Raw genomic sequence first — 57,671 nt, 5'->3', positions numbered from 1 at the left:
AGGCATCTAAATCGAATACTTCCGGGTGGACGATTGCAAAGATTTCATTGTCTTGTAAAAACATACCGGTCGAATCATACACACGAGGCGTCACCATCTGACCGTTGATGGTCCCTTCTTCTGGGTTGACCGTATAGAGAACGAGCTCCTCAGAGTCGAGCACGTAGACGCGTCCTTGCCTCTCGACTAGCCCAACTCCTTCGAACCGTTCGAATTTTTGCTGGATGGAAGCACTCATCCCGTCAGCAGATAATGCTTGTCGTGAATCAAGCATCCATTCGGTCTCGGGCTCTTGTTTCTCTTCTTCCGCTTCTTGTTCGTTCGACTCATTGTCAGGCGAGTCTTCAGTTGCAGCCGTTTCGCTCGAGGCATCGTCATTCGTCGAGACGTTTTCTATCGTTGAATCTTCCGATGATTCTTCTGTTTCTTGAGTATTCGTGTCAGCGTCAGTCGACGTTTCTGATGATTTGTCATCGGCCGGAGTCTCCGGTTCGATCTCCCGTTCTTCGACATAAAGGAGCTCAAGGTCCGGGGTATCCGCCAATCGGTTCATCATGAACAGCCGTTTCGTTTCCCGGTCATACCCAAGACCAAAGATTCGGTCTTCCGACACGAGTCCTTTGATTTGTTTACGTGGCCGCTCGACCCAGCGTCCTTCTTCTCGCTCGATTGTAATGAGCGTACCGTTCGCTGTCACCGCATACACAAGATTTTCTTCGACCATGCGCATCCCGATAAAGTCATCGAGGCGCTGTTTGCCTGAATTCTCAAGTTGGAGCACAGAGTTGACGCGCGTCCCGTTTAAGCTCACTTCAAAAAATTCAGCTTGTTCGGTTAAGACCAAATACGCCCCGATCGTGTCACTGTAATACACTTCATCGATTTGACTGATTTGTTCGAGGGCATCGGTCGTATCGATATCTTCATCATCCTGCGCAGCTTCCACGGGTGGAAGTGAGGCCGTTTGATGACTCGTTTGAATATCAATTTTTTCAAATGTCGAGGCGACCTGTCGTTGAATCTCTTCAAATGAAAAGACAAAAACATAACAAAGGATCACACCGACCACGACAGCACATAATGTCGTGTATAGCACATAAGAACGTTTCATGGACATGTCGTCCCCTTCTACTTCAGTATCGCCCTTTAGTGTATCAAAACCGTCCATAAAAGAAAATGACCTCACTAAAAAGAAAAGAATGTGCGACAATGTCACACATTCTTTTTGTTAGCCAACTACAATATTGACGAGTTTTCCAGGAACGACAATGACTTTACGAACCGTCTTGCCTTCTGTGAACTCTTGGACACGCTCGTTCCCGAGTGCTTCCGCCTCAAGTGCTTCTTTTGATGCGTCACGAGAGACGTGCATTTTCGCACGGAGTTTCCCGTTCACCTGGATGACGACTTCAATCGTGTCGCTTACAAGTTTTGACTCATCGTATGTCGGCCAAGCCGCATACGTCAACTCTTCTGTCATGCCCATCTTCTCCCACAACTCTTCAGACAAGTGCGGCGCGACCGGTGAAAGCATCTTGATGAAGTCGACCATTTGCGATTTCGGCAACGTCTCTTGTTTGTTCGCTTCATTGACGAAGACCATCAACTGCGAAATCGCCGTGTTGAAGCGAAGGGCTTCGTAATCCTCCGTGACTTTTTTTACCGTCTGATGATACGTGCGTTCAAAGTCGGCAGTCGGTGCCACGTCTGCGAAGTTCGTCTGATCGAATAAACGCCAGACGCGGTCGAGGAAGCGACGTGCCCCGTCAAGACCATTCGTCGACCATGCGATGGCCGCATCAAGTGGTCCCATGAACATTTCGTAAAGACGAAGTGTATCGGCTCCGTGCGACTTCACGATATCATCCGGGTTGACAACGTTCCCACGAGATTTTGACATCTTCTCGTTGTTCTCACCGAGGATCATCCCTTGGTTGTAGAGTTTTTGGAACGGTTCGCTCGTCGGGACGACACCGATATCAAAGAGGACTTTATGCCAGAAACGTGCGTAGAGCAAGTGAAGAACGGCATGCTCCGTACCCCCAATATACAAGTCGACTGGAAGCCAACGCTTGAGTTTCTCAGGATCCGCGATCATCTCTTCGTTATCTGGATCGATGTAACGGATATAGTACCAGCAGCTACCTGCCCATTGTGGCATCGTGTTCGTCTCGCGACGACCTTTTTCCCCTGTGACCGGATCTGTGTACGTCAACCACTCTTCTGCGTTCGCAAGTGGCGACTCACCTGTACCAGATGGTTTGATTTCATCGATGATCGGAAGTTCGAGCGGAAGCTCTTCGACCGGTACCGTCTTCATCGTACCGTCTTCCATATGGACGACCGGAATCGGCTCGCCCCAGTAACGTTGACGGCTGAACAACCAGTCACGAAGACGGTATGTCGTCTTCGCACGCCCTGTGCCACTAGCTTCGAGCTCTTCAATGATCGTCTTGATGGCATCGGCTTTATTAAGTCCGTTCAAGCTACCAGAGTTGACGTGCTCACCGTCTTCGACGTAAGCCGCCTCTTCCACATTTCCACCTTTGACGACTTCACGGATCGGGAGGTCGAACGTTTTCGCAAACTCATAATCGCGCTCATCGTGTCCAGGAACAGCCATGACTGCACCTGTCCCATATGTCGAGAGAACGTAGTCCGCTGTCCAAATCGGAAGTTTCTCGCCGTTCACCGGGTTGATCGCATAAGCGCCCGTGAAGACACCTGTCTTCTCTTTGGCAAGGTCTGTACGCTCGAGGTCCGTCTTCTTCGAGACTTCCTCAATGTATGCTTCGACTGCCGTCGATTGTTCCGGTGTCGTGACCACTTTCGTGAACGGATGCTCTGGTGCGAGTGTCACGTATGTCGCCCCGTGAAGTGTATCTGGACGTGTTGTGAATACCGTGACGATCTTATCATGACCGTCGACCTTAAAGTCGACCTCGGCACCGACGGATTTGCCAATCCAGTTGCGTTGCATCTCTTTCACGCTCTCAGGCCAATCGAGACCTTCCAAGTCTTCAAGCAAACGCTCTGCGTATTCTGTGATACGAAGCACCCACTGCTTCATCGGGACACGGTAAACAGGGTGGTTCCCACGCTCTGACAAGCCATCGATGACTTCCTCGTTCGCAAGGACCGTACCGAGAGCCGGGCACCAGTTGACCGCAACTTCATCGACGTATGCGAGATCACGTTCGAAGAGTTGCGTGAAGATCCACTGCGTCCATTTATAGTATTTCGGGTCCGTCGTGCTAATTTCACGGTCCCAATCGTATGAGAATCCGAGTTCTTTCAACTGACGGCGGAACGTCTCGATGTTGCGCGCTGTGAATTCACGCGGGTCGTTCCCTGTGTCGAGTGCATATTGCTCGGCAGGAAGACCGAATGCATCCCAGCCAATCGGATGAAGAACGTTATATCCTTGCATCCGTTTCATACGAGCGATGATATCCGTCGCCGTATAACCTTCCGGGTGACCGACGTGAAGACCTGCACCGGATGGGTACGGGAACATATCAAGGACATAGAAACAATCCTTCTCCGGGTCTTCTGTCGTTTTAAATGCTTCTTTCTCTTCCCAACGCTTTTGCCACTTCGGCTCGATTTCTTGATGTTTAAAATAGCTCAACATTCTTCCTCCTCTGCATAATAAAAAGCCTTCCGTCCCCGAAAATGGGACGAAAGGCTTGAAAGCTCTCCGCGGTACCACCCATGTTGCATTGCTGCCACTTGAGACGCCGGTAACGAGGCGTAACCCCGGTTTTCCCTACTCGTTTCAGGAAAACAGCTCCAAGGCGAGTTCACAACATCCGCTTATCGATTCACACCATCCATCGACTCTCTTTGAAACGGAACGTTCGCTACTAGTCCTCTTCAACGCTTGCTATTCATCGTAGTCTATTTTAGCCCATTCTGAAATTCAACGTCAACTTGAAGTTTTCAAGCTTTGACTTGTTTTTGCGTTGAGATGGTTTTAACAGCAAAGAACGCAATTAATCCGAATCCCACTTTATTGATTAAATCCGCAACGTTGTAAATCAATTCGCGCACGAGCTGAACTTCAATCCCTGTTGCGAACAATGTCACCGCATAGCCGATTGGGTAAATCGCCCACCCAATCAAAATGAAGAGACGCATGTTGAGTAACGCCTTCCGAATAGGTGGAGGTGACGTCTCCGCCGCTTTCGTGACGTTCGTGAAGAGCAAGTAAATGATATAAAGCCACGCAATACAACCTACAATATATCCCCAAAGTCCAAGTTGCGTGAATCCGCTGTTCAAGTTAATGGACGACTCGCCGAGATAACCGGCAACAATCATGATGATATCCGCGATAATCAACTTCGTTAATAAACCGGTCTTCATCTTCCCTTGCAGGCTAAGCAGTAGCGGAAACTTGATTAAGAGTAAGGGTGTCGTGACAAGCCAATCGATATACCGAATCTCCGTCGGAAACCCGGTGATTTCCGATAGTAATCCAGAATCGCCGACCGCATCCTTCATAAAGTAATAATGAATCGCTGCTACAAACGTAACGAGTGCCGCCACCGTCGCGACCGAACGGTACTCGGGATCCAGACTGCTCCGCTCAACGAGAAAATACAAAGTCGCAGCCGCCATTCCTACAAAACCAACCCAAAACATATACTGCGTTGCCAACACGAGTAAATTGACTTCCTCGTTCATCATGCCCATCCCCTTCAATGAGAATTGACCGACAACAACATATGTGGTGAAAGGATCCTTCACCTAAATTTTATCCTCGAAAGTCAATAGGTCGAAGCTTTAAATCTGTAGAGAATATGCGCAAAGTCACGAATTTTGAACATTTAATGAACGAATGCGTAAAAAGACAATGTTAGCTGTGATAATCAGCAAAATAATCAATGTAAATACTGCATTCATGCCGAACGCGTCGAATAATAAACCGGAGAGCGTCGGTCCAATCATTCGACCGACGGATGCTGCGATATTGACGAGCCCTTGGTATTGCCCAGCTTTCCCAGGTGGGGCAAGCTTCGCCGCAATCGTCGGAACAGCCGGCCAGACAAACATCTCCCCGATGGTCATGACAACCATCGCGACCATGAACATCCCGAATCCACCAGCGAATGGGACAATCAAGAACGCACCGAGGAAGATGGATGCCCCGATGATCAATTGACGTTTTAAGTCGTCCTCAAACTGTCGTAAGACGCGGTTGAGCAACGGTTGTGCGAAGACAATCATCGCCCCGTTCACTGTCCAAAGGAGTGAGTATTGACTGATTGTGACGCCGAGATCTTTCGAGTGAACCGCAATCGTCCCCTGCCATTGAACATACACGAACCAAAGCACCGCATAACCGACGGCGACATACCACATCGATTTCATCGTCGCACTCGATAGTGTCGTGGCTGCCGCTTCTAGTTGCGACTGAACGACAGGACGTGCCGGGTTTTTCAAATAACGCAGTCCAAACAAGAGCACCACGACAAATAAGACCGATAAGAAGAAGTTCGCATAAAAAATCCACTCGATGTTAAATCGAGCGATTTGACCACTCATTGCCGTACCGAGGGCGACCCCTACGTTTTGCGCGACGTAAATCGCATTGAACGAACGGCGTCCCCCTTCTGGCCATATGAGACCCGCAAACGCATATACGGTCGGAAAGACGAGTCCACCTGAAAGACCGATCAATCCGAGCCATACGAGGTAGCCGAAGAACGTGGCATGAAACAGTAAAAATCCAAGTGAGCTCGCGAGCAAGAGACCGACAGAAATCATCAACGTCGTCTTCCCACCGATTCGATCGAATAGCGTCCCTCCGATGTAGTTCCCTACAATCGCGAGTGCTGAGTTCACAAGAAGCGCCACCCCAGCAAGCGTCATAGACTCACCTAAAAAATCATGAATATACAGTGTGTTAAATGGCCATAAAAAAGACGCCGCCGTTGTATTGAGCGCCATCGCAATGACTAAAATCCATACCGAAATTGGCATTTTATTGTTCACACCAAGTCCTCCTTTCATTCTTCTTTCACATTAAAAAAATCGGCACAAAAAGGCCGAATCGACAAGATTTCCTTATCAAACCTAAACGAACGCCAACGAAGTGTCAAGAAAAATTACTTATTATGAAGTTTTGTCATTTTCCGTTTGTGATAGGATGAGCAAGGAAGGAGAGATGAACATGAATCCATTCGGTCAAAATCGCTACCATACACTCAATGAGGCGTATCGCCGAGAGTACGGGGGCAAGGTGTTTAAAGTGCCACTCGATGGTGGCTTCACGTGCCCGAACCGTGACGGACGTGTCTCAAAAGGCGGATGCACCTTCTGTTCGGACGATGGAAGTGGTGATTTCGCGGGAAATGCTTGCGATCCGATTCCCGTTCAATTTGCAGAAGTGAAGGCTCGTCTCCACCGGAAGTGGAAAAATGCCAATTATATTGCTTATTTCCAAGCGTTTAGTAATACGTATGCACCAGTCGAGCGGTTACGTGAATTGTATGAACCGGCACTAAATGAGGATGGGGTCGTCGGTCTCTCGATTGCGACACGTCCTGACTGCTTGCCGGACGACGTCGTCGCCTATTTAGCAGAGTTGAATGAACGGACTTCCCTTTGGGTAGAGCTTGGTCTTCAGACCGTACACGACACCACCGCTAAAAAGATCAATCGCGGGCACGACTATCAATCGTTTTTGACCGGTCTTGCGAAACTTCGCCGTCACAACATTCGTGTCTGCGTTCATATCATCAATGGCCTCCCAGGTGAGACACCAGAGATGATGCTCGACACGGCACGAGAAGTTGCTAAAATGGACATACAAGGAATCAAGATCCATTTACTTCACGTCTTGAAACACACACCGCTCGCCCGTCAATATGAGAAAGGACTGCTCGACTTGATGGAGGAAGACACATACGTCTCCCTCGTCTGTGATCAACTCGAACGGATTCCTCCCGAGGTGATTGTCCATCGTTTGACAGGAGACGGTCCTCCCGACCTCTTGATCGGTCCGCTATGGAGCCGTCACAAGATGCAGGTGCTAAACAAGATTCGTGCGGAATTGGAGCGCCGGGATTATTTTCAAGGAAAAAAGAAGGATGAGATGTATGGGATTAATGAGAGTACTACCTTTTGCAAAACAATTACTACATGACCATCTCGAGGAAGGTCAGGTCGCCATCGATATGACGGCCGGGAACGGACACGATACGTTGTTCTTAGCGAATGCTGTAGGCGAGACAGGACATGTCTATGCTTTTGATATCCAATCAGAAGCTGTAGCAGCCACAAAGGCGCGGGTTGAAGAAGCGGATGTCAGTGAACGTGTGACCGTGATTCATGATAGTCACGATACGGTCCAAGCGGTCGTTGAAAAGGAAGCGCGTCCGATCACCGCGGCCGTCTTCAACTTAGGGTATTTACCGGGAAGTGATAAATCGATCACGACACACGGAAATACGACGATTGCCGCATTATCCCAACTATTAGACGTCATGGCTGTCGGTGGCGTCATCGTCATCGTGATTTACCACGGACATGAAAGTGGGAAAGTCGAACGAGACGAGGTGCTTCATTATGTAGAGTCCCTCGATCAAAAACAGGCAGGCGTCCTGCGTTATGGATTTATCAACCAAGTCAATCATCCCCCATTCATCGTGGCGATTGAAAAACGTGCATAAGAAAAAGGCGGCTCATTAGAGTCGCCTTCTGTCATTCTTGAATCAATTCATAAAACGTCATGAGGGTTTCCGCGAATTTCGTGTTCAATCGTTCGTAACCAAAGTGTGGGAATCCTTCCAATCGCCGGATATACACTTGGTCCCCACCGATTTTTCGACAAACATTCAACGTCAACTTCACGTCCGCAAACTGGTCGTCTGGTGCATAGAAACAGGCGAGCGGAAGGCGTGGCAGATGCTTCTTCTCTTCCTGATGCTCGACGATTTCTTCTTCGATCTCCCGATATTGCGCATATGTGATTTCTCCGAATCGGGACGACTCGTCTCCGCCGCCAGTAAATGTCATCATCCCAAGTGGCAAGTCAGGACGAAAACGGTCGACAGCACTTGCGACGACTTGTTTCAACCCACCGATTTGACGAGTGGCATGCCAATCAAACAATGGGGAGATATATGTGAGACTCCCGAGTGGCACATCGTACTCCTGTAAAAGGCGATTCGTTAAGAGTGCGCCAAGACTGAATGCCACGACATGAATCGGTAATTTATATTCTCCTGCCTCGCGCAATGCTCGCTTGATTAGTTGCTTATGGTCACCCGCCGTCAATCCAATCGATTGTTCGCGGACGACGATGACTTCATACTCGTCTTCGAGCCGTCGAATAAAGTTCTCGCTGATCCGTGACGTGAATTGTAACGGATACACGATGACGATGACTCCTTTTCGTACTTCTTCATTTGCCATACAGCCGTCACCTCGTTTATAGACTACATTCATTGTATCAAAAAAACATCAGCCGCAACTGATGTTTAAATAAAATCCGTCTGGAGGCTTAGCTCGGGTCATATCGTAAATGGATGAGTTCCATCGGGCGATCATACACCTCTTCCTGGATGCGATTCACTTCTTTGAAAGATTGATGCAAGAGGAAGGCGATTGCTTGCTCATTCGAATTCTCAACGTACACTTCCATCGGCTGTTCTTTTTTTTATTGAAGGTGGGCCAAAAAGGCTGCGCCGTAGCCGTTTCGATGATAATCGGGGTGCAGATAGAGGCGGAGCATCTCCCACATGTCACCGCGATCGATGGCATGACAAAATCCGATGACATCTTCTTCATATTCGCCAACGATAAAATACTGTTCTCGTGCTTCTTCACTTGAACTGATTGCTCGTACAATCTCTTCTTGCCGATACGCGCGTTCCATCGCTCTCGTTCGATTGGAATCATCCTGTGAAATGGTCGCCAGCGCGATGTTCCGAATCAGCGTCGCATCTTCTGGCACTGCTTCCCTCATGTTCATGACAGCTTCCCCCTTTTGGCCAATCTATTTGTATCATTCCCTATCCCGGTGTTTTTATCCTGCTCCTTCATTTCTTTTTCATGACGATTCATCAGAAAACGTTACGTAGACATTGCTCTAGGGTATAACACAACCAATGCCAATCAAACGAAGGAGTGGAACCACATGGAACCTAGACAAGAACATGACCCGAAAGTAGAACAGACAGCAAACCCGAACCGCCAATTCGATCAATTGGACGGGGGAAGTCCAAAAATCAGTGTCGTGACCGGGATGTTGCTCGGTGCACTCGTCGGTGGTCTACTCGCCTTACTTAGCTCCTCGAACCGGGAGCAGACAAAGCAATCCCTCTCGAATGCGAAATCGTCGGTCGGGGGCATCGTCAACGAAGTGAAACAAGATCCTGCCGGAAAGGCGTCTCAAGTCATTGAACAAGTGAAGTCGGCCTCGACAAAGATTCAAGAAGTCTCTACAGATGTCCAAAACGTATACGAAAAAGTCGTCGGGGAAGTCGATACCGTGAAAGAGGACGTCACTAAAATCGTCGAGACGGCTCAAGAGGCCAAGTCGGACTTACAGAACATCGGGGAGAAAGTCGTCGAAGCGAAGGATACGGCGCTTGGACAAGATCCGACAACCGATTCTTCATCCGATTCGAACAAACAGGTACCACCGACAGCATAAAAAAACGACCTTTCCTCGGAAAGGTCGTTTTTGATGATTACGCGAAACGTTTCGCGCCTTCTTCAAGAATGGCTGCTTTATCTGTTTGCTCCCATGGGAGTTCGATGTCTGTACGACCGAAGTGACCGTAAGCTGCCGTTTGTTTGTAGATTGGGCGACGAAGGTCAAGCATCTTGATGATGCCTGCTGGACGGAGATCGAAGTTCTCGCGAACGAGTTCAACGAGTTCCGTTTCGCTCAATTTACCTGTGCCGAACGTATCGACAGCGATTGATACTGGGTGTGCAACACCGATTGCGTATGCAAGTTGAACTTCTGCTTTATCAGCAAGTCCTGCTGCAACGATGTTTTTCGCTACATAGCGGGCTGCGTATGCCGCTGAACGGTCAACTTTTGTAGGATCTTTACCAGAGAATGCACCGCCACCGTGACGAGCGTATCCACCGTACGTATCGACGATGATCTTACGTCCAGTCAAACCTGCGTCCCCTTGTGGTCCACCGATTACGAAGCGACCAGTCGGGTTGATGAAGTATTTTGTTTCAGCATCGATGAGTTCAGCCGGAATGACTGCCTCGATGACATGTTTTTTTTTTTCTTCTTGAATTTGCTCAAGCGTGATTTCTTCAGCGTGTTGTGTCGAAATAACAATCGTATCGATGCGAACAGGGTTGTTGTCCTCATCATACTCGACGGTTACTTGCGTCTTCCCGTCCGGACGAAGATACTCGAGCGTACCGTTCTTACGCACTTCAGCAAGACGACGTGACAACTTGTGTGCCAACGAGATTGGAAGCGGCATGAGCTCAGGTGTCTCGTTTGTCGCATATCCGAACATAAGACCTTGGTCTCCTGCACCGATTGCATCGAGTTCCTCTTCAGTCATCTGACCTTCACGTGCTTCAAGCGCCTGGTCAACACCTTGCGCGATGTCTACCGATTGCTCATCGATTGACGTCAAGACCGCACACGTTTCAGCATCAAAGCCATATTTCGCACGCGTGTATCCGATTTCGCGGATTGTTTCACGGACAACTTTCGGGATATCCACGTAAGTTGACGTTGTGATTTCACCAGCTACGAGTACAAGACCTGTTGTGACAGACGTTTCTGCCGCAACACGGGCATTCGGGTCTTCCGCTAAAATGGCATCCAAGATGGAGTCAGAGATCTGATCACAAATTTTGTCTGGATGTCCTTCAGTAACCGACTCTGAAGTAAAAAGTCGACGGTTCAATTTTGACATTCAAAAAACCTCCTATAATAAGGGTATTATGTGGACGGTACTCGTTCCCCTTACGCGTTGCTTTGGGACGGTAATGAAAAAAACCTCCCCCGATGACATACATGGGGAAAGGTTGAATCGTTCTTCCTTACCCTCTTATCGTTCGAAGCTAATGGCTTCGCTTCAGGATAGCACCTTTTCCGCACAAGACTTCATGTCGGACGGTTGCTGGGCTTCGTAGGGCCTTGTTCCCTCCACCGCTCAGAATAAGAGTATCCGTTACGAAAACCATCATATAAATGACACTCGATTATGTCAAGGGAATCGGACGAATTCGTAAAAGTTTTCACAGACTTGCAAAACATTTCTGTTTGTGAATCGTCAAACATTTTTTATTTCGTTTCTTTTTTTTAACACCTTGTGATAAGAGAATGTGATAAAATAACTTTGTAAGAAAGCGCTTACTTAGAGAGAAGAAACGCTTGTGTTTAATTAGTGTGTCACATATAATTAAAAATGTCATACTGATTAATCGTAATCGCGGAAGTATGCGGATTTCATCCACATCTATTTAGGGGAAAGGTGGGATTCAGGATGGCAACAACGCTCCTGAAAATCGAAGAATTAATTAATGGTGCCGACATGTTACGGAACTTGACGGTTCCAGAGCTGGTGGAAGAAGCCATTCAAAATGGTGAAGGTGTACTGACAAAAGACGGGGCATTATCTGTCAGCACCGGTGCTTTTACCGGACGGTCACCGAAAGACAAATTCGTCGTACAAGATGAAGTCAGCAACAACCTCGTCGATTGGGGTAAAGTGAACCAACCGATCGCAGAAGAGAAGTTTTCAGCACTTCTTGACAAAGTTCTCGACCATTTAGAAAAGAAGGATAAGCTGTATTATCTAGAAGCATCCGCTGGTGCAGATGAACACTATACGTTGCCTGTCCGTGCCATTACGGAGTATGCGTGGCACAGTCTGTTCGCCAAACAATTGTTCTTACGCGAATGGCCGACGAAAGGTGCGTTCGACCCGTTCACGGTCATTTATGCACCGAGCTATAAAGCAGACCCTGCGGTCGATGGTACGAACTCTGAGACGTTCATTCTCGTCTCATTCGCCAAGCGCACGATTCTGATCGGGGGAACAGAATACGGTGACGAAATTAAAAAATCTATCTTCTCCGTCATGAACTTCTTGCTACCTGAGCAGAACGTGTTATCGATGCACTGTTCAGCAAACGTCAACGATGCGAACGAAACGGCACTATTCTTCGGATTGTCGGGCACTGGGAAGACAACGCTCTCGGCTGACCCTGAGCGTCACTTGATTGGAGACGACGAACACGGATGGTCACCGGACGGGGTCTTCAACATCGAAGGAGGTTGTTACGCGAAGACGATCAACTTGTCTCGTGAGAACGAACCTCAAATCTATGATGCGATTCGCTTCGGTTCATTGATTGAAAATGTCGTGTTGAATGAAGATCGTACACCGGACTATAAGAACATTTCCCTGACGGAAAACACACGTGCGGCATATCCAATCGAGTTCATCGACAATGCGATGCTCCCATCTCGCGCAGGTCATCCGAATACGATTGTCTTCTTGACGGCAGATGCATATGGCGTCTTGCCTCCGATCAGCAAACTGACGAAAGAACAGGCGATGTACCACTTCTTGTCGGGTTATACGTCAAAACTTGCCGGCACCGAGCGCGGTGTCACAGAACCACAGGCGACATTCTCGACTTGCTTCGGTTCACCGTTCCTTCCGCTCGCTCCAGAGCGTTACGCGGATATGCTCGGTAAATTGATTGAGGAACACGACGTGGATGTCTACCTCGTCAACACAGGTTGGACTGGCGGTGCATACGGTGAAGGTTCACGTATGAAACTCGCTTACACGCGTGCGATGGTCAACGCCGCAGTCAACGGTCAACTTCGTGACGTCGAGACGAAGAAACATGACATTTTCAACGTCGAGATTCCAGTAGCCATCGAAGGCGTACCGAGTAACGTGCTCAATCCACGTGACACGTGGAGCGACCCAGCTCGCTACGATGTCGAGGCGAAAGCACTCGCGATGAAGTTTAAAGAGAACTTCACACGGTTCACGAAAGCGAGTGAATCGGTCATCGCAGCCGGTCCACTGGTCATCTAATACGAAAGCACCGACTCATCGAGTCGGTGCTTTTGCTTGTTGTAGCATCCATTCCATCGCTTGTTCGGTCGTCTCCCATTTATCCCAAAACGGGAGTTGGTGTCCGAACGGAAGCACCCAAAACTCGGCCTGCTTACCTAATTTCTCGGCGACTGCCGTCGCATGGCGCAATCGGACCTGCTCATCATCCGTACCATGGATGATCAGCGTTGGAGCGCCCCATTCCTTATAGAGCGGAGAACGTTCCGTATATGCCGTTTCTGCCGATTCAGGGTCCCCGCCCGTCATGCGACGTAACATCTTCCGCATCGAGCGCTGCTCTTCATACGTCCACTCTAGATTCGTCACACCGGCCCATGAAGTGACAGTGGTGACCGGTCGTTCAGATGCGAGAGAGAGTGCCATCATCAAACCGCGCGAAAAACCGAGTGCATGAATCGGTCGTCCACTCGTTTGGACGCGATCATAGAGTGAGAGTACGTCTTCTAAATCCTCTCCACCGAAGTCTTCTTTTCCCGTACCTCCGTGATTGCCTCGATAAACCGGGGCCACCACATGAAAACCACGTGCCGCAAATTGCATGAGTCGCGGCAACCGGACGTCTCCGATTCGTGCCGTCCCCCCTCGTAAGTACATCAATACCTGTCCGTTCGACCGTTTCGGTTCAATCGAATAGGCGACGACCTCTTCCCCATCATTCGTCGTATACCACCCACGCGTCACCCGATAACCGGCATAAGGTGGCAAGACGTCGACCCGATCAAACCAAGTGTTGCTCATGGAGCACCCTCATCGTTTCCGGTAAGACACGGTCTTTCATCATAAAACTGTACCGTGGATTCCGTAGTAGGTTGTCCGGCAAGACATCGATCAAGACGGCCCCATCCGTCTCGTCGACTGCGGGATGATCTTCGAATCGTTCGATCTCCGCAAAATAAATGTTTTTGATGACGGTGTCGCCGCGGCCGAGCACACGATACTGCCCCATGTATCGTAATATCTTGACGACGCCTCCGGTCTCTTCATATACTTCCCGGATGGCAGCGGCATCCTCATGTTCGCCCGGCTCGACTTTCCCACCTGGGAATTCGAGCCCTCGTTGCTTATGTTTCGTCAATACCCATTTGTCCTTATATCGGGCGACGACCCAGACGTGGAGCGGCGTGTCTGAGAACGGATAATGGGTGAAGCTTAACTCGACTTGATTATGATAGTAATCCTTGAATGTCTTCATAGTCCATCCCTTTCTTTCCCCTGTCTACTCTCACTTTACCTTGTCTGCACCCAGTTTCAAACAAAAAAATCGGTCCGACACGCGGACCGATTCGTTTTCTTATTGATTCAAGCGTTTTTCAAGTTCTGCTTTTTGTTCTTCATACCCTGGTTTACCGAGTAATGCGAACATGTTCGCTTTGTATGCTTCAACGCCAGGTTGGTTGAACGGGTTCACCCCGAGGATGTATCCGCTCATTGCACATGCTTTCTCGAAGAAGTAGAACAAGTAACCGAGGTGGTAAGGTGTCATCTCTGGCAATTCGACGACAAGGTTCGGTACGTCCCCATCTGTATGTGCGAGGAGCGTCCCTTCTGTCGCCTTGTCGTTCACGAATTGGATTGTTTCGCCTGCGAGGAAGTTCAAACCATCCAAGTCTTGTGCGTCTTCTGGGACGTTCATTGTGTGACGGACTTCTTTCACACGGATGACTGTCTCGAACAAGTCGCGACGGCCTTCTTGAATGTATTGACCCATCGAGTGAAGATCAGTCGAGAAGTCGACAGCCGCAGGGAAGATCCCTTTGTTGTCTTTCCCTTCTGATTCTCCGTAAAGCTGTTTCCACCACTCTGACACGTAGTGTAGAGCTGGTTCGTAGTTGACGAGCATCTCAATCGATTTACCTTTCGCATAGAGAGCATTACGTACGACTGCATACTGATACGCTTCGTTCTCAGCCAATTCTGGCGAGCTGTAGGCGTTTTGTGCATCGCGTGCGCCTTCCATCAAAGCATCGATATCGATTCCTGCAGCGGCAATCGGAAGAAGTCCGACCGGTGTGAGGACAGAGAAACGTCCACCGACGTCATCTGGAATAACGAACGTCTCGTAACCTTCAGCGTCCGCGAGCGTCTTGAGGGCACCACGGGCACGGTCTGTCGTCGCATAGATCCGCTCACGCGCTCCGTCTTGACCATACTTGTCTTCCATGAATTGCTTGAGGACACGGAATGCGATCGCAGGTTCTGTCGTCGTTCCTGATTTCGAGATGACGTTGATTGAGACGTCCTTCCCTTCAAGCACTTGAAGCAATTCTCTCATATACGTTGAAGAGATGTTATGGCCCGCATAGAATACTTGTGGCGCCTTGCGCTCTTCTTTTGACAATACGTTGAAGAACGAATGTTGAAGCATTTCGATCGCTGCACGGGCACCGAGGTAAGAACCTCCGATTCCGACGACGACGAGAACATCTGAATTCTCGCGAATTCGTTCCGCCGCAGCTTTGATTCGTGCGAACTCATCTTGATCGTATTCGGTCGGAAGGTCGACCCACCCAAGAAAATCACTTCCGGCACCGCTCCGCTCGTGAATCACCGAGTGAAGAGTTTTTACCGTTTCTTGCATTTGGTCGATTTCATGCTTCCCTACGAATGAGAGCGCGTTTGAATAATCGAAACGTACAGTTGACATGTCATTTCCTCCTTTAAATCGCTCGTAAAAGAGCCATACATGACCCATCATAAACGGAAAGTCTAGATTCGTTCAATCATTATTGCAAAATAGGCAAGAAATCGCCTTATTTACTTAGTTCGAGAATATGCGCAACATCTTCCCGTTCGAGCGTACGGAAACGACCAAATGCACCACGTTTCATCGCAGAATCAAGAATCGCATCGAATGTCGACTCATCGATATCGTAGTCACGAAGCGAGTTCGGTGCACCGAGTTGATCGAAGAACGCACGGATGGCCTCGATTGTACGCTTCCCTGTCTCTAAATCCGTTGCACCTGGCTCCACATCGAACACTTCCGTACCGAGTCGAGCAAAGCGAGCCGCATTGTCTTCATCCAACACATGTTCCATCCAACGTGGGAAGAGAATCGCGAGGCCCCCAGCATGCGGGATGTCATGGACAGCAGATACGGCATGTTCGATGTTGTGCGATGCCCAGTCACCGGCTGCACCCATTTGAAGTACACCGTTCAATGCCATCGTACCTGAGAATAAGATGATGGCACGGAGGTCTACGTTTTCTAAATCGTTGACGAGTTTGGGTGCCGATTCGACGACCGCTTTCAACACACCTTCTGTCATGCGTTCTTGTACCGGCGCATGGTTCGGGTGGAAGTATTGCTCGAAACAGTGGCTCATCATGTCGACGATGCCATAAATTGTCTGGTCTTTTGGAACTGACACGGTGTAACGTGGATCGAGGATCGAGAATGTCGGGAATACAAGTGGGTGACCCCAACCGAACTTCTCTTGAGTCTCCCAGTTCGTGATGACCGATCCCGAGTTCATCTCCGACCCTGTCGCAGCGAGTGTAAGGACTGTCCCGAATGGTACCGCCTCTGTCGGGATATGTTCACGAAGTACGATGTCCCACGCGTCCCCGTCATATGGAATCGCTGCTGAAATCAGTTTTGTGCAGTCGATGACGGAACCGCCACCGACAGCTAGCAAGGCATCAACGTCCTCTTCACGCGCAAATTTCACCGCACGACGTACAGTCTCAATCCGTGGGTTCGGTTCAACACCTGAGAAGTCTACGTATGAGATACCGGCTTTTTCAAGCTCGGCCACGACTTCATCGTACGTCCCGTTCTTTTTGATGCTTCCGCCACCATAGACGAGCATCACTTTCTTCGCGTCGAGCGCTTCGAGTTCTCCTGCTAATTTTTTTATCAGATGTGTCCCAAAAATTAGTTTTGTCGGGTTTTTGTATTCAAAGTTGTGCATAAGTCATCCTCCTCATAGAAATATGTAACACCTACACTATATACCCTGTTTTTACGGAATGAAAAGTATCGTGCTTATGCGTAGATGCGATCGATGATCCGATGCAAGATGACCGCTTCCTCCGCTTGACGATAGTTCGGCTCTTCTCGACAGGCTTCAAGGAAGAGTTGGATTTGCCGCTCATACGGGTCGTGTTCAGTCAAATAAGCTGGTCGCTCGTCAAACAATGCCCCATATTTCTCCGTGTGGAGCGTGAGCGGGAACAGACTGGCTCCGGCGTTCGTGCCGCGACATTCCACACGCATCGTATCTTTCTCTTCGATATTGGCCATATAGCTGACGTCGAGTAATAAGGATGCCCCATTTTCAAACGTGATCATCGCCCTCGCCGTATCCTCAACCGAAAGCGAACTCGCGTCCCATTCCCCTAGCAAGCCGACACCCGGTCGATTCCCTAAATATTGACCGACATGGCCGACGACCTCTCTCGGTTTCGGGTATCCCATCAAATGAAGCGCTAGGTCTAACATATGCACACCGATGTCGAGCAGGGCGCCCCCGCCTTGCAGTTCTTTATTCGTGAAGACACCCCATCCCGGAATTCCACGTCGCCGAAGGGCGAACGCCGTCGCTGCATAGATATCTCCAAGTTCTCCCGCGTCAATCATTCGCTTCAACAGAACCGTATCTGCACGATGTCGGTAATGGAATCCGTAATGCAATGTTTTTCCGGCTCGTTTTGCCGCTTCTAACATCTCAATTGCCTCATTCTCCGAGATACCGGGTGGTTTCTCACAGAGAACGTGACATCCTGCTTCAAGCGCAAGCAGCACTTGCTCTTTATGTAAGGCGTTTGGTGTACAGATACTGACCGCATCGAGCTGTTCGTGCTTGAACATCTCCTCGACCGTCTCATAAACGTTCGGGATGCCGAACTGCCGGGCGACACGTTCCCCGTTTGCCCGTGTCCGGTTCATGACCGCTACCACATCCATCCCTGCTTTGACATAATTCGGGATATGGGCACTCGTCGCAATCCCCCCCGTTCCGATGATGCCAATCTTCATATGATCTCCTCCTATTCGATTTACAGTTTCGTCATACGTCCCACCGATTCAAAAAAAACAAAAAAAGGTGACCCGTTTGGAACGGGCCACCTTGAAACACTTACTTCTTGAAGTTTGTGTTTTTGATCCAGTCTTCAAGTTTGTCTTTGAGGACTGTGAATCCTGGAGCTTCTTCTTGCTTGAAGTTTGAAGCTGCTTCGTTGCGGCGTGGCGCACGACGAGCTGGCTTCGCAGACTTCTCGCGTTTTGGAGCTTCTTGCGTCGCTTTCATTGAAAGCTTGATTTTTTTAGAAGCTTCGTCCACTTCAAGGATTTTCACTTCAACTTCTTGACCAACTTGAACGTAATCGTTTACGTCTTTTACGTAGTCGTGTGAGATTTCTGAAATGTGTACAAGACCTTGAGTCTCGTCATCGAGTGCTACGAAAGCACCGAATGGTTGGATTCCTGTTACTTTACCTGTTAATACTTGATCTTTTTCGTATTTTGCCATTACAAACAACTCCTATGCTAAATTCATCAACTTACTATAACATACTTTTTTCGATAAAGTGTAGAATTTAGTAAAAAAGATTATTTTTGACGTGTTGGTATGTTTTAAAGTCGAAGTGCGGGGTAAATACAAATCAAGCAAGACTTCAAGTATTCCCCCCTGATTCCGCTAGGCGACTCGCCTAGCCCTTTTTTTGTTCAAAATGTCGTAAACGGCTTCTGATGGCGAATCGGATAGACCGTTTCCCCAGCCATGTCGTTCAAAATGACCGCATTTCGATAGACAGCCATCCCGAGATTCGTCGCAGCCGGACCATGCGAATGCTCTAAATTCGTATGCGTGAACAACTTCCCGCCAAACGACTCGCTCATGATCACCTCATACGTGTCACGTACTGCCCATTCTCCCTCTGCTTCCCATACGACCGGGAGCTGATTGACCCAAGATGGGACCACCGGGCGATACCCCGTCGCCACGACGACGAGATCGTACTCTCTTTCAATCACTTCTCCCGTATAGCGTTGCGTTCCTTTCAAACGATGTGTCAACCAATCATAAGTGATTGATTCCACTTCGACCTGTGTCATCATGTCAGCTTTCGTCGCTTGTCCTTCTGCAGTCCGATGATACAACGTCTCATAGATCGAGGTCATCGTCTCAGGATTGACACCGTGACGGAAACGCTCGAATGACCCAAGTAGCTCTTGCCGAGCGTCATACGGTAGCTTATGAAAATAATCGACATAATCCACACTAAAAATTTCATCCCCGAGCTTGCCTGCTTCAAGTGACTCAAAGTGTTCGGAGCGTGTAAGCCAGTCGACGCGTTGTTCATCCGTCGCCTCACGCAACAAGTCAAGGAAGACTTCCGCAGCACTCTGTCCACTCCCGACGACCGCGACACGATATCGGTCTTTGAGGACGTGCCGGTACGTCAAATAATCGCTCGTATGAATGACTTGTTCAAACCCGTCCGGCACGAATGGCGCCGCCCCTGTCCCTAGGACGAGATGTCTTGTATGAACTTGTGTCGATCGACCATCTGATTCGACGGTCACGAGGAAGCCCTCTTCTTCCACTACAACGTCAGACACATAATGATTGAAACGAATCGTCGACAGTTGGTTAACAACCCACTGCAAATAACGGTTGTATTCCGTTCGAGGAATCTTATCTTGTTCTTGCGTGATAAATGTTTGGAGTCGACCCGTATCACTCAAATAGTTCAGAAAACTCGATGGATGGGTCGGGTCCGCCAATGTGACGAGATCTTGTAAATAATGCGTCTGCATCGTCATCCCTTCAATCAACATGCCTTCATGCCACATCATCTCCGCACGTTGCTCAAAGCAAACCCCATGCAATTCAGTCTTCTCCGCAAGGGCCATGAGACCAAGATTATAAGGACCACACCCGATTGCAACAAAGTCAAATTGTTTCATCCTCTTCACCTCGCCCGTCTTTTCCCTTTCGTTATATCGCTAAAACGCCAAAGAACTCTCACGAATGAGAGTCCTTGGCTACGGTGACTTCGAATTGTTTCATGAAACGTTGAATTCGGAGAATCGCTTCTTGTAGTTGTTCGAGCGAAGTCGCATAACTCGCCCGGACGAACCCTTCCCCGCTCTCACCGAAGGCGTTTCCTGGAACAACGGCAACACGTTCTTCGACGAGAAGACGTTCTGCAAATTCTTCACTCGTCAATCCAGTATGTCGAATCGAAGGGAAGGCATAGAATGCTCCGCCTGGCACGTGCGTCGGTAGCCCCGCTTCATTCAGCGCTTGAATGAAATAGTTTCGACGTTGACGATAACTTTTCACCATGCTCGGCACGTGCTGATCACGGGTCCGAAGTGCCTCGAGTCCACCGAATTGAACGAGCGTTGGTGCACACATCATGCCGTATTGATGGACCTTCAACATCTCTCGCGTGACGATTTCCGGTGCGCATGTGAAGCCAAGGCGCCATCCAGTCATCGCGAACGCCTTCGAGAAACCGTTGACGACAATCGTCCGGTCTCGCATGTCGTGAAGCGTCGCAAAGCTGACAAATGGTTCGTCGTAACAGAGTTCCGCATAAATCTCATCGCTGACGACCCAAAGGTCATACTTTGTCGCGAGCTCTGCGATTTGTGCGAGTTCATCGCCATTCATCGTGGCGCCCGTCGGATTGGACGGGAAGCAGAGTAAAATCGCTTTCGTCCGTTCTGTGATGGCTTGCTCGACGTCTTCCCGATCGAGTCGAAACCCTTTTTCCGGACGACATGCGACAGGGACGACGGTCCCACCTGCCAACTCGATGAGTGGACCATATGAAACGAATGCCGGTTCGACCACGATGACCTCGTCCCCTGGATTGAGAAGGGCACGGAATGCGATATCGAGCGCCTGCGATGCCCCAGTCGTGACAATCAATTCAGACGTCGGATCGTACTCGACTAAAAAGCGTTCTTTCATATAAGTAGCGATCTCTTCGCGCAACTCGATGAGACCGGCGTTGGCGCTATACGCCGTATAGCCTTCTTCGAGTGCGGCATAGCTCGCTTCTCGCACGTTCCATGGTGTGATGAAATCCGGTTCTCCCACCCCGAGAGAGACCACGTTATCCATCGTCTGTGCTAAGTCAAAGAAACGGCGAATGCCCGATGGCTTCATCGAGACGACTTGATTCGATAAAGACTTCATGGCGTGATGTTCAACCGCTTATCTTCAGTTTGTGGGGTGAACAAGATCCCGTCATGTTTGTACGTCTTCAATTTGAAGTGGGTTGTCGTCGACAAGACCGAATCAAGCGGCGATAGCTTGTCTGAGACAAATGAGGCGACGTCTTGAAGCGAGTTCGCCCGAATGACGACTTGAAGGTCATACGCCCCCGACATCAAATAAAGCGCCGTCACTTCTGGGAAACGATAAATACGCTCGGCCACGTCGTCAAATCCGCGTCCTCGTTTCGGAGTGACTTTAACGTCAATGAAGGCAGTGACATCGTGACGATTGATTTTTTGTCAATTGACCATGGCACGAAATCCGAGGAGAATCCCGTCTTGCTTGAATTTCTCAAGCATCGACTCAATCGTCTCCTCATCGAGTGCCAACAAATCAGCCAACATCTTCGTCTCGAGATACCCTTTTTCTTCTAACAGCTCTAACAACTCAAGTTCTTTTGATGAATACATACTTATTCTCCTTCCGTTCGACCAGGTAGCACGCCTGTGAACGTTCTCTCTGTCTGTCTCACGAATGCACGTCGTTCCTCCTGAACGATATGGAAATTCTTCATCTCCATGTCTGTCAGACCGTGCTTTTGACAGAAATGATCAAAATAACGACGTCTCGTTTCATCCTGTTTTGCCGACAGGTTATCCGTCCCGTTGAAGGCGTAAAGTACCGTCGCACGCGCCGGGTGTGACACCGTGAATGCATCCATCACCCTCAACAAGAAATCCCAATCCCAGTAGTTATAGACGTCTTCGTCGAATAGACCGATCGTGTCATGAATCGATTTGCGATACATCGTGCCCGAAGGGATGAACGTCGAGTCCTGACGCATCCGCTCTCGATCAAACGCGTAAGCGAACGGTTCCCAGTCCGTCACGACACGACGGCCCGCTCTCCATTCGAATCGGAACAGCTCAGCATCCGAATAGACGAGGTCTGCCTGTTGAAGGTCGCGTAGCCCCTCCTCCAAATGTGTCGGCATGAGCAAATCGTCATCGTCTAGTAACAAGATGACATCGCCTCTCGCTTCGAGAACACCACGATTACGGGCACGAACATGATGGTTTTCACCCACTTCGATGACACGTGCATCCAATTGATTCAAAAAAGGCGCCAAAAGGTGTTGTTTTGGCGGCCCTTCATTATTCATGACCAAGACCTCAAACTGCTGAAATGTTTGGACCGTTAGACTTTCAAGCAGTTCCGTCAGTTCCGTCTCGCGTTTATAAGCCGGAATGACAATCGAGACAATCGGTTTCATCCGCGATATGCCGTCTCAACGAGTGGAAGAATTGCTTCCCAGCTCACACCGTTCTCCTTTGATACGGTCACAAAGTCACCATAAGCAAAGACACTCTCCACGCCTTCGATTTCAACTAACTTGGCGAGAAGCGGTTGATCTGTCGCTTCGCCCGCCTTCACACTTTGACTCTTGGCGCCAAACACGTTCTCTGGAAGTGTCACTTTCATCGCATTCGGATTCGGTGTTGGATCAATTCGTAACATTATTGGTTCCTCCTTATAGTTGGCAAGATGACGATACGAGGAGTCGCTGCGCCATCTCGAAAATCTCTGTTTCTGGTGGACACGCATCGAACGCTTCAAGAAGCGTTCGGCGAATCACTTCGGTCAATTGTTCGGGAGAATCGACATAGGTTAATGCCATCATGACTTCATCAAACTCAGGTCCGTATGAACCTGCCCCATAACCGAGTGGGTCCCATGTTAATAATAAGTCTTCTGTACGCACTTGTTAAACCCTTCTTTTCGCTGAAATTCCATGTCCTACTTCACCAATCTACCTTACTTTTTACTCGGATACCAGCCTTGACAAATGGATTCATATTTCTTGATTCATCAGAACACTATATCTAGTATGAAATGAATATGCAGGTATTTTGATAAGTAACGTCAAATACAATCCATTCCACCTCAAACAAACGGATGAAATGTTTCATCAAGAGTGATGAAATCGAATTCAACAATTTGTGAAAAAACAAGCAAAGACAATACATAAATTTTTTTCATCTCTGTTCTCTGTCTCAAATTGGGTCATGAAGCCCTTTTGAAACAAAAGCAAAAAGGTGACGGGCACATTCCAAAATGTCAAGGATTGAAAAACTAAATATAGGTGTTTTATGATAAAAAAAATAAAAAAGTGTCAATATATAGTTAACGGGTATTTTGATCGTTAACACGATATTGTGACAGGTAAGGAAGTTCTTATTATCCTTTTATAACGTCTACACCATCTAAAGGAGTGATCTATTTTGACATCCCCTATCCACCACGAGACGATGCTACCAGCGGCTCCAACGCTTTCTGACGTCTCTTCTCTTATTCAATCTATCCAGACACGGTATCCTCACTTAAGCGTAGAGCGCTATGAAGAACGGGCGATTCGGACGCTCGAGACAAAAACGCTAACACAAGATGTAGTATATGACTTATTGACGATGCATGCCCTCGATATGTTGAAAGCCGAAGAACCGGACTGGACGTTCGTGGCAACGGAAATGTACTTGAACCGCCTCTATCTTGAAGCGGCACGCAACCGCGGTTACGAAGCATCTATGCGTTATGGTAACTTCTATCAACTGGTCGAGACGTTAACAGCAAAACGAATTTTCACGTCAGCGCTTCTCGATACGTATTCAAAAGAAGACATGGACCATCTCGAGACATTGATCGACCCATCCCGTGACCGTCTCTTCACATATATCGGACTCCGCACGTTGTCGGACCGCTATCTTGGGCGCGATCATGTGAAGAACCTTTATGAGCTTCCACAGGAGCGCTTCATGGTCATCGCGATGACGCTCATGCAAAAAGAAAATGAGACGACTCGATTGAAGCTCGTCGAAGAAGCTTATTGGGCTTTATCAAACCTTTATATGACGGTCGCGACACCAACATTGTCAAACGCCGGTAAATCATATGGACAGCTCAGCTCTTGTTTCATTGATACAGTTGATGACTCCCTCCGTGGCATTTATGATTCGAACACCGATGTGGCGACGCTCTCAAAAGGTGGCGGTGGAATCGGTGTCTACCTCGGGAAAATCCGTTCACGTGGTAGTGACATCAAAGGATTCAAAGGCGTCTCAAGTGGTGCCCTTCCTTGGATGAAGCAATTGAACAACACGGCCGTCTCTGTCGACCAACTCGGTATGCGTCAAGGCTCAATTGCCGTCTATTTAGACATTTGGCATAAGGACATCTTCGAATTCCTAGACGCGAAATTGAACAACGGGGATGAGCGCCTCCGGACACACGACTTGTTCACAGGCGTTTGCTTACCGGACCTCTTCATGCGTACGGTCGAGGCACGCGGCGACTGGCACTTGTTCGATCCACACGAGATTCGTACCGTGATGGGATATAGCCTTGAAGACTATTTTGACGAATCAGAGAACGGTGGAAGCTTCACAGAGAAATATATGGAATGTGTCAACACGCCAGAATTATCTCGTGTGACAGTTCCAGCCATCGACCTTGTAAAACGTTACATGCGCTCACAACTTGAAACAGGTACACCATATATGTTCTTCCGAGACGCAGTGAACCGCGCAAACCCAAACAAACATGCCGGGATGATCTACAGTTCAAACCTCTGTTCTGAAATTGCGCAAAACATGTCGGCAACGACAATCGAAGAAGAATACAAAAAAAACGGAAAAATCGTCATCACAAAGACTCCTGGTGATTTCGTCGTCTGTAACTTGAGTTCAATCGCACTTGCTCGTGCCGTGAAAGCCGATGTGCTCGAACGACTCATCCCGATTCAAATGCGTATGCTCGATAACGTCATCGATTTGAATACGATCGAAGTTCCACAGGCGATGATCACGAACCAGAAGTATCGTGCAGTCGGTCTAGGAACGTTCGGTTGGCATCATTTGCTCGCACTAGAAGGAATCCGTTGGGAATCGGTCGATGCCGTTCAATATGCAGAGAAACTCTATGAAAAAATCGCGTATCTCACAATCCAAGCATCGATGGAAAACGCCAAAGAAAAAGGAGCATTCGGCGTCTTCGAAGGTTCAGAATGGCATACAGGCGAATACTTCAAGCGTCGGAACTATCGTTCACACGACGACCTCGATTGGGACGGTCTCGCAGCAGAAGTACATCAAAACGGCGTCCGTAACGCCTATATGATGGCCGTTGCACCAAACTCATCGACGGCGATTATCGCTGGTAGTACCGCATCGATTGACCCGGTCTACAAAAAGGTCTACTCAGAAGAGAAGAAAAACTATAAGATTCCAGTCACGGTTCCCGACTTGACGCCGAACACAAACTGGTTCTATAAATCAGCATTTGAAATTGATCAATTATGGAGCATCCGTCAAAACGCGGCTCGCCAGCGCCACATCGACCAAGCAATCAGCTTCAACTTATACGTGAAGAACGATGTAAAAGCGACAGAGCTTCTTGCGATGCACCTCGAGGCATGGTCTCTTGGCATGAAGTCGATTTACTACACTCGTTCGACGACTGTCGAAGTCGACGAATGTGAGTCGTGTGCTTCGTAAACCGTCGTCATAATCATTATGTACATTTTATAGAAAGGTGGTCCACCCTATGAACATCGCAATCATCTGTCATTCGATGAGTGGAAACACAGAAGAAGTGGCATCGCTCATCGAATCGACACATCATCGCCGTGGCGATACGGTCGTCCGCTATGATGCCGATCGCGTCGGATATCGCGAAGCTCAATCGCTCGCTTCGTTCGACCTCGTCTATTTCGGCTCTTACACGTGGGCAGACGGAATCTTACCAGACGAAATGAAAGATACGTTCCGCCTCGTGTTGAAGGAACTCCAAGTGCCCATTCGACAAGCTGCGGTATTCGGAACCGGTGACAAGATGTTTGTACATTTCTGTCGCGCTGTTGACGAGATGGCGTACCACCTTTCAAAATACGGAATCCCACTTGCCGGGGAACTGCTTAAAATCGAGCAGTCCCCACGTAACCAACCGTTCAACGTCCAACATTGGGCAGAGCGGATGGCTCACCATGTAGAAGAAGGAGTTATGCACCATGTCGATTCAGAAAATCAAATTATTGTCGCCCAAACATCCTAACCGGGCAACCGCCATCATTGGCGGGGAAACGAGTTCGATCGTCAATTGGAACGATATCGCGTATCCTCAGTTCTATACCATTTACAAACAGTTATTATCGAACTTTTGGATTCCTGATGAGATCTCAATGTCTAAGGATATGCAACAATGGCCGCAATTGACTGAACGTGAACAGGATGCATTCAAACGGATCATCGGACTGCTCTCGATTCTCGACTCGGTCCAGACACGATACATCCTCGAGTCTTCTATGTTCTCATCTGACTCGTCTGTACACGCCGTTCTCGCGGTCATCGCACAACAAGAGGTCGTGCACAATCAATCATACAGCTATGTCCTATCAAGTCTCGTGCCACTCGCTGAACAAAATCGAATCTTTGACATCGCCAAAGACGATGAAATGGTCATGAAGCGCAATCAATTCATCTTGGACTTATATGAAGCGTTCCGCGAGACTCCGAACGCTGAAAACTTTGCGAAATCGCTCGTTGCATCCGTCATTCTAGAAGGCATCAACTTCTATTCAGGATTCGCTTATTTCTACAATCTCGCCCGCCACCAAAAGATGGTCGGTACATCAACGATGATCAGTTATATCCAACGTGATGAGATGCAACATTCTTACTTCATCAGCCAGCTCTTACGTGCCGTGCTGACAGAAAATCCGAAGATTGATGAAAACGGAAAGTTCAGTCAGTTCGTATACGACACGATGGCAGAAGCGGTCGATCTCGAGATCGAGTGGTGTGAATACGTTCTCCGTGACCTCGATGGACTCGACGTCAGTGAAATGCGAGACTACGTCAAATACTTGGCGAATAAGCGCCTCCGCGTCATCGGTCTGAATGACTTGTATGAAGGATTTGACGAAGATGTCATGCCTTGGATCCGTGCATACTCAGACGACTCGCTCAATGCGACAAAATCTGATTTCTTCGAACAAAAGTCACGTTCTTATGCGAAAGTGACAGACGCGAACGGATTTGATGATCTATAAAATTGAACCGAACCGATTTAATCGGTTCGGTTAATTGTACATCAAAAAAACCCAGACAATCATGTCTGGGTTAATTCAAATCAATAATAAGTCTGAACATATTTGGCAATTCCTTCAGCCACACCTTCCGCCATTTGCTGACGAGACGTGTTACTTCGAAGGTAAGTCAAATCTGTTGGTGATGAGATAAATCCTAATTCGACGAGTGCAGATGGCATTGTATTATACGTAATAACGTAATAATTAGCTGTTTTCACTCCTCGGTTCGACATTCCACTCATTTTACCTGCCAAGTTGCTTTGAATGTTTGAAGCAAGGACACGACTTCGAGCGCTGTGCGCAGACTGAGAAGAATAGAACGTTTCTACCCCTTTCGCAGATGATGAACCGGCTGCGTTGACGTGCATACTTACAAACAAATCACCACGTAACGACTTCGCTGCAGCAACTCGCTGATCTAGAGTCAAATAGACATCAGTTGAACGAGTGAGACGTACATTGTAATCATATTTTGAGCGAAGATAAGCTTCTACACGTTTCGTTACATCGAGTACAATCGTTTTCTCATAGAGAGATCCATTAACTGCTCCTGGGTCTTTTCCACCGTGTCCTGGATCAAGGACGATGACTGTTCCAGTCGATGTGCTCGGCTTAGATGTCATCACGAATGCTGAAGAAATGAAAGCATCTTGTCCATTGAACTTGATTTTATGGAAACCATTGATTGTCCCATAATGTGAAACAGCTGTTCCGTGATTGAGTTGACCAACCACATTCGAATCAAGACTCGCTTTCGAACGAACGTTCAATACATCACCTGGTGTGTTGATGTATACCGTACCTTTTGGTGCAGCTTCCGGCGCTGCCGGGGCTTTCCCTTTCGTCAACCACGAACTCGCTGTGTAGTAGACTTTCGAGCCGATATGAACAGTCGACCAACTCGAATTGTACGCTTTGTATGAAACAGCCGTGTATTTCGGAAGAACCATGAGGACTTCCGAACTCTGATGGGTTTTCCCAAACAAGTTTACTGTACGGTTTGCATACCCTTGCGTGAGTCCATCATCCGGTTTCGTTGTCGTCGGAGGCTCCGTTGGCGTTTTCGACGTAGAGATCCAAGCTGTCGGTGTGTAATAAGTTTCACTTCCGAGATATACAATCGACCAGCTCGAGTTGTATTTGCTCGAGAGGACAGCCGTGTTCACGGGGAGTACCTTCTTCACCGCCGAACGTTGATTCCGCTCAGCGAAGAGTTTCATCTCCCGGTTTGCATATCCGTCTTTTTTCTCTACACCACTGTCCAATGTGCCTGCTGTGATGCCCCAAGTCGGCGTATAATACGTCTCGTTCCCGATATAGACAATCGACCAACTTGAATTATATTTACTCGAGACGACAGCCGTATGTTTCGGAAGAACTTTCTGCACTTTCGAACGTTGGTTGCGTTCAGCGAACAACTTCAACTCACGGTTCGCGTAGCCGTTTGTCCGCTCCACATTCGATTCTGTCAGTTTCGGTGCGATGTAAGCTTTTGCGGCATAGTACGTCTTGCCATTTAGGTAGACTTTTGCCCAAGAAGAATTATGAACGGCATACTTCACTTCCGTCCCTTTCTTCAACGTAGCGACAATCTTCGCCGATCGATGAGACGTGACTCGTACGTTTAAGTTCGCAGTTGTCACACCAGTAGACGTTGCCGCCTGCGTCGTTAGCGAACTTGCAGTGGATGAAAGTTTCCGAATGTACTGGGCCGAGGCATAGTATGTACGATTGTTTACATACACTTTGTGCCAGGACTGATTATACGTTCCATACTTTACTTTCGTGCTTTTTGGTAATGTTTTCACTACCTTCCCACTCAGACTAGGGGATGTACGAATGTTCAAATTGACAGTCGTCTCTCCATCGTAAGTAGCAGCTTCAGCAGACGGAAGTTGCATACCAAACAAGAGGACCGTTAAGATGAGGGCAACTTTCAATAGTTTCATTTTCATCCAAAATATTCCTTTCTCATTGCGGCATTTCCTACTAACAACAATTTCATATTAGCATAATGCTTTTTTAAAAAAAGTAAATAATTGAAAAAAAGATGAATGTTTTTGATAAAAAGGTAAATGTTTTTATTTGACCGGTCGGATGATCAGAAACATCTCCGCACCGTAACGTTCGATGGCGACAGTAAAACCTTCTTTAATCGAAGGATTCTCTGTAACAATCAATCCATCTCGTTTCTGTTGAATTACAAATCCGTCCAATCCTTCAATCGCAAAAATGCGACAAAAACGCTCGATATGTTGTTCTCGTTCTATATATCGGTCGAATCGCTCAAACGATTTAACTGGGACTCCACCCCAATAGCGACCTGGCTGATGTGATAAATAAGTACGCACCGATGTCTCCGTAATCGGATCCTGCGTATGATCAAATCGTCCAAAGTCTCGGGCCGACTTCTCTTCGATGAGGGCAAAGAGTGAATCGAACAGATTGAGATGGTAAGACTCTCCAAGAGACAAAACGGCACGTTGCAATTGCTCGATATGATGCTGTAGTGATTGACCTTTACGGTTCGGTTTTAACTTCTTATCGCCTTCATAAGCGTTCAAAATCCGCGCCACTTCCCCTGCCTCTTCAACAATTTGAAAATACAGCTTCTCTTTCGATTCTCCTCCCTCCGCCTCTGGTTGTTGCAATGCAATCGCATACTGGTTTGCCAGACACGTGGAGATCACTAGTACATCAAGTAACTCCTCTTTCAACTCATCCCGCGCCTCTCTCCTTAACGCGCCCCCTACTTCTCCTACCTCTTCTAACAATCGTGCTAGCCCGGATAAAGGTCTCCAGTAACCACCTAAATGAAGAATCATCGTATCGATTTTCTGTTGAACTTCTCTCACGTTCATTCACCTATCTTTCTGCTTTATTTACCGCTTACATGATATACTATGCTCAACCTAGTTGTCCGGAAAGGGTGGGTTCCACATGTCGTCGGCAAGACTTTGGCAATTGCTTCGATTCATTCTCGTCGTTATCGGTTTCTTTTTAATCACTTGGCTATTGAATATACTTTTCGAATATACATATCCGTTCGTATTTGCCTTGCTCTTGTCCTTGATGACCGTCCCGCTCGTCAACTTTTTCGAGCGAAAATCAAATATGCCTCGTGCACTCGGCACTCTCATTTCCTTGATCATCGTGCTTAGCATCGTCGTCGGAATCATCACCATCGTCATCATCCAATTGATTCATTATGCAACGGTGGCAGCGGAACGACTCCCTGAACAAATTGAGACACTCACCGAGTTTATCCAACGACTGTTCAATGAGAAAATCGCACCGCTCGTCAATGATGCATACGAGAGCTATCAGCAGTTAAATCCCGGACAAACGACCTCGCTCGAGGGAGGAATCACCGAGCTCGGTGTCCAACTCGCCTCAGCGATTGGTGTCTTGTCCCGCGGAGTGGCCAGTGTGCTACAAAACATGTTAGCGGCGCTCCCGCTCGTCTTGTTGCTCGTGGTCGTCATTGTCCTCGCCTGGTTCTTCATCACAAAGGATTGGCCATCATACGTCAACTCACTGAATCGTCTGAACAAACGAAAAGGATTCAAAGAATTCGAGGAAGTGATGATCAACCTCAAGTCTGCCCTATTTGGATACGTCCGTGCCCAGTTCACGCTCATCTCCATCACATTCGGGATCGTCTTGATCGGGATGCTCATCCTTCGTGTTGACAACCCGCTCTCTTTCGCTTTACTTGCGGGGTTCTTTGACCTCTTGCCTTATTTAGGGGTCGGTACGCTACTTATTCCTTGGGCCGCCTATGCCGCGGTGACAGGTGATTGGTTCGTTGCCATCGGATTGGTCGTGTTGTATATCATCGTCATCGTCCAACGCAACTTGGCTGAACCGAAAATTGTCGGTTCCCATATCGGATTGAATCCACTGGTCGCACTCATCTCCATCTTCGTTGGATTAAAGCTATTCGGTGTACTCGGCTTTATCGTCGGGCCCGTACTCGCCGTCCTGTTGAAAGCCGTATACAATGCCAAAGTGTTTCATTACATATGGCGATTTATCGTCGGTCCGCCTACGACGACAGCAAAAGAGCGATGAAATGTTGATTTCATCGCTCTTTTTTCATTTGAGGTACAGCCACTACGGGTTGATCGGATGTCGCCGGCTGGAGCGAGAGACCACTTGTCCCCGCTTCATAGGCAGCTACCGCCAAGATGCACGCATCGATAATATCGTCGATTTGGACGTTTGACATTTTCCATTTCCATGGAGAACTTTTCGAGTATTGCCGAAGTAACTCGATTCGCTCATCCTGCCCTTCGACCGTCTTTTTTGAATGACTCGCCTCATGCCCCATCATGACTGAAAAACAAACTTCCGGATGTGATTCGTAAACGTCAGTTGCCTTCACCTGCTGAAACTCACGGATACGGGGAACAAGATTCCACGCTTGTTTACTAATTCCTTTGCCAACCAACGCCCGACTCCTTTCATTCGCTTCCTCATAAGTGGCTTCTTGCAACACCTCTTGAATCGGCGGAGTGAAGACGGACGACTTTCGTTGGCTGAGTCGGCAACGCATCCACGCATCGCATTCGCGGCTCGGATGGTCGACCGTTCCTAAATCTTTCGGCATATCCACAAAATGCATGGCACCATCAATCAGCAACTCCTCCAACGTCTCCGAAATCGTTAAACAAAGTGAGATGCTGTCATATGTGATTCGTACCCAACCGCCACGTGCACCATCAATTCCTACTCCTACCATGTCGTACCTCCTGTAACATCATCAACACGCCAAATACGGCGAGAAACACTGTACTCCCTAACCAAATACGGTTCGGCCACACCGTGTAGCATAAGCCACACAGAATCGCCAAACCGATTACTCCAGCTGCTCTTACCGCTCCCACGATTCAATCATCCGTGCGAGGGTTCGAACCATGACACCAGTCGGCCCCTTCGGACCGAGGTCATTCGCTGCCGCTCGTTCGCTCGTTCCCGCAATATCGAGATGCAGCCATGGTGTATCGCCGACAAACTCACCGACAAATGCGCCACCAAAAATCATATGACCGAAACGACCTGGTGAGTTATTCAAGTCGGCAACTTCCGATTTTCTCACCTTGTCGATGAAGACATCAAAGTATGGCATCTGCCACACGAGCTCGTTCGTCTCACGGCTAGCCGCTTCAAGCGAACGATAGAGCGAATCATCATTTGTCAGACAGCCTGTCACGTCTGTACCGAGGGCGACAAGAACGCCACCTGTGAGCGTAGCTACATCGATGATAGCTTTTGGTTCATACGTTTTCGCAAATGTGACCGCATCCGCTAGGACGAGGCGTCCTTCAGCGTCTGTGTTCAAGACTTCAATCGTCTTCCCGTTCATGGCTGTGATCACATCATCCGGTTTGAACGCATCCCCAGAAATCATATTGTCGGTCGCACCGATGATGCCAATCACGTTCCGTTTTGGTCGTGTCAATCCGAGGGTTTCGAACAATCCGAGGACGGTAGCAGCGCCACCCATGTCCCCTTTCATTCCGACGATTCCATCTTTTGGCTTGATTGAATAGCCACCTGTGTCGAATGTGACACCCTTTCCGACAACGGCAATCGGAGCTTCTTCCTCTGCCCCGCGATACTCGAGCACAATCAATTTTGGCGGAATCGTCGAACCTTGGTTCACTGCGAGCAATGCCCCCATCCCGAGTCCTTCCATCTCTTCTTTTTCAAGAATGCGGTATTTGAAATCATGACGTTTCGCCAACTCAACCGCGTAATCCGCTAACGTCTCCGCCGTCAAAATATTGGCCGGCATCATCGTCAATGTTCGAGCGACATTGACTCCTTTCCCATAAGCCACACCCGCATCGATATCCGTCTGGTCCACGTCACCGAGCAACGTGATCGTCGGTTCTTCGACCGTTTCATTTGGAGCAGACTTATATGTAGGATGGGCATAGGTCGCCATTTCATACGCTTCTGTAAACATACGCGCCGCTCCGTCCGTAAACGTATCAAGCGCTACCGCGACGTCCTTCAGTCCACGTACTTTGATCAGCTTCGCGACTTTCCCGAACCAATTCCGAACATTCTCGGTCGTCATGTCATTTCGTTGACCAAGTCCGACAAATAAAACACGGGTCGTCTCCCCGGCGAATGTCGGAAGGATTGTCACTTCCCCCGTCTTCGTAGAGAGGTCTCCTGATTGAATAAGCGCTTTGACGCGTCCAGCAAACAATGTGTCGAGCCCCTCATCGATAGAATCAGCCGCTCCAATTCCGACGACGATTGTCTCGTAAGAATCGGTCCAATTTAATTGAGCAATTTGATACATATTGCCACTTCCCTTCTATATATATGGTAAGCATAACGAACTTCTCCAAAATAATGAAATAGTATGCGTAAGAGTCAAGAAATCTTCGAATTCATGGGCTATCTCCTCGTTGTGACGTTGTTTTATTTTATGATAGGATAAGAAAGTACGCAATCGGGCTTCTCTTCATCGTGAAGTGAGGCCAATTTGACTGGTCGAGGCTTCCCCTAGTCGTAGACCGTTGCTACTTTAACTTTCTCCGTTCTCGTTAATTCTTTTTTCTTTTCTGGTATGAAGTAACGAGGCAGGAAAGTACACTATTTCTTTGAAAAGAGGGACTACGCTTATGTCACACATTAAAGGTATTGGTGCATCTGCAGGAATTGCAGTTGCAAAAGCATTCGTCATGGAGACACCTTCATTCGATATCCCATCACACAAGATTGAAGATGTCGCTGCAGAAAAGGCTCGCTTCCACGATGCGATCGCACAATCTAAAACGGAGCTTGAAGCCATTCGCGAACATACACTTCGTGAGCTCGGTCCAGACAAAGCCGAGATTTTCTCAGCTCACCTTTTAATCGTTGAGGACCCAGAAATCGTATCGCAAGTGAACGACAAAATTGAAAGCGAAAACATGAACGCAGCGAAGGCACTTGACGAAGTCGCCCAAACGATGATCATGATTTTCGAATCAATGGATAACGAATACATGCGCGAACGTGCAGCTGATGTTCGTGACGTCACAAAACGTGTCATGGCTCACATTCTCGGAGTGACATTCGTGACTCCAGCTTCGATTTCAGAAGAAGTCATCATCATTGCCGAAGATTTGACACCATCAGACACGGCACAACTTAACCGTAAATACGTCAAAGGATTCGCGACGAACATCGGCGGACGTACGTCTCACTCTGCCATCATGTCACGCTCACTTGAAATTCCGGCAGTAGTTGGAACAAAAGTGGCCCTAGAAGAAATCAAAAACGGTGACCTCGTCATCATCGACGGAACAGAAGGTGACGTCTTCGTCAACCCTTCAGAAGATCTCGTCAAAGAATACGAAGGCAAACGTGCTGATTTTGAAGCGTACAAAGAAGAGTTGAAGCAACTCGTCAACGAAGAGTCAATCACAGCGGACGGTCACAAAGTGAAGCTTGCTGCGAACATCGGGACACCGAACGACCTCGAAGGCGTTTTGAAAAACGGTTCAGATGCAATCGGGCTCTATCGTACGGAGTTCCTATATATGGACTCTGAAACGTTCCCGACTGAAGAAGAGCAATACACAGCTTACAAAACGGTTCTTGAAGGCATGGAAGGCAAGCAAGTCGTCATCCGTACACTCGACATCGGTGGCGACAAAGAGTTGTCATACCTTGACCTCCCGAAAGAAATGAACCCGTTCCTCGGCTATCGTGCCATCCGCCTTTGCCTTGAGGAAACAGATTTGTTCCGCACACAACTTCGTGCCCTTCTCCGTGCCTCAGCTCACGGTAACCTTGCAATCATGTTCCCAATGATTGCGACACTCGAAGAGTTCCGCGCGGCGAAAGCCCTTCTTCTCGAAGAAGAAGCGAAGTTGAAAGAAGAAGGAATCGAAGTCGGAAAATATGAGACAGGGATGATGGTTGAAATCCCATCAACCGCTGTCATGGCGAAGCAATTCGCAAAAGAAGTCGACTTCTTCTCAGTCGGAACGAACGACTTGATTCAATACACGATGGCGGCTGACAGGATGAACGAAAAAGTTTCTTACTTGTACCAACCGTTCAACCCTGCCATCTTGAACCTTCTCCACAACGTCATCACTGAAGCACACAAAGCTGGCAAATGGGTCGGCATGTGTGGAGAAATGGCTGGAGAAGAACTCGCGATTCCAATTCTTCTCGGTCTTGGTCTCGACGAATTCTCGATGTCCGCTTCAAGCGTCCTTCGTGCGCGTAGCCTCGTGAAACGCTTGACGAAGTCGGAAACAGAAGCAATCGTCAACGAAGTCCTCAACATGGACACAGCTGAAGAAGTCGTAAACTTCCTTAGCGAAAAGTTCGACATTAAGAAATAATGGCAAAAGTCCTTCTCTCACTCGAGAGAAGGACTTTTTTATATACTGCATTAGAAATCAAAATCGTCTGGGTCCGGACCGACACGTTGATATCGGTCGAGTGAGTCGATTCGTTCCATTTGATCTTTGGTCAATTCAAAGTCATGAACATCGAAGTTTTCTGCGATTCGATGTGGTTTGATGGATTTTGGAATAATCACCCATCCCGTTTGGAGATGCCACCGTAACAACACCTGGGCGACGGAACGATCGACTTCCTTTGCGACCTCTACTAAAATCTGCTCTTCGAACAACCCTCCCTGCATAAGCGGTGCCCAAGCGACCGGTACGATGCCGTGCTCGCTCATATACGATGCTAACTCGGTTTGACGAAGCAACGGATGCCGTTCAACTTGGTTCACGGCTGGAACGAGGTCACTGTTTGCAGCCAATGTCTCGAGGTGATGGATTTGGAAGTTACTCACCCCGACTGCCCCGACACGTCCCTCTCGATACAACGTTTCGAGGGCACGCCAACTCTCGACCATCTTGTCTTCCACCGGCCAATGAATCAAATACAAATCTAACTGTTCCAATCCAAGACGAACGAGTGACGCCTCGTAGGCGGAGATGGCAGCATCGTAACCTTGATCGGCGTTCCATAGTTTCGATGTGATAAATAAATCATCCCGGGAAATATTTGCGATTTCCATTCCTTTTCGGATTCCGTCACCGACCCCCTCTTCATTCTCATAAACGGCTGCCGTATCGATATGACGGTATCCTTGACGAATCGCCTCGACGACTGCATCCATGACTGTATCCCCATCTTCAACTTTGAAGACGCCAAGTCCAATAGTAGGAATGGCTTTCTGACCGTGATTCAATTGTATGGATTGTTTCATTTGTACCCCTTCTTTCGTGAGAATTCTCCTTCACTATAAGGGGGATTCTCCTTTTCCGGAATAAGGCACATTGAAGTAACTACACAAATCGAGCCGCCCCATGATAGGAGCGGCTCGTAATCATTTATTCTGGTCCTCTGTCATCGGCTCTAAAGTCGAGCGCTTCACCCGCGACGACCGTCTCACCGAATGGTACGACGACGACTTTTCCGTCTCCGTTCGTCCAAATGATTGGTGTAATCAGTGACGGCACTTTATCACGAATCGCGCTGAGGTCGACTTCGAGAAGGACGTCTCCCGCTTCGACCCGGGCGCCTTCTTCGACTCTCGCTGTGAATCCTTCCCCTTTCAGGTTGACCGTATCGAGACCGACGTGGATCAATAGTTCACGTCCATCGTCAGCCAAAATGCCAATCGCATGTTTCGTCGGGAAGAATGTCGTGATTTGACCGGTCACCGGCGAAACGACCTGTCCGGAACTTGGTTCAATCGCAAACCCTTCTCCCATCATGCGACCCGAGAAGACTTGATCCGGCACATCATCAAGTGATAACAGGACACCAGACATTGGAGCCAAGAAGCGATGATCGGCTTGTTCAGCCGCTTCCGGTGTAATGACTGCCTTCTCTACTTTTTCTTTTGGTTTGTATTCGCCACCTTCGATGATGGTCGCGATTTGTGATTTGAGCGTGTCCGATTTTGGTCCGAAGATGGCTTGGATATTGTCTCCCACTTCAAGGACACCTGCGGCACCGAGCGTTTTTAGAAGGTCTTTGTCCACTTGTTTCACGTCATTGACGGTGACACGAAGTCGCGTGATACATGCATCTAAATGTTTAATGTTTTCAGGACCACCGAGTCCGACGAGCACTTCATATGGCAAGTCGTCCCCAATCCCCGCTTTGTCCCCTTTCGTGCCAGTCTGCACGTCACGTCCAGGAATTTTCAGGTCAAACTTCGTAATAGCGAATCGGAATCCAAAGTAGTAGATGACCGCAAAGACGAGACCAACCGGGATGACGAGCCACCAGGCCGTCCGGTTCGGCAGGACCCCGAAGAGTAGATAGTCAATGAGACCACCAGAGAAGGTCATCCCAATCTTGACGTTCAGTAAATGCATCGTCATGAAGGAGAGACCGGCAAAGACGGCGTGAATTCCGAAGAGAAGTGGTGCAACGAAAACGAATGAGAATTCGACTGGTTCTGTGATCCCTGTCAAGAATGACGTAAGGGCAGCCGAGAAATAGAGACCCTCGACGTCTTTCCGCCGTTCTTTCGGAACCGTGTGGAACATGGCGAGACAGGCTGCTGGTAAGCCGAACATCATGAACGGGAATTTCCCGGTCATGTACGTACCGGCTGTGAATTCCACGCCGTCACGCAGTTGTGCGAAGAAGATCCGCTGGTCACCTTGTACGAGATCACCGGCTTGGTTCGTATACTCCCCGAATTGGAACCAGAATGGAGAATACCAAATATGGTGAAGACCGAACGGAATCAAGGAACGTTCTACTAATCCAAAGATGAATGCTGATAAGGCAACGTTTGCCTCGATGACCGTACTTGAGAACGTGTTGATCGCATTCCCAATCGGTGGCCATATATATGCGAGCGCAATCCCGATAATCAAACTGAATGCGGCCGTCGCAATCGGGACGAACCGCTTCCCTGCAAAGAACCCTAAGAAATCTGGCAACTTGATGTTGAAATACTTGTTGTACGCATAGGCTGCAACAAGACCTGCGATAATCCCCCCGAATACCCCCATTTGGAGTGTCGGAATACCGAGAACGGTGGCATACTGCGGATCACCTTGAGCGATTTCCGCGGTAATCCCATTCCATGTGCTAATGACTTTGTTCATGATCAAATAACCGACAATGGCTGCTAGACCAGCAACCCCGTCCCCGTTCGCCAGGCCGATCGCGACCCCGACGGCAAACAGTAACCCTAAGTTTGCGAAGACGATGTCCCCGGCATCTGTCATGACTTGCCAAATCAGGACAAGTGAGTCATTCGCCAGAAACGGGAGCAATTCAACGAGGTCCGGGTTTTGGAATGCGGTACCAAACGCCAAGAGAAGACCGGCTGCCGGTAAGATTGCAACCGGAAGCATGAGTGCTTTCCCGACCCGTTGTAAAACGCCAAACACTTTCTTCCACATCATGGTTCCCTCCTTTGTCAGAATACTTACTTTTTTCCTCTAACGTTTGGATGAAACCGTTTCACATAAAAAGAAAAGACCAACCCCGAAGGATTGGTCTAGGTCATCAATTAGTTAGCTTTCTTTTCGTTACCTGAAGCGATGACCGCTTGGATTTCTGATTTCAATGCGTCCGAACGTGGTCCGAAGATTGCTTGAATGTTGTTACCAACTTCAAGGACTCCAGATGCACCAAGGCGTTTCAACTCATCTTTGTTGACTTGGTTCTTATCTTTTACTTCGACACGAAGACGTGTGATACATGCATCGAGGTGCTTGATGTTTTGTGAGCCACCAAGACCGACGAGGATATCTTGTGCAAGTTCCGAACCAGTAGCGGTTGACTGTTCAACAACTTCATCTTCACGACCTGGTGTTTTAAGGTTGAATTTGCGGATAACGAAACGGAATCCGAAGTAGTAAACAACCGCGAACACGAGACCGACTGGAATAACGAGCCACCAAGCCGTACGACCTGGAAGAACACCGAAGAGCAAGAAGTCGATCAAACCACCCGAGAACGTCATCCCGATTTTCACGTTCAAGATGTGCATTGTCATGAATGAAAGACCTGCGAATACTGCGTGTACTGCGAAGAGAAGTGGTGCTACGAACAAGAATGAGAACTCGATTGGTTCTGTGATACCAGTCAAGAACGATGTAAGGGCAGCAGAAGCCAAGAGACCACCGACAACCGCTTTACGCTCAGGACGTGCTTCATGATACATTGCGAGTGCTGCTGCAGGAAGACCGAACATCATGAACGGGAATTTACCAGTCATGAACGTACCTGCTGTCAATTCAGCGCCATCACGAATTTGTGCGAAGAAGATCGCTTGGTCACCACGTACAACGTTACCCGCTGCATCTGTGTATGAACCGAATTCAAACCAGAACGGTGAGTAGAAGATGTGGTGAAGACCGAATGGAATCAATGAACGTTCGATTAAACCGAAGATGAACGCTGCGAATGTACGGTTTTCATTCAACATGAAGTTTGAGAATGAGTTCAATCCGTGCTGAACTGGTGGCCATACTAATAGTAGGACGAAACCAGCAACAACGGCTGCAACTGCCGTTACGATTGGAACGAAACGTTTACCAGCGAAGAAACCAAGGAACTGTGGCAATTCGATATTGAAGTACTTGTTATAGGCCCATGCGGCGATGAGACCCATGATAATCCCTCCGAATACCCCTGTTTGGAGTGTTGGGATACCGAGTACGTTCGCGTAAGCTGGATCACCTTGTGCCAATACTTCAGGTGTGAGTTCGAGCCAAACACCCATGACTTTGTTCATGATCAAGAATCCAACGATTGCTGCAAGTCCGGCTACCCCGTCACCTGCTAAACCGATGGCGACACCGACTGCGAACAAGAGCGCCAAGTTCGAGAAGATGATTCCACCTGCTTGCTCCATCAATTGAGCGAATTTCACGACGCCTTCGTTCGTTAACCAACCAGCGCGTGATGTAAGTTGTGGGTTTTGCATTGCGTTACCGAATGCAAGAAGAAGACCGGCTGCCGGCAAGATCGCAACAGGAAGCATAAGTGCTTTACCGACTTTTTGAAGAACACCAAAGATCTGCTTAAACATCAACATTTCCTCCTTTTTTTTTTTTTGTATAAACAATATGATAGCGGCGTAGATGTCAGACAACCGACGTATCTAAACGTTTTCATAAATCACGTTTATAAAAACAGAAAAGGCATGAATAAGGATAGAACGTAGACCTCTCCCAATGGAGACATCACATAACGTTCCACTCCTTACTCATGCCTGATCGAATCAGTAACACGTAAGACACGTGGTATCATTTATCTACTTGTTAGGCGCTGGAGATGCATCGTCAAATATGTCGCTTCACCTCGTGGGACGGGACGCTTTAATTCGCGTTCCATGATGCCCATCAGCTCCCAAGCAGTACTATAGCATAGCGGATATTCGTCGCGCAACACCTTTTCAATTTTTTGTGGTGCCTCGACCGTCTCACCTGTCGCGACCCGCTCAACGGCGTACCTTAAGTGCCGAAGTAAGCGCTTATAATCGAGTGATGTCCGGTCCATTTTCACGTTCAAACGACTCTCAATCGTCTGAACAATTTGCCCGATGATTTGATTATGACGGTTGACCTCGAGGACGTTTTTGAACGTCGTCGCCGAGTGAATATGAAGGGCGATAAACCCTGTTTCCGCATCCGGGAGCAAAACGTTCAATCGTTCATGGAACATATCGACAATCCGTTCCGCGAGCGCAAACTCGTTTGGGTAAAGTGATTCCGTCTCGAGTAAAAACGGATTCGTCACTTCCATCCCTTGTTCGATTCGCTTCATCGTGAAGAACAAGTGATCGGTCAAACCGATATGGATGTGCTCATCGACTTTCTTGCCCGTACTCGTCTCAATAAAGCCAACAATCTCTTGCATGAATGCAATGAAGTCCTCGTCGACATGTTTGACGAGTTCCTGATATTGTGATTGCTCTTCTTTATCTGTCAGTTGATACACTTTCTCCGGGACGCTGGCCGGGTCGACGAGGTCGCCTGGTTTTTTTCCAAAGCCAATCCCCTTCCCGAGTAGAATGACTTCCGGATCCGTATCATGTTGACAAATGACAACGCTATTATTCAACACTTTTTTGATCGTATACATCGGTAATGTCATTCGCATCGCATCCCTTACTAAAAATCGTTTCGCTATCTAGTATATCGGTTCATGCCCTAAAAAAGTAAAGACAAAACAAAAAAGGCGAACATTTCTGTCGCCAATTAAAACATTGAATAACCGCTCTTTCGTAAGAAACGAATCGTCACACCAGCTAGAATTGCACCGAGCAATCCAAAGCCGAGCATGAATAAATCGAGAAGTTGCAACCCGACGAGTCCTTCATAGACACTCGTAAGCGCGGTCGATGTCTCGGTCACGTAACTCGAAAGTTTGACATTATCAATCATCATGATGACAAAAATCGGATAAATGAACACAAGTGTCCATGTCTTTTTAAGTAACATATTCAAGATGAAGCCGATACTGAAAAAAATCGTCATATATAAAACGGCTCCAATGACTGCTTGGATAATATGCATGTATTGCCCCCCTTGTCCGCTCTTCATTATACAAAATTTCGACCAACGAGGTCAAAGAACTTCCTATGACAATTTCGAAAGAAAAACAGCCCGTTCTGAGATAGAACGAGCTGTGCAATCATGAAATTAGAACTTCCCTTTTTTAAGGACGAGTCCGTACTTTTTCAATTCGATGAAGTGTTTGTTGTCGATGACTTTTTTCATGAACGAAGCGTTGCGACCGAAGATCTTCTTGCCCATCACGATTCCGATTCCATCGTTATGTCCGAGTGAAGCGACCGTTCCCTTGCTCTCGTAAGTGAACTTCGATGTCGATTTTCCATTGATGAGCGCTGCAATGTTTTTTGCAACGTTGTGTGCTTGTTGTGTCGCGATTTGTGCCGTCGGTGGGTATGGACGGTTTGATGCAGGATCCATGACCGCTGAGCAGTCACCGATGATGAAGACGTTGTCGTGACCTGGTGCACGGTTGTCCGCTTCTACCATGACACGGTTACGGACCGCTTCAAATCCTGATTTTTTGATGATCGGGCTACCACTTACGCCACCTGTCCAGATGATCGTGTTGGCACGAATCGTTTCTGTCGTGTCACCTTGAAGTGGACCGAATGTCACCACACCTGGCTCGACACCTTTGATTCCGTTACCAAGTTTCATCTCGACACCGTTACGTTCCAACCATTTCTGTGCGTACGTTGTGAGTTCTGGGTCGAAACCAGGAAGAACTGTTGGTGCTGCTTCAATGTTGACGATGCGAACCGCTTCGCGTGGAACGTCATATTGTTTGCAAAGCTCTGGAATCCGGTTGACGATTTCACCGAGGAATTCGATTCCTGTGAATCCAGCACCACCGACAACGATCGTCACGAACGAATTGTCAGAAGAACCATTTGTTTTATATTGAGCGAATGAATATTCGATGTGCTCTTTGATTTTACGAACACTGTTCAACGAGCTGATTGTCATCGCATTTTCTTTCAAGCCTGGGATACCGAACGTTTCAGGTACACCGCCAAGACCGATGACGACATAGTCGTATTCGACAACTGAACCATCTTCGAGTGTAACTTGTTTCGCAGCAGTATCGACGCGATCGACGATCCCTTTGACAAGTTTCACACGTGACGGGTTCACAATATCGTTAATGTAGATGCGTGCTTGGTCTGGGTTCATCGTTCCAGCAGCTGGTTCGTGAAGCCATGTCGTTTGGTAGTGATAATCATGCTTGTTGATAAGCGTAATGTTCGCATCACCTGCAGCGAGTGTCTTTTGAAGGTTGACGGCTGTGATGAGTCCACCGAAGCCCGCACCAAGAATAACAATGTTAGGTCGTTTCATGTTCATTTCCACCTTGTTTAAAATTTTGTTTTTTTGAACAACTATGTTGTGTGTTTCTTCACATAGACGTTCACAATAAAGCCTATTCTTGTTCAACATCTGTTCACAATTGCTTCTGTTTCATTGTACGCTCTTTAATTTGAATTCTCAATGGAAAAGCTTATCTTCTTGAATTTTTTTTGAAAGTGTTGCATGTTTGTACTGAATGGATTTAATTCAATAAACTCTCTATAATAGATGTATACGCTTTGAGGAGGAATTCGATGAAGACGACGAAAGATGTAATCATCATCGGTGGCGGCCCAGTCGGACTGTTCACCGCATTTTATGCAGGCATGCGCCAACTCGATACGACGTTGATTGAAAGCTTACCGCAACTCGGTGGTCAGTTATCAACGCTCTATCCTGAAAAATATATTTATGATATTGCCGGTTTCCCGAAAGTGAAAGCACAGGACTTGATTGATCAACTAAAAGCTCAGGCCGATCAATTCGAACAAGACTACCGCCTCGGTGAAACGGTGGAAACGGTCGAACGCCTCGAGGACGGCACTTTCGTATTGACGACGAACAAAGAAGAGTATCACACGAAAGCCATCATCATCACAGCCGGAAACGGTGCCTTCTCAGCCCGCCCACTCGGTCTTGATGGCTGCGAAGATTATGCCAACCTTCATTACTTTGTTGACAACATGGAGAAATTCCGTGATCGCCGTGTCATGATTGCCGGCGGTGGCGATTCAGCCGTCGACTGGGCACTCATGCTTGAAGGAATCGCAAAAGAAGTACACATCGTTCACCGTCGTGACCGCTTCCGTGCTCATGAACATACGGTAGAACAGATGAAGGCATCGACGATTAACGTCCTTACGCCTTACAACATCGAGTCACTCTCTGGTGAGACACACATCGAATCTGTCGAATTGACAGATAAGGAAAGCGAATCAAAAATCGTTGAAATCGATGATTTGATTTGTAACTACGGATTCGTTTCATCGCTCGGTCCAATCAAGAACTGGGGAAAGGAATTCGAGAAAAACACAATCCGTGTCGATTCACGTATGGAAACGACCGTTGCCGGCATCTTCGCTTGCGGTGATATCGCGACATACGAAGGGAAAGTAAAATTGATTGCGACCGGTTTCGGTGAAGCCCCAATCGCCATCAACCAAGTGAAACAGCTCGTGGATCCGACTGCTCGTCATCCGCAACACTCGACATCTGTATTTGCTGGGAAATAACCAAAAACGCTTCTGTGGACCACATCCACAGAAGCGTTTTTTATCTTTTCATCGTTTGAACGATGACCCGGTCAATCCAGTCATCGAGTTGCGTAAACACAAATCCCGCCTTCTTCGCCTCAGCAATCGACATATAATAGTCGACATCCGAATCATACGGCGACGAGTCTCCATCTTTTATAATATGGACGGGTTTTCCGACGTGTTGACCGATTCGCTCCATCAAGGCCCCCATCGAGATGAGTCCATCACTCGCCGCATTGAACGGTCCTGTCACATTGGCACGACCGACCCATTCTAAGAAGGCGGCCGCTTCCGCACTCGAGATGAAGCCCATCTTTGCTTCCGGGTGATGCAAGACAACCGGTTCCTCGTTCCGGATTGCATCTACATAAAACTTCAATCGGTCTGTATAGTCATCCGGACCTAACACGATCGGTAATCTTACGGTCGCCACCGGGAAAGAGGCGCGATGGAAGAAGAATGATTCCGCCTCGCGTTTCCCTTGTCCGTAGTCATGTTCGGATTCAAGATGATATTCGTAATGGAGCGGATTGAAGTCGCTCTCTTTTAAATCAGGACCAGGGGCGTAGACCGACATCGTCGACGTGAGCACATATTTCCCGACTTTGTCCATGAACGCATCCGAGGCGATTTTTGCCTGATACGGAGTAAAACAAATGTTGTCATAGACGAGGTCGTAACGTTCGCGGGCCAAGTCTTTCATCGTCGCGACCGATTGCCGGTCTCCTTTGACAGACCGAATCCCTTCAGCTTCCGGCACCTGTAGTTGCCCTCTCGTCACAATCGTCACATCATCCCCTGCTTCAGCAAGTCGCAATGCGAGCCGTTTTCCGAAATAGCGTGACCCTCCGAATATCAATACTTTTCTCATGACCCTGAATCCTCCCATTTGTAATGACGTCCCTACTCATTTTCCCTTCAAAGAAACAGACTAATCTACCACTTTTACACGTATTCTTGCTATTCTAATAAGTAAAGACTTGTTAGGGGGCTCGAATATGCACCAAATCATGTTAGAAAAAGGATGGACGTATGAACTACCACCACAGTATGCAATCTATCAGAGCTTATCTGATTTCAGTCGTTACTCTGTCCTCGACCAAGAGGAAGAGAGTGTCTGCTCATTCCGCATCACGAATGACACGTGTACAATCACAGGCTTTCGGCCTTGGCAACATCACATCGAACTCGACGTAACTGCAAAAGTCATTCGGTTGATTTTGACAGAAGAAGAATAAGAACCGATCGCACTCGCGATCGGTTCTTATTCTTTAGCATTCTCCTGGCGTACCTGCATTCGTCGCTGTCCGGAAACTCGAACCGCAACCGCAAGTTGCAATCGCATTTGGGTTTTTAATTGTGAAACCGCCACCGAGCATCGACTGCTTGTAATCAATCTCGAGGCCATCAACAACCCCATGATCCACTTCCGCAACGATGACGCGGACACCATGATGGTCGAATTGAATGTCTTTGTCCGTCTTCTCCTCGTCGAAGCCCATCCCGTATGAAAGTCCTGTACATCCGCCACCTTGTACCTTCACTCGCAAGTATTGCGCATCCGGGCGTTCCGTCTGTTTCATCATCTCTAGCACTTGAAGTGCGGCTGACTCTGTTAAATGAATCATCTGAACTCCTCCTCATATATCTTCAATTCAAGTCAATTGACTTGTCATCTTGTGGATTATCTTGTATAACTAAAAAAAAACAAAAAAAATTAAATCGTTCCATCTTCGGGGCAGGGTGAAATTCCCGACCGGCGGTATTGAAGAATATATTCTTCTCAGCCCGTGAGCGAGCAAGGCGTTGCTTGCTGATTTCGTGAGATTCGAAAGCCGACAGTATAGTCTGGATGGGAGAAGATGGCGGCATCCGACCGATATCCGGATGTTTTCTTTGACGTGGACTTTTCCACCTCGGAAAACATCTCTTTCGTATGCGCGTAAACTCTCCCGATTGTCTTCATTGCAATCGGGTTTTTATATGCGACGGATGCCATTCATCGAGGAGCGACCTAAAGGAGAGATTCTGATGAAAACTACGCGCAACAAACGACTGACAACAATGGTGACTTTGGCGATGCTCGGGACGATCTCGTTCGTACTCATGCTATTCAACTTCCCACTCCCATTTTTACCGCCATTCCTTAAAGTGGACTTTAGTGACATTCCTGCACTCATTGCCGGAATCGTCTTTTCCCCACTCGCAGGAGTCGTGGTCGTCGGTTTGAAAAACGTCTTGTACTACGTCTTTAACGGTGGCGGCGTTCCAGTCGGGGAAGTCGCAAACTTCTTCGCAGGTGTCGCATTCATGTACCCAGTTGCCTGGTTCTACCATAAGCGCAAGTCAAACAAAGCACTCGCTTCTGGATTACTTGCCGGTACAATCACAATGGCTCTTAGCCTCGCCATCTTAAACTATCTCGTCATCTTGCCAGCCTACGCCTTCTTCTTCGGAATGGCAGACATGGCCGACCCGGCGGTGAAAACGGATCTTGTCCTTTACGGGATCTTACCGTTCAACTTGATTAAAGCGATCTTGATCAGCGCGCTCTTCGTCCCACTCTTCTTGAAATTGAAGCCGTGGATCGAACGTCAACGCGTACAACTTCAAGCATAATCAATATACGAGCATCTAGGCGTTGCCTAGGTGCTTTTTTTTTCCATATTGTAAGGAGGGGTATTCATCATGACAGACGAACAGGATTTGGTTCATTTTCTAAAGCAAGACGCCGAGCTCATAAAGCTTCTCCACGCCGTCGCCAACCTCGATTTACCGGATTGTTGGATTTGTGCAGGATATATTCGTTCAAAAGTCTGGGACCACCTTCACGGATACGAAACATCGACTAAAACAGATGATGTAGATGTGATTTATTTCGACCCAAACCAACCAGAGGAAGCAGTCGAAAAACAACTCGAAGAGCGATTATTCCGCCTCATCCCCGATGTACATTGGTCTGTCAAAAATCAAGCGAGAATGCATCACGTCAACAACCTTCCACCCTATGCCTCATCGGTCGATGCGTTGGCACATTTTCCTGAGACCGTCACCGCGATCGGGGTACGTCTTCAATCGGATGGTTCCCTCATCCTCGCTGCCCCACACGGCATTCACGACTTGATCAACATGCACGTTATACCGACACCACCCTTTGATTCGAACTCTTCAAATCATCCCATCTATCTGGAGCGGTTGCAGCAAAAGAACTGGTCCGCCAAGTGGCCAAACATCACCATACATACATCCTTCTCATACTAAAAAAACGCGACCACCGAAGTGATCGCGTTTTCTTATACCGATTAAAGAAGAAGTCCAGCCAATGTAGCTGACATCAAGTTTGCAAGCGTACCTGCAAGAATCGCGAGAACACCCATGCGTGCGATGTCACCACGACGGTTTGGCGCCATACCACCAAGACCACCAAGAAGGATCGCGAGTGACGAGATGTTTGCGAAACCACAAAGTGCGAATGCGATCATCGCTTCTGTACGAGCTGACAAATCACCAGAACCGATGATTGGAGCAAACTCAGAGAATGCAACGAATTCGTTCAAGACTAGTTTTTGACCGAGGAAGCTACCGAATTGTACAGCATCCGCCCATGGTACACCAATCACGAATGCAAGTGGCGCGAAGACGTAACCGAGAATCAATTCGAGTGACAAGCTATCAAATCCGAAGAGTCCACCAACTGAACCGAGGATCAAGTTGACGAGCGCAATCAATGAAACGAATGCAAGAAGCATCGCACCGACGTTCAAGGCAAGGAAGAGACCGTCAGAAGCACCACGTGCCGCTGCATCGACGAAGTTCGCCGCTCTGTCTTCTTCATCTTCTACAATCTCGATGTCGTCATCGTACTCTTCTGTTTCTGGTACGATAATTTTCGCGAATAAGAGACCTGCTGGCGCTGCCATGAAGCTCGCTGCGAGCAAGTATTCGAGTGGTACACCGAGTGCTGCATAACCTGCAAGTACAGATCCGGCAACCGATGCGAGTCCACCGACCATGACTGCGAAGAGCTCAGACTGTGTCATTGTAGGAAGGTACGGCTTGATGACAAGCGGCGCTTCCGTTTGACCGACGAAAATGTTCGCTGTTGCTGAAAGTGACTCTTTACGTGACGTACCAAGTGCTTTCGCAAGGGCAGTACCGAGGATACGGATGACCCACTGCATGACGCCGAGGTAGTAAAGCAATGCGATTAATGATGACATGAAGATGATAATCGGAAGGACTTGGAATGCGAAAACGAAGTTGTCGCCACCGACTGCTGTTCCGAATACGAAGGCAATCCCGTCACCCGCTGTGTTCAAGACAGCTTGAACCCCATTTGAGATCCATTCAAGCGCCTTACGTCCCCATGCCGTATATAAGACGAGGAATGCAAATGCAAATTGAACAGCGAACGCTGCCAAGACCGTGCGCCATTTGATGGCTTTACGGTTGGTAGAGAAGATGTAAGCGATTGCAATTAGTGCCAAAATACCAACCACACTCATGATTTTCATTGATGTTGTGCTCCTTTCATATTAAACAAAACCAATTATATGTGTCATACCCGAAAAGAGATGTGTCCTACCGTTTGAAACGCTTTCTTTTTATCGTTGTTAAACGTCAGACAACCTACATTCGAACCTCTTAGAATATAACATCCCTCTTTTTAAAATGCAACGGGTGAAATAAAAAAGTTCGAGGTCATTTCCTCAAACTTTTTACCATGCCATCTCTTCGATTTTTTCTTTTTTCTTCGTCACGAGCTCTTCTGGTGTTTCACCCGTCACCACTTCCCCGTCTACGAGGCAAAAGAGATCAAGGGAACAGACACCACAATAGCCTGTACAGCCATATTCGACCACATCAAGATCAGGGTCGGACTCTAATTTAGCCCGGGCAATTTGTGAGCCCATCGCCAAATTCGAAGCACAAAATTCGATGATCGGATTCATCATATATGTCACCGTCTTTCTTTACGTGAATTATCGGAAAATGGTTCTTCTACGGCAGATTATAACATGATACAGTTGAAGAGTAACAAAGGGGGATTATTATGCGCAAATTAGTCGTCTTAGGAGGCGGTTACGGGGGAATGCGTGTGATTGAGAGAGTACTTGGACATCAGTTACAAGACATCTCGGTCACGCTCGTCGATCGCTTGCCTTATCATGGATTGAAAACTGAGTATTACGCACTGGCCGCAGGAACGGTCTCGGACCGCGATATTCGCATCGACTTTCCGGATGAAATCGATTACATATACGGACAAGTCACGGACATCGACACCGAAGACAAAATGGTTCTGCTAGCGAGTGGAGAAAAAGTGCCCTACGACGACCTCGTCATCGGATTAGGATGCGAAGACAAATACCACAACGTTCAAGGGGCAGCCGAATTCACGTACAGTATTCAAACACTGGAAGAGTCACGTAAGACACAACAAGCGATCAACGGTCTGCGACCAGGTTCGGTCGTTTCTGTCGTCGGTGCCGGTCTATCTGGTGTCGAACTCGCCAGCGAACTTCGTGAGAGCCGGCCTGATTTGACGGTCCGTTTATTCGACCGCGGACCATCCGTTCTGTCTTTCTTATCTAATCGTGTCTCGATGTACGTACAATCTTGGTTCGAGGAGCACGGCGTCGAAGTCATCAATAATGCGAACATCACACGTGTCGATGCTGACGGATTATGGAACCATGAAGACTTATTCCCATCTGATCTGACCGTATGGACGGCCGGGATTCAACCGGTCGCCGTTGTACGGAATCAAGGTTGGGAGCTCGATGGAGGCGGACGTGTCAAATTGACGGAACATCACTTTGTTCCTGGACTGCCGGACGTGTTTGTCGTTGGTGACAATGCGAGCTTACCGTACGCACCGTCCGGACAACTTGCCGAAGCCCAAGCCGAACAGATCGTTCAAGTCTTGCTTTGCAAATGGAAAGGTATCAATTATCCAGAATTACCCGACATCAAACTGAAAGGGACGCTCGGTTCCCTCGGGAAGAAGGCTGGCTTTGGGGTGTTTATGGGGAAACAATCACTCACCGGGAAAGTAGCCCGACTATTAAAGTCCGGTATCCTTTGGAAACATAAAGTCATTAAATGAATACATTGCGAACGAGCCTCTGGCTGGTTCGCTTTTTTAATTTGTTCATCTGTTATTTCTATTCATTTTTCTAACGATTGAGTCAAAAGTCTTGTATCTGAATCCCCTGTATCCTTGTCTAAATATTCAGATATTTAATGCCATTGGCGTATTCTACACGTTGGTAAAACTTGTTACTCTATGGTCACGGCAGTTCGACATCCCGTCATCTTGCCTACATACCCTAAAGGAGGAAACAAAAAGAAAAAAATCTGTAGCTCCGTCCTCGCCTCATTGCTTGTCTTGTCAACCGTACCTGGGGGTGCGGATGCCGCCCCAAACAAAGAGAAAGAACGTGTCATCGTCGTTTTCAAGGAATCGGCAAAGAAAATTCCGCTGTCGATTGAAGGCATGGAAGTTAAACAACAGTATTCGAATATTCCTGCAGCAGCACTCGAAGTTCCGAAAGCTGCTTTGAATGGACTGAAGAATAACCCGAACGTCGCACACGTGGAAGTGGATCAAATCGTACAGATTGAGAATCAAACACAAGACTGGGGGATTCCTAAACTAAAAGCTCCTTCATCTTGGCAGAGTGGATTCACAGGGAAAGGTGTCAAAGTATCCGTCGTCGACACAGGGATTTCGCCCCACCCCGATTTAACAATCGCTGGTGGTGCCTCATTTAGCACGGTCACGAGTTCGTATGCCGATGACAATGGTCACGGTACACACGTAGCCGGGATTATCGGTGCACGTAACAATAGCATCGGAACAGTCGGGATTGCACACGAGGCAAGCATATACGCCGTCAAAGCTCTTGAGGCGAACGGAAGTGGTAGCTTATCGAGTATCGTTGCCGGGATTGACTGGTCGATCACTAATGATATGGATATCATCAACTTGAGCCTCGGGACGACAAGTCCATCGACGACGCTCCAACAAGTTGTCGATCGTGCCAATAATGCAGGCATCCTTGTCGTCGCGGCAGCGGGTAACAATGGTCGTACCGATGGATCGGGTGACCTCGTCAACTATCCGGCTCGTTACAGTTCGGCAATTGCTGTTGCTGCAACAGATATCAACAACAACCGTGCCTCGTTCTCGGCGACAGGTAGCACTGTCGAAGTGGCAGCACCTGGTGTCGGCATCAACTCGACCCTCTCAAATGGGGGCTACGGTCAAATGAGCGGAACATCAATGGCGACACCGTATGTGGCGGGTAACCTCGCACTCATGAAACAGGCGTTCCCTACGCTATCGAGCACACAACTCCGTACAAAATTGTCGCAAGACTCCATCGACCTTGGTACAACAGGTCGCGACACATGGTTCGGGAACGGACTTGTCCAATCCCCGACTTCTGGTGGTACGACGCAACCTGTCCAAGCACTCACGACGACAGTCTCGACATCGAAGTCTTCTTACTACGCTGGTGAAGTCGTCTCGATTTCTTCGGCAGTACGAAATTCAAATGGCCAAGCGGTCGCAAACGCCGATGTTCGTGTGACGGTCACACAACCGAACGGTACGACGCTTGTCGGTACAGGCAAGACGAATTCATCAGGAGCCATCACATTCACACTCTCGACGAATTCTTGGTCACAACGCGGAACGTATCAAGTGAAGTCTGATGCGACGCTTACCGGCTACACGGCTGATTCAGCGACGTCATCGTTCCAACTCCTCTAAACGAAAAAGTCGAGCGCATCGCTCGACCTTGTCGATCGACAAATCAAGTCGTGTTATGCGACCTGGTTCGTCTTTTTTTTTTTTTGCCCACTTATAGTCGTTGCGCGGTATCCATCAGCTGTGTCGAAGACGTCGCAATCTGGGTCGTGGCACGCTTGAGTTCGGCAATGGATTCCACAATCTCATCTATATCACCAGCGAGGCTCCCCATCTGTCCGTCAGCATGCTCCGAGTCACCAGAGATCTGGAGGAAGGCATCCGTCACTTGATTGATCCGTCCCATCGTCTGCTTCATCTCTTGCTCGGTCGAAAGGACGCGGCTCGATGTCTCTTCCATCTGATTCGTGAGACGCTTCACCAAATCCTCCACCTCTTCCGCAGCTTGTTTCGATTGACTCGCGAGCGTCCGAACCTCGGAAGCGACGACTTGGAACCCTTTCCCTTGCTCGCCTGCCCGTGCCGCTTCGATGGCCGCGTTCAAACTCAGCAAGTTCGTCTGGTTGGCAATCTGCTTCACCGAATCCGCAATCGTCATGATCTCATTCATCAATCTTTCGAGCGCCTTGATTTCCTGAGCTGAATCGGAGAGGTCACGCGCGATTTCATCGAGGCGTCCCGCCTCCGACAAAATCGTGTCTTTCCCACTCACTGAAGAGTGAAGTACCGTCCGTAGCTTTGTCTGCGTGAGTGAACTTGAATGCTTCATATCATCTGCCCGCTCATTCATCGACTGAAAACTAGCCATGACTTCTTGTGAGAGGGCAGCCAAATCTTCACTCGCCTGCTGAATCGTTTGACTGATTTCATCTTTCACGTGTTGCATCTGGTCACGAACGACGTCTGCTTCATCGTCAAACATCTCGAGCACGATTTGTTGCTCGAAGTTAAAGATTTTCGAGACGGCCATCATCAACCTCATTTTCGAGTCCGCATCGAGCTGCTCATGTTGAATCGATAAGACGAGCGTCTCGAATATTTTTTGGAAGGCCGCCATATACCATTTCCCTTTCAGACCGATCAGATAATGACGTTTGGCGATGGCGAGACGTCGATTGATATATGCTTCATTCAACTTCCCTTCAAACATCTCCATTATATGGTTAGAAAGAGTGAGTTTTAATTTGTCCGATGACGAATGTTGCCGAATCAACTCTCTCATCTCGTCGATCTTTTCGAGCTCTTCATAAAACACATCAACCAACCGAGGTGTCAATTGACGTAATTCCTGTTGATACGCACGTAAATAAGCTAAATCCTCACGTTCGAGACGAATCAACTGACGTTGTCGTTCCAACTCATCGGGAAGTGCGATCAACAAGTGCTCCATTTGGGACGAGGTGTCTAAATGGATCGGCATATTTCGTTTTCGGGCAAACATCAAATAGTCCTCCTTTAATAAACAGGTTTATTAATTTTCAAAATATTATAAAATTTATACAAGTTATGTTCAGTTTAGCCCGAGAGACAAAAGTTGTAAAATCTTTTTCTGAATTATAGGTAAACAAAAAACGAACCTTGCTATCGCATGGTTCGTCCACTTGCTCACTATTTTATATGATTGACGGATCCTTGTTTCGCCTCAATTGCCGCATACACTTTTCGTAACTGAACGACCCCTTCGTCAATCACTTCTCCGTCGAGCAAGACGAGCGGATAAAACCATTCATCGTCTTTAAGCGCCAGGGCAAACTCGTCCTCACTCTGTTCGAAATCGATATACTCGAAAGAAAAGGACTGCTCCGGATACTTGCGTCCGAGCGCACTTTGCAACCACTCATACGTCTCGGTCGAACTCGGTGCACCGACACAACTGGCACATTGAACCTCTGCCCCATAAACCGTGATTTTCATATTCATTCCCCCTCGAAACCATTATACAAAAATCTTCCCCACTCCCGATGACGAAACGCTCAGCGTAAATGATTGAGAAACACTCTCAAACTTGCTAGAATAAAGTAGAACGAGAAAGGGGTAGATACCATGGAAATGTTTGATCAAGTCCAAGAAGTGCTCGATAAATTGCGTCCGTTCTTGCTTCGTGACGGCGGAGACGTCGAACTCGTTGATGTCGAAGAAGGCATCGTCAAGCTCCGTTTGATGGGTGCTTGCGGCAGCTGCCCGTCTTCAACAATCACGCTAAAAGCCGGTATTGAGCGTGCGCTCATCGAAGAAGTACCAGGCATCGTCGAAGTAGAACAAGTATTCTAAGCAAAAAGGGAGACATTCGTCATCCCTTTTTTTCATGCTTCCATTCATTTAAACTCTCAACCATATAGGTCGGGAGTTTTTCTTGTTCTTGAACAAATGCTGGACCGTGTACACCTGAGTTGACGTGAAGTGTACGGATTCCCCCATTGATCCCGAATAGAATATCTGTATGATAGTTATCCCCTACCATCACGACATCCTCTTTCGTCAATCCAATCATGTCGAGTGCAATATCAATCATGACCGGTTCTGGCTTCCCGATAAAGAATGGTTCTTTTTTTTCGTCACCGTCAACACGGATGTGAGCGACCCGTTCCCCGGTAAAAACCCTCGTTCTGTCGGAATGGCGATATCCCCATTCGTCGAAATGAATCGGGCTCCCGAACGAATGGCGATCGCCCCTCGCGCCAACTTCTCATACGTAATGTGACGGTCGAGACCGATGACCACATAGTCCGCTTTCGGTTCGTCCGTGACGTGGAACCCACGAGATTCTAAGGCGAGTCGGAGTCCGTCTTCGCCAATCATATAGACGGTCGCGCCCGGTGACATCTTCTCAATATAAAAAGCCGTCGCCATCGCACTCGTCAAGACGTTTTCTGCCTTCACATTTGCCCCCATTGAAATCAACTTATCCGCAATCTGCTGTTGTGTCATCGAGGCGTTATTCGTGACGAATAAGTATGGGACGCCCGTAGCTTCTAACTCGTTTACAAAATCGACAGCAGCTTGAACGGGCTCTGTTCCTGCATACATCGTACCATCTAAATCAAACAAATATCCTTTTATCGGTTCCATCCAATCACTCGCTTTCTGGCAAGAATGCGGACACTGGTCCAAGTTCGACCTCTAAGTAGCGACGAACTTGCGTGGAGAACGCTGTGAAGTCTTGTTTCGACGTCTTCACCCATTCATCGAAGCGTGATGCGTCTGCATCGACGAACTCACGGACATAGTATGCACGCAATCCGACGAGCGCCTTGGTGGCATTACCCGTCTTCTCATCGAGCACGCGTTCATCGAGCAGAATGTCGACAATATCCTCATAGCTACCCGGGTCTCGCATGATGAATCCGTCAATCATCGAGTTCCCTACGTCGATGACCCCTTCTATCAGGAGGACAGCCATTCGTTGTTTCGCAAGTTCTACCGTAAACGCATCTCCGCTCAGTTGGTCCGTATGTGCTAACATCGTCTCCATTTGTTCCAGTGTCTGATTAATCTTCTCTCTATTCACAAAATACATGATGATCCCCCCTGCTGTTAATACTAATCCTTTTTTGTTCTGGAGAAAAGAATCTGCCCTATTTACATCATTTATAAAAATGTGATACACTAATCAACGGATTTGAGCCTTAAAAAGTATAACACATTTAATAGAGATAACGTGGAGGGTACAACACTATGGAACGTGAATTAGCATTAGAAATCGTACGAGCAACGGAAGCCGCAGCACTCGCATCATCGAAATGGATTGGACGCGGGCAAAAGAATGAAGCCGATGACGCAGCTACGTCAGCGATGCGCGAAGTTCTCGGAACAGTGAACATGGATGCGACGGTCGTGATCGGTGAAGGTGAACTCGATGAGGCACCGATGCTCTACATTGGGGAAAAACTCGGTACGACGTTCGGTCCGAAAGTCGACATCGCCGTTGATCCGCTCGAAGGTACATCCATTGTCGCAAAAGGACTCGGAGATGCGATGGTCGTCATCGCTGTTGCGGATGAAGGTGCCCTCCTCCACGCACCAGATATGTACATGGATAAGCTCGTCGTTGGACCGAACTTAAAAGGAAAAGTCTCGCTCGATGAACCACTCGAGACGATCATCGAAAAAGCAGCAAAATATAACAATAAACGCATTGAAGAAGTGACGGTGATCATGCAAGACCGCGATCGCCACGAACACCTTCGCCAAGCCGTCATGAACGTCGGCGCACGCGTCAAATTGTTTGAGGATGGCGATGTCTCGGCCGGAATCGCAGCTGCCGTCAAAACAAATCCGATTGATATTTTCATCAGTACAGGCGGTGCTCCTGAAGGCGTCATCACGGCTGCAGCTGTCAAAGCGCTTGGCGGAGACATGCAGGCCCGTCTTCACCCGATGAATGAAGAAGAATCTGCACGCGTCATCTCGATGGGCATTGAAGATCCGCTCCAACTCCTCACGCTCGACGACCTCGTCAAGAGTGATGACTGTATCTTCGCCGCAACAGGTGTCACGTCAGGTGAGTTGCTCGATGGCGTCAAATTCTTAACAGATGATATCGTCGAGACGACATCACTCGTCATGCGCTCGAAGACACGTACGATTCGTAAAGTCGTGGCCGAACACCACTTGTCGTTGAAACCATACTTACAAAAAACTGAAGTCAACGCCTAATCAAAAACGCCTTGCTCAATCACTTGAGCGAGGCGTTTGTTTCTTTAAAATCCTTGTTCTGTTCCGTGCACTGGCTCATTCGAATCAACTTGCTTGTCTCGAATCGAATCGTAGAACGTCGCGTACGTCGTCGAGAAGTAAGGTCCGATGAAGAAGAACCCGATCCCGAGCGTCAAGATCCCGACGAGGAACCAACCAAAGAAGGACAAGACGAGCATGAAGGCTTCCATCTTGTGCCCATCCATGAGACGACGTGATTCTGTGATCGACTCGAGTGCGGAAAGTTCAGGCTGATCGCGCAAAATGTACGGCGTAAGTGAATATGAGAATCCTTTGATGATTCCCGGTACGATGAGTAACAACGTCCATAACACGAGGAATACCCCCATCACAAACGAGGTGATGACATGTTTGAAGTAACGTGTCTGGAACGGCTTGAACAGCGTTGAGAGCGAGGCTCCTTTCTCACGTGATACGTTGAGAGCAAGCCACGACCAACCGATCGCAAGTGGGGCAATTAAAATTTGCAGAACGTTCGATACAAAGCTCAAAGTGACTTCTGTCGATGTGAACGGTTCTGGCGAGTTGACGTCCATTTCAGGCGCAAACCATTGCGGAATCCCGTTAATAATGAGGAACAAGAGTGCCAATCCGGCCATCAACCACCATTTTCCTTTCAAGGCGTGTCGTGCATGTTGTTTCCATTCAGATCTCATAGTAATCCATCCTTTTTTGT

General features: G+C 48.1%; 53 protein-coding genes, 3 pseudogenes, 2 riboswitches and 1 other annotated feature (1 of these 59 running past the window's edge). Of the genes and pseudogenes, 17 read left to right on the top strand and 39 right to left on the bottom strand.

Going from position 1 to position 57,671, the window contains the following annotated elements:
• The 4 genes from BBB58_RS07150 to BBB58_RS07135 all read right to left on the bottom strand — a co-directional run.
• A protein-coding gene (locus tag BBB58_RS07150; protein WP_244150702.1) for a hypothetical protein crosses the window boundary here: on the bottom strand, positions 1 to 1,111 show its 5' portion. The gene continues 17 nt to the left of window position 1, outside the view; 1,111 of the gene's 1,128 nt are visible here — the first part of the coding sequence; the start codon lies at positions 1,109 to 1,111; its stop codon lies off the left edge, out of view.
• 117 nt (positions 1,112 to 1,228) lie between these two features.
• Positions 1,229 to 3,634, bottom strand: a complete 2,406-nt coding sequence (leuS, locus tag BBB58_RS07145; protein WP_074036442.1) for a leucine--tRNA ligase — start codon at positions 3,632 to 3,634, stop codon at positions 1,229 to 1,231.
• Positions 3,635 to 3,673: 39 nt separating this feature from the next.
• Positions 3,674 to 3,889 (bottom strand) — a binding site (T-box leader).
• A 53-nt stretch (positions 3,890 to 3,942) separates the two neighbouring features.
• A complete protein-coding gene (locus BBB58_RS07140) occupies positions 3,943 to 4,689 on the bottom strand; it encodes a bacteriorhodopsin-like (protein WP_074036440.1) in 747 nt (248 codons plus the stop codon).
• Between the two features lie 126 nt (positions 4,690 to 4,815).
• Positions 4,816 to 6,000 carry an MDR family MFS transporter gene (locus BBB58_RS07135; protein ID WP_244150701.1) on the bottom strand — a complete coding sequence of 395 codons (1,185 nt, stop codon included), beginning with the start codon at positions 5,998 to 6,000 and terminating at the stop codon, positions 4,816 to 4,818.
• A 178-nt stretch (positions 6,001 to 6,178) separates the two neighbouring features.
• Here BBB58_RS07135 and mnmL point away from each other — a divergent pair, with 178 nt between their 5' ends.
• Positions 6,179 to 7,153 (top strand): tRNA modification radical SAM protein MnmL/YtqA, encoded by a 975-nt coding sequence (mnmL, locus tag BBB58_RS07130; protein ID WP_084543057.1) that lies wholly within the window; start codon positions 6,179 to 6,181, stop codon positions 7,151 to 7,153.
• Entirely contained in the window at positions 7,107 to 7,679 is a 573-nt protein-coding gene (gene mnmM / locus BBB58_RS07125) for a tRNA 5-(aminomethyl)-2-thiouridylate-methyltransferase MnmM (protein WP_074036434.1), read from the top strand. Before mnmL ends, mnmM begins: the two co-directional genes overlap by 47 nt.
• 31 nt (positions 7,680 to 7,710) lie before the next feature.
• Here the strand turns inward: mnmM and BBB58_RS07120 are convergent, their stop codons facing one another.
• The 3 genes from BBB58_RS07120 to BBB58_RS07115 all read right to left on the bottom strand — a co-directional run bounded on the left by BBB58_RS07120 (position 7,711) and on the right by BBB58_RS07115 (position 8,983).
• Positions 7,711 to 8,424 carry an alpha/beta fold hydrolase gene (locus BBB58_RS07120; RefSeq protein ID WP_074036433.1) on the bottom strand — a complete coding sequence of 238 codons (714 nt, stop codon included), beginning with the start codon at positions 8,422 to 8,424 and terminating at the stop codon, positions 7,711 to 7,713.
• Positions 8,425 to 8,512: 88 nt separating this feature from the next.
• On the bottom strand, positions 8,513 to 8,653 hold the full coding sequence (locus tag BBB58_RS15380; protein ID WP_244150700.1) for a hypothetical protein: 141 nt from the start codon (positions 8,651 to 8,653) through the stop codon (positions 8,513 to 8,515).
• A 15-nt stretch (positions 8,654 to 8,668) separates the two neighbouring features.
• Complete coding sequence (locus BBB58_RS07115; protein WP_244150699.1) at positions 8,669 to 8,983, bottom strand: GNAT family N-acetyltransferase; 315 nt, start codon at positions 8,981 to 8,983, stop codon at positions 8,669 to 8,671.
• 165 nt (positions 8,984 to 9,148) lie between these two features.
• On the opposite strand from BBB58_RS07115, the gene BBB58_RS07110 reads away from it, so the two are divergent.
• Entirely contained in the window at positions 9,149 to 9,667 is a 519-nt protein-coding gene (locus tag BBB58_RS07110; protein ID WP_074036432.1) for a hypothetical protein, read from the top strand.
• A 37-nt stretch (positions 9,668 to 9,704) separates the two neighbouring features.
• On the opposite strand, the gene metK is transcribed toward BBB58_RS07110, so the two are convergent.
• Entirely contained in the window at positions 9,705 to 10,913 is a 1,209-nt protein-coding gene (gene metK, locus BBB58_RS07105) for a methionine adenosyltransferase (RefSeq protein ID WP_074036431.1), read from the bottom strand.
• Positions 10,914 to 11,045: 132 nt separating this feature from the next.
• Positions 11,046 to 11,165: riboswitch (SAM riboswitch) on the bottom strand.
• 321 nt (positions 11,166 to 11,486) lie between these two features.
• On the opposite strand from metK, the gene pckA reads away from it, so the two are divergent.
• Positions 11,487 to 13,058, top strand: coding sequence for a phosphoenolpyruvate carboxykinase (ATP) (pckA, locus tag BBB58_RS07100; RefSeq protein WP_074036430.1), 1,572 nt, complete (start codon positions 11,487 to 11,489; stop codon positions 13,056 to 13,058).
• 15 nt (positions 13,059 to 13,073) lie between these two features.
• Here pckA and BBB58_RS07095 read toward each other — a convergent pair whose 3' ends face one another.
• The 12 genes and pseudogenes from BBB58_RS07095 to BBB58_RS07040 form a co-directional block, all read right to left on the bottom strand.
• Entirely contained in the window at positions 13,074 to 13,838 is a 765-nt protein-coding gene (locus BBB58_RS07095; RefSeq protein ID WP_074036428.1) for an alpha/beta hydrolase family protein, read from the bottom strand.
• Entirely contained in the window at positions 13,819 to 14,292 is a 474-nt protein-coding gene (ytkD, locus tag BBB58_RS07090) for an RNA deprotection pyrophosphohydrolase (RefSeq protein ID WP_074036427.1), read from the bottom strand. Before ytkD ends, BBB58_RS07095 begins: the two co-directional genes overlap by 20 nt.
• Before the next feature lie 99 nt (positions 14,293 to 14,391).
• Positions 14,392 to 15,744: a glucose-6-phosphate isomerase gene (locus BBB58_RS07085; RefSeq protein WP_074036426.1), complete on the bottom strand. Its 1,353-nt coding sequence runs from the start codon at positions 15,742 to 15,744 to the stop codon at positions 14,392 to 14,394.
• Positions 15,745 to 15,850: 106 nt separating this feature from the next.
• Positions 15,851 to 17,014: an iron-containing alcohol dehydrogenase gene (locus tag BBB58_RS07080; protein WP_074036425.1), complete on the bottom strand. Its 1,164-nt coding sequence runs from the start codon at positions 17,012 to 17,014 to the stop codon at positions 15,851 to 15,853.
• Positions 17,015 to 17,088: 74 nt separating this feature from the next.
• On the bottom strand, positions 17,089 to 18,081 hold the full coding sequence (locus tag BBB58_RS07075) for a Gfo/Idh/MocA family protein (RefSeq protein WP_074036423.1): 993 nt from the start codon (positions 18,079 to 18,081) through the stop codon (positions 17,089 to 17,091).
• A 100-nt stretch (positions 18,082 to 18,181) separates the two neighbouring features.
• Positions 18,182 to 18,574, bottom strand: coding sequence for a S1 domain-containing post-transcriptional regulator GSP13 (gene yugI, locus BBB58_RS07070; protein ID WP_012726799.1), 393 nt, complete (start codon positions 18,572 to 18,574; stop codon positions 18,182 to 18,184).
• Between the two features lie 197 nt (positions 18,575 to 18,771).
• Entirely contained in the window at positions 18,772 to 20,016 is a 1,245-nt protein-coding gene (locus BBB58_RS07065; protein ID WP_074036422.1) for a lysine N(6)-hydroxylase/L-ornithine N(5)-oxygenase family protein, read from the bottom strand.
• A gap of 58 nt (positions 20,017 to 20,074) precedes the next feature.
• Positions 20,075 to 21,259, bottom strand: a complete 1,185-nt coding sequence (locus BBB58_RS07060; protein ID WP_074036420.1) for an aminotransferase — start codon at positions 21,257 to 21,259, stop codon at positions 20,075 to 20,077.
• Positions 21,256 to 21,750 (bottom strand): annotated as a pseudogene (locus tag BBB58_RS07055) (Lrp/AsnC family transcriptional regulator). The gene BBB58_RS07060 and the pseudogene BBB58_RS07055 overlap by 4 nt, the downstream one beginning before the upstream one ends.
• 2 nt (positions 21,751 to 21,752) lie before the next feature.
• Positions 21,753 to 22,553: a glycosyltransferase family 2 protein gene (locus BBB58_RS07050; RefSeq protein ID WP_074036418.1), complete on the bottom strand. Its 801-nt coding sequence runs from the start codon at positions 22,551 to 22,553 to the stop codon at positions 21,753 to 21,755.
• Positions 22,550 to 22,798, bottom strand: a complete 249-nt coding sequence (locus tag BBB58_RS07045; RefSeq protein ID WP_074036416.1) for a NifU N-terminal domain-containing protein — start codon at positions 22,796 to 22,798, stop codon at positions 22,550 to 22,552. Before BBB58_RS07045 ends, BBB58_RS07050 begins: the two co-directional genes overlap by 4 nt.
• Positions 22,799 to 22,811: 13 nt before the next feature.
• The gene (locus BBB58_RS07040; RefSeq protein ID WP_074036415.1) at positions 22,812 to 23,042 is read right to left on the bottom strand and encodes a DUF1871 family protein; all 231 of its coding nucleotides are present in this window, start codon (positions 23,040 to 23,042) and stop codon (positions 22,812 to 22,814) included.
• 520 nt (positions 23,043 to 23,562) lie between these two features.
• Here BBB58_RS07040 and BBB58_RS07035 point away from each other — a divergent pair.
• Genes BBB58_RS07035 through BBB58_RS07025 form a run of 3 tightly spaced genes read left to right on the top strand, consistent with a single transcriptional unit; the run spans position 23,563 to position 27,383 of the window.
• Positions 23,563 to 25,830, top strand: coding sequence for a ribonucleoside-diphosphate reductase subunit alpha (locus BBB58_RS07035; protein WP_074036414.1), 2,268 nt, complete (start codon positions 23,563 to 23,565; stop codon positions 25,828 to 25,830).
• Positions 25,831 to 25,879: 49 nt separating this feature from the next.
• Complete coding sequence (locus tag BBB58_RS07030; RefSeq protein WP_074036413.1) at positions 25,880 to 26,386, top strand: flavodoxin domain-containing protein; 507 nt, start codon at positions 25,880 to 25,882, stop codon at positions 26,384 to 26,386.
• Positions 26,343 to 27,383, top strand: coding sequence for a ribonucleotide-diphosphate reductase subunit beta (locus BBB58_RS07025; RefSeq protein WP_074036411.1), 1,041 nt, complete (start codon positions 26,343 to 26,345; stop codon positions 27,381 to 27,383). Before BBB58_RS07030 ends, BBB58_RS07025 begins: the two co-directional genes overlap by 44 nt.
• Positions 27,384 to 27,463: 80 nt before the next feature.
• Here BBB58_RS07025 and BBB58_RS07020 read toward each other — a convergent pair whose 3' ends face one another.
• Together BBB58_RS07020 and BBB58_RS07015 are read right to left on the bottom strand one after the other, a co-directional pair.
• Positions 27,464 to 29,377 carry an N-acetylmuramoyl-L-alanine amidase family protein gene (locus BBB58_RS07020; protein ID WP_074036409.1) on the bottom strand — a complete coding sequence of 638 codons (1,914 nt, stop codon included), beginning with the start codon at positions 29,375 to 29,377 and terminating at the stop codon, positions 27,464 to 27,466.
• A gap of 126 nt (positions 29,378 to 29,503) precedes the next feature.
• A complete protein-coding gene (locus BBB58_RS07015) occupies positions 29,504 to 30,283 on the bottom strand; it encodes a nucleotide pyrophosphohydrolase (RefSeq protein ID WP_074036408.1) in 780 nt (259 codons plus the stop codon).
• 79 nt (positions 30,284 to 30,362) lie between these two features.
• Here BBB58_RS07015 and ytvI point away from each other — a divergent pair, with 79 nt between their 5' ends.
• On the top strand, positions 30,363 to 31,496 hold the full coding sequence (gene ytvI / locus BBB58_RS07010; RefSeq protein ID WP_074036407.1) for a sporulation integral membrane protein YtvI: 1,134 nt from the start codon (positions 30,363 to 30,365) through the stop codon (positions 31,494 to 31,496).
• A 10-nt stretch (positions 31,497 to 31,506) separates the two neighbouring features.
• Here the strand turns inward: ytvI and BBB58_RS07005 are convergent, their stop codons facing one another.
• Positions 31,507 to 32,166, bottom strand: a complete 660-nt coding sequence (locus BBB58_RS07005) for a DUF429 domain-containing protein (protein ID WP_074036406.1) — start codon at positions 32,164 to 32,166, stop codon at positions 31,507 to 31,509.
• A gap of 132 nt (positions 32,167 to 32,298) precedes the next feature.
• Positions 32,299 to 33,741 carry a leucyl aminopeptidase gene (locus BBB58_RS07000; protein WP_074036405.1) on the bottom strand — a complete coding sequence of 481 codons (1,443 nt, stop codon included), beginning with the start codon at positions 33,739 to 33,741 and terminating at the stop codon, positions 32,299 to 32,301.
• 325 nt (positions 33,742 to 34,066) lie between these two features.
• Between BBB58_RS07000 and ptsP the strand changes: the two genes are divergently transcribed.
• Complete coding sequence (gene ptsP / locus BBB58_RS06995; RefSeq protein ID WP_074036404.1) at positions 34,067 to 35,785, top strand: phosphoenolpyruvate--protein phosphotransferase; 1,719 nt, start codon at positions 34,067 to 34,069, stop codon at positions 35,783 to 35,785.
• 50 nt (positions 35,786 to 35,835) lie between these two features.
• Here ptsP and BBB58_RS06990 read toward each other — a convergent pair whose 3' ends face one another.
• The 6 genes and pseudogenes from BBB58_RS06990 to BBB58_RS06965 all read right to left on the bottom strand — a co-directional run bounded on the left by BBB58_RS06990 (position 35,836) and on the right by BBB58_RS06965 (position 43,297).
• The gene (locus BBB58_RS06990; protein ID WP_074036402.1) at positions 35,836 to 36,669 is read right to left on the bottom strand and encodes an aldo/keto reductase; all 834 of its coding nucleotides are present in this window, start codon (positions 36,667 to 36,669) and stop codon (positions 35,836 to 35,838) included.
• A 124-nt stretch (positions 36,670 to 36,793) separates the two neighbouring features.
• On the bottom strand, positions 36,794 to 38,833 hold the full coding sequence (ptsG, locus tag BBB58_RS06985) for a glucose-specific PTS transporter subunit IIBC (RefSeq protein WP_074036401.1): 2,040 nt from the start codon (positions 38,831 to 38,833) through the stop codon (positions 36,794 to 36,796).
• A gap of 137 nt (positions 38,834 to 38,970) precedes the next feature.
• Positions 38,971 to 40,470: pseudogene (ptsG, locus tag BBB58_RS06980) on the bottom strand (glucose-specific PTS transporter subunit IIBC); the annotation flags it as partial.
• Between the two features lie 221 nt (positions 40,471 to 40,691).
• Positions 40,692 to 41,537, bottom strand: a complete 846-nt coding sequence (gene glcT / locus BBB58_RS06975) for a glucose PTS transporter transcription antiterminator GlcT (protein WP_012726818.1) — start codon at positions 41,535 to 41,537, stop codon at positions 40,692 to 40,694.
• Positions 41,538 to 41,641: 104 nt separating this feature from the next.
• Complete coding sequence (locus tag BBB58_RS06970) at positions 41,642 to 41,959, bottom strand: YuiB family protein (RefSeq protein ID WP_047795135.1); 318 nt, start codon at positions 41,957 to 41,959, stop codon at positions 41,642 to 41,644.
• Positions 41,960 to 42,085: 126 nt separating this feature from the next.
• Positions 42,086 to 43,297 carry an NAD(P)/FAD-dependent oxidoreductase gene (locus BBB58_RS06965; RefSeq protein WP_074036399.1) on the bottom strand — a complete coding sequence of 404 codons (1,212 nt, stop codon included), beginning with the start codon at positions 43,295 to 43,297 and terminating at the stop codon, positions 42,086 to 42,088.
• A gap of 263 nt (positions 43,298 to 43,560) precedes the next feature.
• On the opposite strand from BBB58_RS06965, the gene BBB58_RS06960 reads away from it, so the two are divergent.
• A complete protein-coding gene (locus BBB58_RS06960) occupies positions 43,561 to 44,538 on the top strand; it encodes an NAD(P)/FAD-dependent oxidoreductase (RefSeq protein WP_074036397.1) in 978 nt (325 codons plus the stop codon).
• 40 nt (positions 44,539 to 44,578) lie between these two features.
• Here the strand turns inward: BBB58_RS06960 and BBB58_RS06955 are convergent, their stop codons facing one another.
• Positions 44,579 to 45,433 carry an NAD-dependent epimerase/dehydratase family protein gene (locus tag BBB58_RS06955; RefSeq protein ID WP_012726822.1) on the bottom strand — a complete coding sequence of 285 codons (855 nt, stop codon included), beginning with the start codon at positions 45,431 to 45,433 and terminating at the stop codon, positions 44,579 to 44,581.
• Between the two features lie 127 nt (positions 45,434 to 45,560).
• On the opposite strand from BBB58_RS06955, the gene BBB58_RS06950 reads away from it, so the two are divergent.
• Entirely contained in the window at positions 45,561 to 45,800 is a 240-nt protein-coding gene (locus BBB58_RS06950; protein ID WP_047795133.1) for a hypothetical protein, read from the top strand.
• Positions 45,801 to 45,833: 33 nt separating this feature from the next.
• On the opposite strand, the gene BBB58_RS06945 is transcribed toward BBB58_RS06950, so the two are convergent.
• A complete protein-coding gene (locus BBB58_RS06945) occupies positions 45,834 to 46,190 on the bottom strand; it encodes a HesB/IscA family protein (protein ID WP_074036395.1) in 357 nt (118 codons plus the stop codon).
• Positions 46,191 to 46,287: 97 nt separating this feature from the next.
• A riboswitch (FMN riboswitch) is annotated at positions 46,288 to 46,430 on the top strand.
• 163 nt (positions 46,431 to 46,593) lie between these two features.
• Between BBB58_RS06945 and BBB58_RS06940 the strand changes: the two genes are divergently transcribed.
• On the top strand, positions 46,594 to 47,181 hold the full coding sequence (locus BBB58_RS06940) for an ECF transporter S component (RefSeq protein ID WP_012726825.1): 588 nt from the start codon (positions 46,594 to 46,596) through the stop codon (positions 47,179 to 47,181).
• Between the two features lie 69 nt (positions 47,182 to 47,250).
• Positions 47,251 to 47,823: a nucleotidyltransferase family protein gene (locus tag BBB58_RS06935; RefSeq protein ID WP_074036393.1), complete on the top strand. Its 573-nt coding sequence runs from the start codon at positions 47,251 to 47,253 to the stop codon at positions 47,821 to 47,823.
• Between the two features lie 41 nt (positions 47,824 to 47,864).
• Here the strand turns inward: BBB58_RS06935 and BBB58_RS06930 are convergent, their stop codons facing one another.
• Both BBB58_RS06930 and BBB58_RS06925 read right to left on the bottom strand, forming a co-directional pair.
• Entirely contained in the window at positions 47,865 to 49,076 is a 1,212-nt protein-coding gene (locus BBB58_RS06930; RefSeq protein WP_074036391.1) for a NupC/NupG family nucleoside CNT transporter, read from the bottom strand.
• Between the two features lie 204 nt (positions 49,077 to 49,280).
• Entirely contained in the window at positions 49,281 to 49,517 is a 237-nt protein-coding gene (locus BBB58_RS06925; RefSeq protein ID WP_074036389.1) for a YuzB family protein, read from the bottom strand.
• A gap of 98 nt (positions 49,518 to 49,615) precedes the next feature.
• Here BBB58_RS06925 and BBB58_RS06920 point away from each other — a divergent pair, with 98 nt between their 5' ends.
• Positions 49,616 to 50,671, top strand: coding sequence for an NAD(P)/FAD-dependent oxidoreductase (locus tag BBB58_RS06920; protein WP_074036387.1), 1,056 nt, complete (start codon positions 49,616 to 49,618; stop codon positions 50,669 to 50,671).
• Positions 50,672 to 50,851: 180 nt separating this feature from the next.
• On the top strand, positions 50,852 to 52,342 hold the full coding sequence (locus BBB58_RS06915; RefSeq protein ID WP_244150698.1) for a S8 family serine peptidase: 1,491 nt from the start codon (positions 50,852 to 50,854) through the stop codon (positions 52,340 to 52,342).
• Between the two features lie 91 nt (positions 52,343 to 52,433).
• On the opposite strand, the gene BBB58_RS06910 is transcribed toward BBB58_RS06915, so the two are convergent.
• Together BBB58_RS06910 and BBB58_RS06905 are read right to left on the bottom strand one after the other, a co-directional pair.
• A complete protein-coding gene (locus BBB58_RS06910) occupies positions 52,434 to 53,720 on the bottom strand; it encodes a globin-coupled sensor protein (RefSeq protein WP_074036385.1) in 1,287 nt (428 codons plus the stop codon).
• Positions 53,721 to 53,887: 167 nt separating this feature from the next.
• On the bottom strand, positions 53,888 to 54,193 hold the full coding sequence (locus tag BBB58_RS06905; RefSeq protein ID WP_074036383.1) for a YuzD family protein: 306 nt from the start codon (positions 54,191 to 54,193) through the stop codon (positions 53,888 to 53,890).
• Between the two features lie 129 nt (positions 54,194 to 54,322).
• Here BBB58_RS06905 and BBB58_RS06900 point away from each other — a divergent pair, with 129 nt between their 5' ends.
• A complete protein-coding gene (locus BBB58_RS06900) occupies positions 54,323 to 54,550 on the top strand; it encodes a NifU family protein (RefSeq protein WP_012726833.1) in 228 nt (75 codons plus the stop codon).
• A gap of 19 nt (positions 54,551 to 54,569) precedes the next feature.
• Here BBB58_RS06900 and nucF read toward each other — a convergent pair.
• Together nucF and BBB58_RS06890 are read right to left on the bottom strand one after the other, a co-directional pair.
• Positions 54,570 to 55,348, bottom strand: a pseudogene (gene nucF, locus BBB58_RS06895) (5' nucleotidase NucF).
• 4 nt (positions 55,349 to 55,352) lie between these two features.
• Positions 55,353 to 55,796: a DUF86 domain-containing protein gene (locus BBB58_RS06890; RefSeq protein WP_074036381.1), complete on the bottom strand. Its 444-nt coding sequence runs from the start codon at positions 55,794 to 55,796 to the stop codon at positions 55,353 to 55,355.
• A 158-nt stretch (positions 55,797 to 55,954) separates the two neighbouring features.
• Here BBB58_RS06890 and glpX point away from each other — a divergent pair, with 158 nt between their 5' ends.
• Positions 55,955 to 56,935 carry a class II fructose-bisphosphatase gene (glpX, locus tag BBB58_RS06885; RefSeq protein WP_074036379.1) on the top strand — a complete coding sequence of 327 codons (981 nt, stop codon included), beginning with the start codon at positions 55,955 to 55,957 and terminating at the stop codon, positions 56,933 to 56,935.
• A gap of 44 nt (positions 56,936 to 56,979) precedes the next feature.
• Here glpX and BBB58_RS06880 read toward each other — a convergent pair whose 3' ends face one another.
• Positions 56,980 to 57,651, bottom strand: coding sequence for a DUF975 family protein (locus BBB58_RS06880; protein WP_074036376.1), 672 nt, complete (start codon positions 57,649 to 57,651; stop codon positions 56,980 to 56,982).
• Positions 57,652 to 57,671 lie beyond the last annotated feature (20 nt).

It is taken from the genome of Exiguobacterium profundum (assembly GCF_001909285.1).
GTDB lineage: Bacteria > Bacillota > Bacilli > Exiguobacteriales > Exiguobacteriaceae > Exiguobacterium > Exiguobacterium profundum.
Note: the sequence above shows the minus strand (reverse complement) of the source record. Positions and strands in the feature narration are given on the sequence as shown.

What these genes read in the sequence shown, in the direction of transcription:
- leuS (WP_074036442.1), bottom strand. Translation starts at nt 3,634, where the DNA reads ATGTTGAGCTATTTTAAACATCAAGAAATCGAGCCGAAGTGGCAAAAG.
- BBB58_RS07140 (WP_074036440.1), bottom strand. Translation starts at nt 4,689, where the DNA reads ATGAACGAGGAAGTCAATTTACTCGTGTTGGCAACGCAGTATATGTTT.
- mnmL (WP_084543057.1), top strand. Translation starts at nt 6,179, where the DNA reads ATGAATCCATTCGGTCAAAATCGCTACCATACACTCAATGAGGCGTAT.
- mnmM (WP_074036434.1), top strand. Translation starts at nt 7,107, where the DNA reads ATGGGATTAATGAGAGTACTACCTTTTGCAAAACAATTACTACATGAC.
- BBB58_RS07120 (WP_074036433.1), bottom strand. Translation starts at nt 8,424, where the DNA reads ATGGCAAATGAAGAAGTACGAAAAGGAGTCATCGTCATCGTGTATCCG.
- BBB58_RS15380 (WP_244150700.1), bottom strand. Translation starts at nt 8,653, where the DNA reads ATGGAAGTGTACGTTGAGAATTCGAATGAGCAAGCAATCGCCTTCCTC.
- BBB58_RS07115 (WP_244150699.1), bottom strand. Translation starts at nt 8,983, where the DNA reads ATGAACATGAGGGAAGCAGTGCCAGAAGATGCGACGCTGATTCGGAAC.
- BBB58_RS07110 (WP_074036432.1), top strand. Translation starts at nt 9,149, where the DNA reads ATGGAACCTAGACAAGAACATGACCCGAAAGTAGAACAGACAGCAAAC.
- metK (WP_074036431.1), bottom strand. Translation starts at nt 10,913, where the DNA reads ATGTCAAAATTGAACCGTCGACTTTTTACTTCAGAGTCGGTTACTGAA.
- pckA (WP_074036430.1), top strand. Translation starts at nt 11,487, where the DNA reads ATGGCAACAACGCTCCTGAAAATCGAAGAATTAATTAATGGTGCCGAC.
- BBB58_RS07095 (WP_074036428.1), bottom strand. Translation starts at nt 13,838, where the DNA reads ATGAGCAACACTTGGTTTGATCGGGTCGACGTCTTGCCACCTTATGCC.
- ytkD (WP_074036427.1), bottom strand. Translation starts at nt 14,292, where the DNA reads ATGAAGACATTCAAGGATTACTATCATAATCAAGTCGAGTTAAGCTTC.
- BBB58_RS07085 (WP_074036426.1), bottom strand. Translation starts at nt 15,744, where the DNA reads ATGTCAACTGTACGTTTCGATTATTCAAACGCGCTCTCATTCGTAGGG.
- BBB58_RS07080 (WP_074036425.1), bottom strand. Translation starts at nt 17,014, where the DNA reads ATGCACAACTTTGAATACAAAAACCCGACAAAACTAATTTTTGGGACA.
- BBB58_RS07075 (WP_074036423.1), bottom strand. Translation starts at nt 18,081, where the DNA reads ATGAAGATTGGCATCATCGGAACGGGGGGGATTGCGACGAGTGCCCAT.
- yugI (WP_012726799.1), bottom strand. Translation starts at nt 18,574, where the DNA reads ATGGCAAAATACGAAAAAGATCAAGTATTAACAGGTAAAGTAACAGGA.
- BBB58_RS07065 (WP_074036422.1), bottom strand. Translation starts at nt 20,016, where the DNA reads ATGAAACAATTTGACTTTGTTGCAATCGGGTGTGGTCCTTATAATCTT.
- BBB58_RS07060 (WP_074036420.1), bottom strand. Translation starts at nt 21,259, where the DNA reads ATGAAGTCTTTATCGAATCAAGTCGTCTCGATGAAGCCATCGGGCATT.
- BBB58_RS07050 (WP_074036418.1), bottom strand. Translation starts at nt 22,553, where the DNA reads ATGAAACCGATTGTCTCGATTGTCATTCCGGCTTATAAACGCGAGACG.
- BBB58_RS07045 (WP_074036416.1), bottom strand. Translation starts at nt 22,798, where the DNA reads ATGTTACGAATTGATCCAACACCGAATCCGAATGCGATGAAAGTGACA.
- BBB58_RS07030 (WP_074036413.1), top strand. Translation starts at nt 25,880, where the DNA reads ATGAACATCGCAATCATCTGTCATTCGATGAGTGGAAACACAGAAGAA.
- BBB58_RS07025 (WP_074036411.1), top strand. Translation starts at nt 26,343, where the DNA reads ATGTCGATTCAGAAAATCAAATTATTGTCGCCCAAACATCCTAACCGG.
- BBB58_RS07020 (WP_074036409.1), bottom strand. Translation starts at nt 29,377, where the DNA reads ATGAAAATGAAACTATTGAAAGTTGCCCTCATCTTAACGGTCCTCTTG.
- BBB58_RS07015 (WP_074036408.1), bottom strand. Translation starts at nt 30,283, where the DNA reads ATGAACGTGAGAGAAGTTCAACAGAAAATCGATACGATGATTCTTCAT.
- ytvI (WP_074036407.1), top strand. Translation starts at nt 30,363, where the DNA reads ATGTCGTCGGCAAGACTTTGGCAATTGCTTCGATTCATTCTCGTCGTT.
- BBB58_RS07005 (WP_074036406.1), bottom strand. Translation starts at nt 32,166, where the DNA reads ATGGTAGGAGTAGGAATTGATGGTGCACGTGGCGGTTGGGTACGAATC.
- BBB58_RS07000 (WP_074036405.1), bottom strand. Translation starts at nt 33,741, where the DNA reads ATGTATCAAATTGCTCAATTAAATTGGACCGATTCTTACGAGACAATC.
- ptsP (WP_074036404.1), top strand. Translation starts at nt 34,067, where the DNA reads ATGTCACACATTAAAGGTATTGGTGCATCTGCAGGAATTGCAGTTGCA.
- BBB58_RS06990 (WP_074036402.1), bottom strand. Translation starts at nt 36,669, where the DNA reads ATGAAACAATCCATACAATTGAATCACGGTCAGAAAGCCATTCCTACT.
- ptsG (WP_074036401.1), bottom strand. Translation starts at nt 38,833, where the DNA reads ATGTGGAAGAAAGTGTTTGGCGTTTTACAACGGGTCGGGAAAGCACTC.
- glcT (WP_012726818.1), bottom strand. Translation starts at nt 41,537, where the DNA reads ATGACATTACCGATGTATACGATCAAAAAAGTGTTGAATAATAGCGTT.
- BBB58_RS06970 (WP_047795135.1), bottom strand. Translation starts at nt 41,959, where the DNA reads ATGCATATTATCCAAGCAGTCATTGGAGCCGTTTTATATATGACGATT.
- BBB58_RS06965 (WP_074036399.1), bottom strand. Translation starts at nt 43,297, where the DNA reads ATGAAACGACCTAACATTGTTATTCTTGGTGCGGGCTTCGGTGGACTC.
- BBB58_RS06960 (WP_074036397.1), top strand. Translation starts at nt 43,561, where the DNA reads ATGAAGACGACGAAAGATGTAATCATCATCGGTGGCGGCCCAGTCGGA.
- BBB58_RS06955 (WP_012726822.1), bottom strand. Translation starts at nt 45,433, where the DNA reads ATGAGAAAAGTATTGATATTCGGAGGGTCACGCTATTTCGGAAAACGG.
- BBB58_RS06950 (WP_047795133.1), top strand. Translation starts at nt 45,561, where the DNA reads ATGCACCAAATCATGTTAGAAAAAGGATGGACGTATGAACTACCACCA.
- BBB58_RS06945 (WP_074036395.1), bottom strand. Translation starts at nt 46,190, where the DNA reads ATGATTCATTTAACAGAGTCAGCCGCACTTCAAGTGCTAGAGATGATG.
- BBB58_RS06940 (WP_012726825.1), top strand. Translation starts at nt 46,594, where the DNA reads ATGAAAACTACGCGCAACAAACGACTGACAACAATGGTGACTTTGGCG.
- BBB58_RS06935 (WP_074036393.1), top strand. Translation starts at nt 47,251, where the DNA reads ATGACAGACGAACAGGATTTGGTTCATTTTCTAAAGCAAGACGCCGAG.
- BBB58_RS06930 (WP_074036391.1), bottom strand. Translation starts at nt 49,076, where the DNA reads ATGAAAATCATGAGTGTGGTTGGTATTTTGGCACTAATTGCAATCGCT.
- BBB58_RS06925 (WP_074036389.1), bottom strand. Translation starts at nt 49,517, where the DNA reads ATGATGAATCCGATCATCGAATTTTGTGCTTCGAATTTGGCGATGGGC.
- BBB58_RS06920 (WP_074036387.1), top strand. Translation starts at nt 49,616, where the DNA reads ATGCGCAAATTAGTCGTCTTAGGAGGCGGTTACGGGGGAATGCGTGTG.
- BBB58_RS06915 (WP_244150698.1), top strand. Translation starts at nt 50,852, where the DNA reads ATGGTCACGGCAGTTCGACATCCCGTCATCTTGCCTACATACCCTAAA.
- BBB58_RS06910 (WP_074036385.1), bottom strand. Translation starts at nt 53,720, where the DNA reads ATGTTTGCCCGAAAACGAAATATGCCGATCCATTTAGACACCTCGTCC.
- BBB58_RS06905 (WP_074036383.1), bottom strand. Translation starts at nt 54,193, where the DNA reads ATGAAAATCACGGTTTATGGGGCAGAGGTTCAATGTGCCAGTTGTGTC.
- BBB58_RS06900 (WP_012726833.1), top strand. Translation starts at nt 54,323, where the DNA reads ATGGAAATGTTTGATCAAGTCCAAGAAGTGCTCGATAAATTGCGTCCG.
- BBB58_RS06890 (WP_074036381.1), bottom strand. Translation starts at nt 55,796, where the DNA reads ATGTATTTTGTGAATAGAGAGAAGATTAATCAGACACTGGAACAAATG.
- glpX (WP_074036379.1), top strand. Translation starts at nt 55,955, where the DNA reads ATGGAACGTGAATTAGCATTAGAAATCGTACGAGCAACGGAAGCCGCA.
- BBB58_RS06880 (WP_074036376.1), bottom strand. Translation starts at nt 57,651, where the DNA reads ATGAGATCTGAATGGAAACAACATGCACGACACGCCTTGAAAGGAAAA.